This is a genomic window from Bacillus sp. ISL-39 (assembly GCF_018613295.1).
Lineage (GTDB): Bacteria > Bacillota > Bacilli > Bacillales > Cytobacillaceae > Mesobacillus.
The window spans coordinates 115,200-172,870 of the sequence record NZ_JAGGQM010000011.1 but is presented as its reverse complement, the minus strand read 5'-3'; the positions used below and the strand labels follow the sequence as shown (position 1 = coordinate 172,870).

The window sequence follows — 57,671 nt, the reverse complement described above, 5'->3', positions numbered from 1 at the left end:
CTCCCCGAATAACGTATAAAAGATAACGAATGGAATATTCGCGAGAAATGAAGCAAACAGAAAGTCTTTAAAACTACTTTTCCGCTCGTATAGGCAAAAGCTTAGCAGCTGATAATGAATCACCGGCACAAGCCTCAACAGCGCGACCTGGGCGACGGTCAGATCCCTAAAGCGCCCTACAAGCCTTTTTTTCAGCCTGCTTAGCTTGTTCATCATCTCTGGAATCTGTCTCATTAAAAAGTAGAATAATATACTCGCCCCCGACAAACCGAGCAGCGAATATACAATTCCGGGTACGACCCCAAACATTAATCCGCCAGCGATACAGACAACCGCAGGAGGTATGAAAACAAATTGGCGGAAAACATGAAACAAGATGAATACAACCGGTGCATACCAGCCTCCAGATTCCACAATTATCAGCAGCAATGACCACGCATCTTCCATTCTTGTCACCTGCCCGCGAGTCTTTGTTGCTACTAGCTTATAAAATCATACAAGCTGTTATGCCAAAAGCTTAAATAAATATGTAAATATACCAATCTCAATGATTGCCAGCAGCGGCAGTCCATATTTAAACTGGGCATGCTTCGTCTTATGTCTGTAATGCTTCATTCCAGCTGTTGCCCCGGTCGCTCCTCCAAGAAATGCAATATTCCATAATGTTTTTTCGCTTATTCGATAATGATTGTTTCTTGCCCGCTTTTTATCCATTCCCATGATTAAGAATCCTGCAAGATTCATGACTAAGATCACGCCAGCCAAGAACAAGTTCTCCACATCTCCACTTCCCCTTCAAGTTCCTATGGACTCATTATATCTTAAAAAAGATTGTCTTTCCCTTGATTACTGCTTTGGACATGTACTTTTGCTCAGCATTATTAAAGGTATCTGGGCTCTTTTCGAGGAGATTCTGGAACAAGGGTTGCGGTAAAAAACGTAAAAAACAGCTGCCGGTTTTCCTTTCCTCGAGAAGTTTCCAAAAAGATCCTTATAAAAGAAAAAACCACTCTCATTATGAGAATGGTTCGTCTTATCGGTTTGATTACTTGTTGAATTGTTGCTTAGCTGTTTCAGCCAATTGAGCGAATGCTGCTGCATCGCTTACTGCAAGTTCAGCAAGCATTTTGCGGTTTACTTCGATACCTGCAAGCTTAAGGCCGTGCATCATACGGCTGTAAGAAAGGCCGTTCATGCGAGCTGCTGCGTTGATACGAGCAATCCAAAGTTTGCGGAAGTCGCGCTTCTTCTGGCGACGGTCGCGGAATGCATACATTAGGGACTTCATAACCTGCTGGTTAGCAACTTTGTATAATGTATGTTTAGAACCGAAATAACCTTTTGCTAATTTAATGACTTTTTTACGACGCTTGCGCGTAACTGTACCGCCTTTTACACGTGGCATGTAATTTCCCTCCTATATAAATCGAGCTCGCTCGAGTTTACTTAATGTTGTCAAGCATGTGACGAATACGTTTGAAATCGCCTTTTGAAACAATTGCAGATTTGCGAAGCTTACGCTTAGCTTTTGTAGACTTGTTAGCAAATAAGTGGCTAGTGTAAGCGTGTGAACGCTTAAGCTTGCCAGTTCCAGTTTTCTTGAAACGCTTGGCAGTGCCGCGGTGAGTTTTCATTTTTGGCATAGGGACTTCCTCCTCGTTACTTTTCAGTTTTAGGTGCTAGTACCAGGAACATGCTTCGGCCATCCATCTTTGGATGCGATTCAATTGTCGCTACATCTTTGCAAGCTTCAGAGAAGCGATCAAGAACACGCTGACCGATTTCCTTATGAGTTATAGCACGGCCTTTAAAACGGATTGATGCTTTAACTTTATCGCCTTTTTCCAGGAACTTGATAGCATTGCGCAACTTCGTGTTGAAGTCATGCTCATCAATTGTCGGGCTAAGACGTACTTCTTTTGTTGTGATGATCTTCTGGTTCTTACGTGCTTCTTTTTCTTTCTTTTGCTGTTCGAACTTGAATTTTCCGTAGTCCATGATTCGGCCTACAGGAGGCTTCGCGTTCGGAGCAACAAGCACAAGATCAAGATTGACGCGCGCTGCGATCTCAAGAGCCTCAGCTTTGGATTTAATTCCTAATTGCTCGCCGTTTTGATCGATCAGACGAATTTCGCGAGCACGAATTCCCTCGTTTAGTAACATCGCATCTTTGCTAATAATTAGCCACCTCCAGGGTTTTATCGAATACATTGTCAAGGAGAAGAAGTACATTGCCAGGCCGAAGCCTCATCTTGCTCACACAATGACATACGATATAGTCCAATTTTTATTTTGCAATAAAAAAAGTGCAGGCGACGACACCCACACTTACGGAAACAAAATAATTAGACGTTTACGTATTACCTGCCAACAGCCTTAACGCGTCAGCCAGGTGAGAAGCGGGTGCTTCTTCTTTCCTAAAACTTGTATTCAGTTTACTCTTGCTAATATAGCATAAAGAAATTGATGTGTCAAACGAATCACTTTCGTTAACTGCAACAAAAAGTATTGTATCAGATAGAAATTCAGGCTGCAATACTTTTTTTCGCGCTTCCTTGAATTCAACTTTAAAAAGGCATCCCTAATATGTTAATTTATCATATTTCCACTTATGATTTCTTGGTATAATCGATGGTAGAAATAGACAGGAAAGCTGGTGTACATATGCTGATCGCAATCATCATTACCGGTGTGGTCACTGGACTGCTCGCTGGCACCGCATTGAAATTTTTCAGGACTGGCTATGGTTTTTCGAATGATATTGACAATAAGCCTGTAAACATCAAATCATGCCGGAATTGCGGCCAGAGGATTCAACGCAGTTATACAAAGAATTTGTGTCCTACCTGTTCCAAACCAATTGAATAATTTATAAAAATAAGAGGAGCCAGCAGGCTCCTCTTATTTTATGTCCAGCCCCAGCGCTTGTCCGGGCTGATCAAGGCACTTGCGCTTTTCTTATTTCTTCGCTTCCTTCCTGAATGACTCCAGGAATTCATCAAATGAAATTGTTTCGGATTTCTGTTCGCCGTATTTACGGACGTTGACTGCTTTGTCAGCGACTTCATTGTCACCGACAACGAGCATGTAAGGAACCTTCTGCATTTGCGCTTCACGGATCTTATAGCCGATTTTTTCGTCGCGGCCATCGATTTCAACGCGGAAGCCTTCTGCTTTAAGCTTCTCTTTGATTTCTTTTGCATAGTCATAGTGAACTGCAGGTGAAACAGGGATAATTTGTGCCTGGACTGGAGCCAGCCAAGTCGGGAACGCTCCTTTGTATTCTTCGATCAGGAAGGCTACAAAGCGTTCCATAGTCGATACGACACCGCGGTGGATGACGACAGGACGATGATGCTTTCCATCTTCACCGATATAAGTCAGGTCAAAGCGTTCGGGAAGCAAGAAGTCCAGCTGGACAGTTGAGAGAGTTTCTTCTTTGCCAAGTGCAGTCTTAACCTGGACATCAAGCTTCGGTCCGTAGAATGCCGCTTCGCCTTCAGCTTCGAAGTAATCAAGACCCATTTCATCCATCGCTTCCTTAAGCATAGCTTGAGCCTTTTCCCACATCTGGTCATCATCGAAGTATTTCTCTTTGTCATCAGGATCGCGATATGACAGACGGAACGAATAATCATTCATATCAAAATCCTTGTAGACTTCAAGGACAAGCTCTACTACACGCTTGAACTCTTCCTTGATCTGATCAGGACGGACAAAGAGGTGAGCATCGTTCAAAGTCATGCCGCGCACACGCTGCAGCCCAGCCAGCGCGCCAGACATTTCATAACGGTGCATAGTCCCAAGCTCGGCAATCCTGATTGGAAGTTCTCTGTAGCTGTGGATGCTGTTTTTGTACACCATCATATGGTGCGGACAGTTCATCGGTCTTAAAACAAGCTGTTCATTTTCCATCTCCATTACCGGGAACATGTTTTCCTGATAGTGTTCCCAGTGTCCGGAAGTTTTATAAAGGTCGACACTTCCCATTACCGGAGTGTAGACATGGTCATAACCAAGGCTCACTTCTTTATCAACGATATAGCGTTCGATAATGCGGCGGATTGTCGCACCTTTTGGAAGCCATAACGGAAGCCCCTGGCCTACCTTCTGTGAATTTGTAAATAAACTTAGTTCTTTACCAAGTTTGCGGTGATCACGCTCTTTCGCTTCTTCAAGCAGCCTCAAGTGCTCTTTCAAATCTTCCTTCTTGAAGAAAGCGGTACCGTAAATACGCTGGAGCATCTTGTTGTCACTGTCGCCGCGCCAGTATGCACCAGCAATGCTCAACAGTTTGAATTCCTTCAGCTTGCCAGTCGATGGAACATGTACGCCGCGGCAAAGGTCGACAAAGTCTCCCTGTTCATAAAGAGTGACCTTTTCATCCGCCGGGATTGCTTCAATCAACTCAAGCTTATATGGGTCACCAAGCTCTTTGAAAAACTTGACTGCTTCCTCACGGCTTACCTCTTTACGGACAATCTCAATGTTCTCATTGATGATTTTCTTCATTTCCTTTTCAATTTCCGGCAAGTCTTCCGGAGACAAGGAATGTTCCATATCGATATCATAGTAGAAGCCGCCTTCAATTACCGGCCCTACTCCGAGATTAACATCTTTATACAGACGCTTGATTGCCTGTGCCATTAAGTGAGCTGAGCTGTGGCGCAGGATTTCAAGCGCTTCTGGATGGTCCGGAGTGACGATTTCAATTGCTGCATCCTCCTCGATCGCTCTCTTGAGATCATACGGCTGTCCATTGACCATACCGGCAATGGCTTTCTTCTTTAGGCCCGGGCTGATTGAGCTGGCAATATCTTCAGTTGTTGTGCCTGCCGGAAACTCCTTCACTGCTCCATCTGGAAACGATATTTTTAACATGTCTGCCATTGGCTTTTCCTCCCTTTAAAAAGTGGCGCAATTTTTTGCGCGAAAAATAAAAAAACCCGTCCCTGAAACAGGGACGAGTTTGATCACACGTGGTTCCACCCAATTCCCACTCTTGCGCAAAATTAACGCAGGAATGGCTCTGGTTGCGGTAACGGCTTCTGCCGCCAGCCAATACTTGCCCTATGGCGTTCATAGCTGGAGTTCAGAGGTGGTAAGCGTTTCTTTTAGTGTTAGGAAGTTTTCAGCCAAGCCTTCCCTCTCTGGAAACCATTCAAGAATGCCCATGTCCTCATCATTACATTTACTATTGATTCAGTATGTACGTAATTATAGTTTGTAATGTTTTGAAAATCAAGTGGGCTATTGTATATTTTCACGTTCCTCTTTAAAAAAGTTTACCTTTTCATCTTGGAAAGCGGAAACCGGACTGACTTTCACACGTTCTTCAAAAAGATTGATAATCGTCCTCACTAACGGCTGGTGGGGATCGTCCGTGTACAAGTAAATGGTCTCAGGCGCAATTGACAGCAGCGGAGCAATCGTTCCAGAGTCAACATAGACAGGATGGTTGACAAGCAGCTTGCGGTCAATCGTTTTAAACAGATCACTCCGTTTCATTTCTGTGAATTGCTGATTATAGAAGGCCATATTTTCGTCAATCACCAGATATAAATAGGACATCTGCGGTTTCCTGTCCTCCAGGAAATCTCTCAGTGTATGCAGGAAAACCTGGTATTCTTGTTCCATCTTATACTCATCGATCGCAACCTCTACCCATTTCGAGAGCTGTTCAATATAGGCCTTCAGCCTGAACATCACAAATGAGTCGAAAGAAAATGAAATTCTCTCATTGAAAATTTCATTGATTGAACTCTGGATGATCCCTTGTTCCTCGACACCTTCCATGAAAGGAACAAGTTCTTTACGGCTGCCTTCTATGACGGAGTAAATGATATCAAGGATTTGATCCTGTTCTTCACTGTCATTATAAAAATATGATTCTGCCAGGATGGCTCTTAGCCAATCATCACGTTTCACCTTTAAAATAAAATCATAAACACTTTTTTTGAGTACCGGCATTTTTTCATTTTTATAAAATTCTTCTGGAATAAGCACTCTATTTCGATCTTCATGAAGAAGAATTGAATTCGTTTCCTGCCATGAAGCAAGCCTGGCGACTAAATGCTGATACAAATTCCAGGCATCCTGCTTTTTTTGGAAGATGATTTCAATCAACCATATCCCCCCTCTTAAATAATCCCTGATTATATATATGGGGGACTTGGACAATTTAGAAGTATCCATATGATGTATAAATGGTTATAAGTGCAAAAAAAAATGCGCCGCAGCTTGATTAGCGGCGGCACATTTTTATATTCTGCGATTCTTGCCTTCGACTTTTACCGGATCGGCAAGATATTTAATCCGTTCCATGATTCTTGCTGCCTTCAATTGTTCTTCTTCTCCCCGCTGGCTGTGCGTTAGATGATGCTCCAGCCCTTTAAGGTCGAAGTTCGATGTAAAGAAGGTTGGAAGGTTCTCCAGCATGCGGAACTGCAGGATTGTCCCTAGGATTTCATCCCTTGCCCAGCTGCTCATGGTTTCTGCTCCGATGTCATCAAGCATGAGAACATTTGCCTTTTTGATGGCTTCCAGCTTGTCATTGACAGTATGGTCACCAATCGCATTTTTCATTTCACGGAAAAATTCAGGCACATACACGATTAATGAGCTGACTTGTTTCTGCGACAGTTCATTCGCGATTGCCCCAAGCAAGTAGGATTTACCTGTTCCGAACGGTCCATGAAGGAACAGGCCCTTTTGCTTTTGGCCCGGATCATAATTCTGAACAAAATCTTTTGCCATCTTGATCGCATTAAACCTTCCGGCGTCAACCTCAATATCCCCGAACGATGCCTTCAAAATTTCCTTAGGCACAAAAATGCTGTTGATCAGGCGTGCGTTCTTTTGCTGCTCATCATGCAAGACCTTCTTTTTGCATCGGTCATATTTTATGTCAATGAAATTTCCTTTTATGAAAAGCTCTGGCTCATAGCCCTTGATCATATTCTTGCAGCCTGCGAGGCTCTCGCAATCTTCACAGCCTTTGCTCTGGTTTGAGAACTCATACAGCTTTGACATACTGCCGTCAAGCATTTCCCTGGTGATATACTCCGCATTCTCATCCAGGAATTCCTTGATGTGCTTATCTTGCATGACCTGCCTCTTAATCGCTTCATAGCGCTCCTGGAAATTCTGGTTATTTGCCAGCTTCTTCAATGTTTCATTAATGTTTTGCAAAAGGATCACCTCCCAGATTTGAATTTCTTCAGTTCTTCTTCAAGCTTTTTCTTTTCTATTTCAAAATCAGGGTCTGCGCCTGCAGGATCCGTTTGTTGCTGAGGTTCACCCTCGCCCTTTTTCCCAAACCAATCCGGCAGTACCTCTTTGCGGACCGGCTTTCTTTTGCCTGAAGAGGAAGAAGGTGTCTTCTTGCCATCAGCCCATTCAAGATACTGCCTGTGCTCGCTTTTAGCCAGCTGCATCGCATCCTTGACCGTCGATATCTGCTTCCTGGACCAGTGGCTGGCGATTTTTTCGATATAACCCTTTGCCAGCTTCATATCCGTCTTGAGCATAACATATTGAACTAAAACATTCACGACTCCCGGCAGCAGCTTTTGCTTGAACATAACCTCTTCGATGATCTGCAGGTCCCCTTTGGACGGCTCGGCACCACCTGAGAGATCGATCAGAAGCTGACGAGGGGATGTTTTTTCAAAATAAACCACCAATTCCTCTTCCTGCGTTTTCGGCTTCTCAATCCCAGCTTTATGCTGGACTGGCTGCGTCCGGTCCATAAGTGCAGGAAGCTGGTCCTGGTGTTCAAATTGGTACCAGTCACGGGCGGCTTTCCGTAATTCCTCTATATCAATTTCATTCTCAGCATTCACAGAGCTCAACACGATGTTCTTCATCTTCAGGGCATCAATTCCATATAGGAAAGCAAGATTGCTGATTGCTTCTTTAACCCTCGAGGTAAAAGCCTTTTTTGGTATGAGAGATTCCTGAAGTCCTCCCAAAAGCAAATCAAAGTTGAACTCCACAGGGTCAATCTGTATTTTGGAAGCCTCTGCCCTGCCAATGAATGCGTTGCCTTCCTCCGTGTCCAGATCGGCAGCTGAATCCTCATTATAGATAAGCGCCTGAGTAGGTACAGATAAGAAAACGTCCTGGAATGCCTTCGTAATCTCCTCATATCCAGGCTCGGATTCTGTACTTTTATCGCTGAAAAATCGCTTGAGCCGCAAAAACTGATTTTTTCCGACCTTGCGATACAAATAGACATTTAACATGCCATCAAGGAAGTATTGTTCAGGAGTCAGCGGCGGCTGCAATTCATAAATGAATGAACGCCCTTCCTCGCCATTTTTCACATAAGTCTTCAGCAATCCCATGCCTTCAAGTTTTTGGCGAGCCTGATAAATATCCTTCAGGTTCATATCCATGATTGTCATCAAGTTATGGTGTGTGACAGGCTGTGACCAAAGCCGGTTCTCTTCCAGTTCAGCCCATAGTGTCATATAAAGGCTTAAACAAGCTGGCCCAATCAAAGGCTGGTATAAGAAAGTGAGCACCTTGCGATCGTAGTCATGCAATAAGCCGCCAGATGCCACAATATATTGGTCTACAGGCAAAGTCTCCTGCCAATGCTGAGCCATCCTATTCCCTCCATTCCTCATCGTAAAAATAGAACTTTGTTTTATGGATTTTTAATCCCTTGCCGAAAATTCAGGGCAGCCTTAAAAAGAGCTGAAGTTCCCTTCAGCTCTTCAGGTGGTACCGAGGTGTTATGATTGTTCTCTCTTTAATAACTCTTTCAATTCATCAATAAAGACATTGATATCCTTAAACTGGCGGTAAACTGATGCGAATCGCACATAGGCGACTTCATCAATCTTAGCCAGCCTGTCCATGACCATTTCCCCAACGGCTTCGCTCTTAACTTCAGAGACTCCATGGCTGCGAAGTTCTTTTTCTACTTCGGAAACCAGATCCTCAAGTTCCTTCAAAGCGACTGGACGCTTTTCACAAGCTTTAATCAGACCGCGAAGGAGTTTTTCACGATTGAACTCTTCGCGCGTACCTTCTTTTTTTACGACAATCAAAGGAATTTCTTCAACCTTCTCAAATGTGGTGAAGCGAAATCCGCAAGCTTCGCATTCGCGTCTGCGTCGAATTGATCGGCTATCGTCAACCGGTCTTGAATCAAGAACCCGGGTAGAGTTATTTTGGCAAGTTGGACATTTCATCTCGATCAGCTCCGAATATTTTGAAATATAGAATGAGCGAAGGACCATTCACTTTTTTCGCCAATACGTCCCTAAGCATTCTCCTTATTATTATCTTATAAAAAAGATGGTGTCTGGACAAGTGGAACTATTGATTTCTATATTTGCCTGAGCCAATAAATGTGTGCGTTTTGTCCAGCTTTTCATATATCTTGACCAATTCTTGTTTGAGGGCAGGGTTGATGCCTGCCAATGAAAACTTTTCAGTAGAGATATGTAAGTCGACAGCGGTCTCAAATGGTTTTGTCGTGATCACAGTGGCCGTTAAAAAGGCAGGAATCTTCCCCTTCAGCTCGGCTGATATTTCTCCATGTTCCTTGGAAACATTCGTTATTTTGTATGAGGAGTCAGCCTTCAGCAAGTCTTCGACCGTCTGGAACACCTGGTTAAAGTTCGCTTTATAATAACGTGTCTTTAGCTGATCGTCCCTGTTGTTTTCACTTGTTCCGCTGAATTTCTCGTACCGTCCTGTTATGGATTTTAATAAAGACATCAAAAATCCTCCTGCATATTATTTCTACTAACAGTTTACCGTATTTTCAGGTAAATTAAAAAGAGGTGTATCGCTACACCTCTTGTGAATTTTCATATTTTCAATTATAGAGCCTTAGCTTGTGCTTGCTTTACATGCACAGGGCCCATGCCGCGTGGAATTTCGATATTCTCACGAGTTTGAGCACCTAAAGCTTCTGCAATATAGTCAGCTGCAATGTTAGGATTCAGATCGCCGCACGTATATACATCAATGCTGGCGTACCCGTGTTCTGGGAAGCTGTGAATAGTTAAATGAGATTCGGAAATAATGACAACTCCGCTTACACCTTGTGGCGCAAATTTGTGGAATGCCACCTCGCGGATTTCAGCACCCGATTTCAATGCTGCTCCAACAAAAGTTTGTTCAATAAAATCCATATCATTCAATTTTTCAAAATCGCAACCCCAAAGTTCAGAAATTACATGACGACCCATTGTTTCCATATTCAATTTCCCCCTCTAACAGTATTAGAATGAAATCCTTAGCTTCAATGGTATCTTAACTACCACGGGGGAAAGTTAGTCCAGAGAGGTCCTAACCCTTTAAGTAGCCAATTGGTACCGTTATTAAGAAGTTCACGATGACTAGTATACTTTGTTTATATTTTTTTTGCAACACATGAAAACAAATTTTTTTCATGAATTTCAGGCTTGAATTTTTATAGTCTGATAGATGGCCATCCCAAGGCCTTCCTTAGGGTCTTCCGCTTAAAAACCGGTATGTATTTTACATGGTGATCTCTGAAAATCACGAGTTAAAATGGGGAGTGATATTATACAAAAATAAAAAGCTTGCCGATAAGCAAGCTTTTTACATTATAAGAATTATCCTACCTTTACAGCTGCAGAGTTAGACATTGCATGAGCTACATGCTTTGTCAGGTCCACAACCCTGCTGGAATAGCCCCATTCGTTGTCATACCATGCAAGAACCTTTACTTTGTTGGCACCAATGACCATAGTAGACAAACCATCAATGATCGCAGAATGTTCATTCGTGTTAAAGTCGATTGAAACTAGCGGATCTGTCGTGATATCAAGGACGCCTTTAAGCTTTCCTTTTGATGCTGAATAAAAGGCATCATTGATTTCGTCCACTGTTACCTCACGATTCAAATCGACAACCAGGTCAACTAGTGAAACATTTGGAGTCGGTACCCTCAGCGCCATGCCATGCAGCTTTCCTTTAAGCTGAGGCAGCACAAGTGAAAGTGCCTTTGCTGCTCCGGTTGAGGTTGGAATGATAGATTGGCCGCAAGAACGCGCCCTGCGCAGATCCTTGTGCGGATTATCGATATTATTCTGGTCATTCGTATATGCATGTACAGTCGTCATCAAACCGTTTTCGATACCGAAAGTATCATCCAGCACTTTCGCGACCGGTGCCAGACAGTTTGTCGTGCATGATGCATTCGAAATGATATCATGTTTTTCAATGTTTAATGCGCTTTCATTTACTCCCATGACAATAGTGATATCTTCATTCGTACCAGGTGCTGTCAAAATGACCTTCTTAGCGCCAGCATCAAGGTGAAGAGCAGCCTTGTCACGTGAGTTAAATTTACCTGTAGCTTCTATGACAATATCAATCTTCATTTCCTTCCATGGAAGCTCAGCAGGATTTCGATTGCTTAATAGCTTAACTGTCTTACCGTTGACAACCAGGTGATCATCAGACGGGATGACTTCTCCAGCAAATTGCCCATGAGTGGAATCATATTTTATTAAATGCGCCAGAGTTTCAGCTGGATAGCTCGCATTAATCGCAACAACCTCAAGATTTTCTTCAAGAATGGCTCTTCTGAACACCATTCTTCCAATTCTCCCAAAACCGTTAATCGCAATTCTCGCCTTCATTGTACGGCCCCTTCCGAATTAGTGTTATACTCAATTACACCTTTGTATGGTATTAGTATAACATATTAAAAATTATTTGTGATAAATAAATGCACACATTTAAAATATAAAATAATTCTGATAATAATAATCATTTAGGGTGATTAAAAAGTTAATGAAAAACCATCAAGGATATAAAATGACTCTTGATGACTGTGGAACCTTGACTACTTCGGTTGAAAAGCAGCTTGAATACTCTTCATAACTTTTCTTACGACCATCTATTGAGAATTAATTAGCTTTCATGGTCTTTATAACCTCTTTATTGACCATCCTCCTAGATGAAATCAGCTTTCATGGTCTTTATAGCCTCTTTATTGACCATCCTCCTAGATGAAATCAGTTTGGATTGTCTTTATAACTATAGATACAACTATCCAGCCAGAAAAAAATCTTCTTGAATTAAGCCAACAAAAAAAGAGCCTATTCGGCTCTTAAGATTTCCCATTCACTTAAAATATCCATCAGCTGCTGCTTCGATTGCTCGATGCTGCCGCTGTTATCGATGACTGCGTCTGCCAGACCGACTTTGTCCTTCAGCGGCATTTGTGATTTGATCCTCGCAGCGGCCTCTTCTTCCGAGAATCCGTTCCGCTTCATCAGTCTTTCCAGCTGGGTTTGCTCATCCACATATACGACGATGATTTTTTCGACGAGTCCTGTCAGCTTGCTTTCAAACAGAAGCGGAATGTCCAGGACGACTGCCTTTTCATCTGCGGCTTCAGCATGAGTTCTTTTATGTGCCATCCGCTCCCTTACGGCTGGATGGACAATAGAATTAAGCAGCAACCGCTTTTCTTCATGGTTAAAAACAATCTCACCCAATTTAGGTCGGTTTATCGTGGTATCATCATTTAAAATTTCAGTGCCAAAATGGCTGACTATATCATTGTACGCTTTCTCTCCTGGTTCAACAGCAAGCCTGGCTTCGATATCTGCGTCGATCACAGTGATGCCCATGTCAGTGAACATAGCTGATACTGTGCTTTTTCCGCTTGCTATACCTCCCGTCAATCCTATAACTAATGACATTCTCCCTTATCCTTTCAAGGGCCTGTTAAAGCTTCATCAGCCCGATTATGATCAATAAAATTCCTGGTACAAAAGAAAACCTTTGCATCCATCCGCTCTCCGAAAAATAACTGCCCATTCTCATCCCTGCATAAACAAATAAAGAACTCATGCAGGCAACTGTCAATGCCAGATATCCTGGTGAGAACCCTAGAAATGCTGCCCCTACCCCTGCACCGAATGCATCAAGCGACAGGGCAAGCCCGAGCATGACAGCCTCGATTCCATTGATCGTACCCGACCGGTCAAAATCAGCTGTCATTGGCTTTTTCAAAATATTGATGACGATGCCTAGAGATTTGATTTCAAGATTCAGGATGATTTTTTCGTGGCAGAGCAATTCTGTTTTGTCTTCGCGGAAAAATTGGAATAAAACCCATCCGCCTAAAACGATCAAGACAGTGCCACCCAGCGTCTCTGCCATTCCTGGTGAAAAAAAACTCTCGAGAAAATGCCCGATCATCATCGCTGCCATCAGGACGACAGCCGAACAAACCGCAATTACAGAAATCGATTTAATCGGGATCTTCATTTTTCGTAATCCATACGTTAATCCTACACTGAAACTGTCAAGGCTGACAGCGAATGCAAGTAAAAGCAGGGAGATTGTTTGTGCCATAAACTGAGCTCCTTCCTGTCAATCGCTACGTTAGTATATGGAAGGAGCCCATTTATGGTGAGAAAATCAATAAGCCAATATATTTAATTAAGCTTCTGGCACGACGGGCAGTAATGCGTTCCCCGTCCGCCAACGACGGTTTTCTCCAATGGTGTTCCGCAAACCTTGCATGGTTCACCCCTGCGCCCGTATGCATAAAGCTGAAGCTGGAACATGCCGATCTGCCCCTGTGAATTGACGTAGGAACGGATCGTGCTGCCGCCTTTCTCAACAGCTTCGGAAAGAGTGCTGACAATTTCCCTGTAAAGCACGGCCTCCTCTTCCGGAGACAAGGAGTTCGCGATTCTTTCCGGATGGATTTTTGCCCGGAACAATGCCTCATCTACATAGATATTCCCGAGACCAACAAGGATTTTTTGGTCCAGCAGAGCAGGCTTTATTTTTCGATTCGTTTTTTTCAGTTTTTCCGAAAGCCATTCCACTGTAAAATCTTCTGAAAAGGGTTCAGGCCCTAAATCGGCGAGAGGCTGGGTTTCAAACTCTTTCCCTTTTTCATACAGGTGCATTGTGCCGAATTTCCTGACATCCTTGTAGCGCAATTGAGTTCCATCGGTAAAATGGAAAATGACGTGCGTGTGCTTCTCCACAGGTTCCTCCGCATTGAAGACTCCATATTTCCCTTCCATTCTTAAGTGGGAAACGAGCGCGAAATATTCCGTATAAAGAATCAGGAATTTCCCTCTCCGGCCAACCTCTTTAATCGTCTGGCCTTTCAGTGCATCGTTGAACTGCTCGACCTCATCCGGAGTTTTAATCATCTTTGGCCAAAAAACAGAGACTTCTTTTATTTCTTTTCCTATCGTCAGAACCTCTAATGTCCGTCTGACGGTTTCAACCTCTGGTAGTTCAGGCATTTTATCCCGCCTTTCTCTGTAAAAATCCTGTTGCGGCTCCTATTTTGCGTCATACCAGGTCGGGCCGTATGAGAAGTCCACCTTTAACGGAACCTTCAGCTCAATGGCATTTTCCATGACATCTGGCACTATTTTTTTCAACAGTTCGATCTCATCCTCAGGTGTTTCAAAAATCAATTCATCATGTACCTGAAGCAGCAGTCTTGTCTTTACACCCTCTTCGCGGAGTCTCTCTGCCATATCAATCATTGCCTTTTTGATAATATCTGCGGCACTGCCCTGGATCGGGGTGTTCATAGCCGTCCGTTCCGCAAAACTTCTTAGGTTGAAATTGCGGGCAGTGATTTCCGGAATATATCTGCGGCGATGCAATAATGTCTGGACATAGCCCTTGGCCTTTGCATCCTTGATGATTTCGTCCATATACTCCTTCACTCCAGGGTAGCTCTCCAGATAGCGGTCAATGAATTCGCCCGCTTCCTTCCTTGTGATATTCAGGCTCTGGGATAATCCATAATCGCTGATTCCGTACACAATCCCAAAGTTGACCGCCTTCGCATGCCGGCGCATATTTGAAGTGACTTCATCTTTCCCTACATTGAACACTTCCATCGCAGTCTTCGTATGGATGTCCATATCATTCCGGAAGGCATCGATCAGTTTCTCATCTCCCGCAATATGGGCAAGGACTCGCAGTTCAATTTGCGAATAGTCAGCTGCAAATATGACCCATCCTTTTTCTGAAGGAACGAATGCCTGCCTGATTTTCCGGCCTTCTTCAAGCCTGATCGGGATGTTCTGCAGGTTAGGATCCGTTGAGCTTAGCCTTCCAGTTGCTGTTAAAGCCTGGTTGAATCTTGTATGGACTTTTTCCGTCTCTTTATTGACGACCTTTTGCAATCCTTCAATATAGGTCGATTGCAGCTTTCCAAGCTGGCGATAGTTAAGAATTTCTTCAATGATTCTATGCTTTGGCGCCAATTTTTCAAGGACGTCCGCCGAAGTAGAATAACCTGTCTTCGTCTTTTTCGCAGCAGGCAGCCCCAGCTTTTCAAACAGGATGACACCTAATTGTTTAGGCGAGTTGATGTTGAACTGTTCTCCTGCCATTTCAAAAATCTTTGTTTCTATTTCGGCTAAACGGCCTTTGATTTCTTCGCCCATTTTATCCAGGCGGTCCATATCCAGCTTGACGCCCTGGTATTCCATATCCGCAAGGACAAGCGACAATGGCATTTCAAGGCTGCTGAAAAGATCATGCTGGTCATTGTCCCATAGCTCCTGCTCAAGCTTTTCTTTTAATGACACAAGTACAGCCGCCTTGCGTACAAGATGCTCTCCAAGGATGCTTTCCTCAGGAATTTTTCGTTTAGCACCTTTTCCATAAACTGTATGGTCTGACTGCACGCTCGTGAATCCATGCTGTTTCGCGATCGCCGCAAGGTCGTCCGGCGACTCGGAAGGATTGATTATATAGGATGCCAGTGACACATCGAAATCAGCACCCTTCAGGTGGATGCCATGATGGCGCAATGATACCTCGGATCGTTTCGCATCATAGACTGTTTTTTTGCTGGACTCATCCTCGGCCCATTTCTTGAACTCCTCAGACTCCAGGGCAATTTTTACAGGCAGGTAGAAGCTTCCGTTTTCATTTACAACAGCAAAGCCAATAATATCGGCGTAATGGTAGTTATCTTCAAGGACTTCAACATAAAAGCCATTATCTTTAGCAAAAATACCTTGTTCAATTTTATCCAGTTGCTTGAACTCGATGTCTTCAAGCTCTGCATCTTCTGCTTCCGCAACTGCGCCCAGCTTGTCCAGCAGGGAATTGAACCCTAGCTCTTTGAACATTTTCACGAGCTTCTCGTTCTCTGCACCTTCATACTCAAGCTCGCTCAACTCTAGTCCTACAGGGGCTTCACGAGTGATGGTTGCGAGTTCCTTGCTCATGACAGCCTGGTCTCTGAACTCCTCCAGCTTTTCCTTAAGCTTTTTCCCGCTGACTTGTTCAACCGAAGTTAATAGATTTTCAAGTGTGCCGTATTCCTTCAACAGCTTGATTGCCGTCTTTTCCCCTACACCAGGAACCCCTGGTATATTATCCGATGCATCACCCATGAGACCTTTCATATCAATGATCTGGTCGGCAGTCAGACCATACTTTTCCTTGATATGCTCAGGTGTATATTCTTCAATATCGGTAATCCCTTTTCTTGTGATACTGACTGTGGTCTTGTCAGAACTCAGCTGTGTCAGGTCCTTGTCACCTGAAATGACCTTCGTTTCGAAGCCTTCTTTTTCAGCCAGCAAACTCAATGTACCGATAATATCATCCGCTTCATAATTCTCCAGCTCATATTGCGAAATGCCATAGGCCGTCAGCAATTCACGGATAAATGGAAACTGCTCCGAAAGCTCCGGCGGAGTTTTTTGCCTTCCTCCCTTATACTCGCTGAAGGTTTTATGCCTGAAGGTCGTTTTTCCGGCGTCAAACGCAACAAGAATATGCGTAGGCTTCTCATCCTCGAGAATTTTCATCAGCATCATCGTAAAGCCATAAACTGCATTGGTATGTATCCCTTTTTCATTATTCAACAGCGGCAAAGCGAAAAAAGCACGGTATGCAATACTGTTGCCATCTATCAACACAAGCTTTTTAGACATGTTATTCCTCCTCTTTATTAGTAAAGCGCAAGCGCCTTGGTCAGCCGATTCCAAGTACATTTGTGCATGACTTTATATAAAAAAAAGACCGTTAGATTCCTTCCTATTTTATCACGAGAGATGATAGAAAGAAAAATAACGGCCTTTTGGTTGCTCTATTAATTTGTGTAACCCATCAACATTCTTGCGTAAGGTGAATCAGATGGAAGGACAATGACGGTTTCGCCATTGATTGTCTTTTTATAGGATTCCAGTGTTCGGAACATCGTGTAGAATTCTGGATCCTTGGAGAAGGTTTGGTTATATACTTTTGCAGCTTCCCCTTCCCCTTCACCTCGGATGGTTTCAGCGTCTGCCGATGCCTTTGCCAGAAGCTCTTTCACTTCCCTGTCCGTCTGGGCGATGACTCTGTTTTTCTGGGCATCTCCCATGGAAAGGTATTCCTGTGCTTTAGACTCACGCTCAGAGATCATCCTCGTAAAAACAGACATTTCATTTTCTTTCGGCAGGTCGGTCCTCTTCATTCGGACATCTGTCACAACGACTCCATAATTACCGCCAGCGAGCAGCTCATTGACTTTTTCAGTCACCCTGTCATTCAATGATCCGCGGGATGACTTTTCATCATTGATGATTTCGTCATAGTCCAGCTTACCAAGCTCAGAACGGACAACCGAATAGATGAATTCCTCCATTCTCGATTCCGCACCCTCTAGAGTTCTCGCATTGGAAATCATCTTTTTAGGATCTTCAATTCGCCAGATGGCATAATTGTCGATCAACATTCTCTTTTTATCCATTGTGTTGATTTCCGCCTGGGAAACATCATATGTCATCTGGTATTTAGGCAGAGTTGTGACACTCTGAATAAACGGGACTTTGTAATTTAAACCAGGTTCATCGATAATCCTGACAACCTCTCCAAATTGCCTTACCACTTTATACTCGCCTTGTTTCACAATGAAAACATTAGTGAAAATGAAGACAAGCAGTGCAATAAGGATGACCAGAAAAATTCCGAATTTAGTATATTTCCGCCAGGAACCACCACTCCGTTCATTTATATCAATCACGTTTTGATCAGCCATTATTCTTTTCACTGCCTTCCTTCTCTGTCTTCGGTTTATCTGCTTCAAGCGGGCGAATCGGGAAATACTTCATTGTATTGCCATCATCGTTCATGATGTAAATTTCCGAACCAGGCAAGACCTGCTCAAGCGTCTCCAAAATTAAACGCTGTCTTGTGATGTCCGGATTGGTTTTGTATTCAACAAGCAGCTTGTTGAATACCGCCACGTCACCTCTGGCCCGTTCGATCCTCGCGGCTTTTTCCCCTTCCGCCCTTGAGATAAGCGCATCCTTTTCCCCTTGTGCTTCGTTCAACTTCTGGTTGCGGTATTTCTTCGCTTCATTTATTTTTGTGTTCATTGTTTCACGCGCATCTGTAACATTGGTAAAAGCCTTGCGCACTTCTTGATTTGGCAATTCAACATCCTGGAGCTTTACACCAAGGACGGATACACCCATATCGTACTTTTCAATCAGTGATGATAATAAATCACGGACTTCCGCTTCGATTTCTGCTTTTCCCGAAGTCAATGCTTCATCAATTTCAGAACTTCCGATAATGCTCCTGACAGACGCTGATGTAGCATCATATAAGATTTCTCTTGGATTATCTGCGTTAAATAAATATTTTTCAGGGTCCGTTATTTTCCATTGAACCACCAGGTCGGCAAGGACGATGTTTTCGTCACCAGTAATCATTTTTGTCTCATCAGGAAATTCTTTGATTTCCCCATTCTTTTCCTCATAACCAAACTGCAGGCTGAATGTTTCCTTCGATAATTTCTCGACACTCTGTATTGGCCAAGGCAGCTTAAAGTGCAAGCCCGGTTCACTAATACCTTCCTCCACTTTTCCAAACGTCAATATGACAGCCTGTTCAGATTCATCTACCGTATACCATGTCGTGAACGCCGAAATACCTAAAATAATGGCCAGGACGACAATCCCGCTCGTCACGTAAATTTGCTTCAAGCTCACCATCTCATTCCCCTCTTCCTATGTTTCTGTCTATGTTTGTTTTTACGTTTAAAAGCCGTAAAAGTTTCAAAAGAATGATAATAGAAAAACAGTTTTGACACAATGGTGTTTTTTGCTTATTGCGAAAATTATAATTGAGGCAAAAAAGCATATGAAAAAAGCACAAGCGGGGTCGGCTTGTGCTTCTTTCTCACTCCTTGGATGAAGGGGTTTTTCACTAATGATTGTAACAAGGAACTGTTAAGGAAAAATAAACCTGTTGTTAAGGGAATGTAAATTCTATTTAAAAAAGAATTAGCCCAATTCAGATTCGAATTGGGCTAAGATGGTATACTTATTAAATTTACACTCGGATATGAGAAATCCAACTTATCTTTATTGAGGAAGCTTCTTAAAAAGCTTGATTGTAAAAGTTGTTCCTTTGCCTATCTGGCTGTCGACTTCGATATGCCCTTTATGAGCTTCAACTATGTGTTTCACAATCGCCAGGCCAAGACCCGTTCCTCCGGAGTTTCGACTTCTTGCCCTGTCCACCCGGTAAAATCGTTCAAATATCCTCGTTATTTCGCTTTTTTCGATCCCTATACCGGAATCCTTGACCACGATGGAAACGGAATCTTCCTGGACAGATAAAGAAATTACAACTGTGCCGCCATTCGGAGTGTAAGTGATGGCATTGCTGACAAGATTGATCAGTACTTGCTTCAGCCTGTCCGCATCTCCTTCAATAACCGCATTATCGCTTGTTTGACCGAGTTTCAGGAGGATATCCTTTTGAGCTGCTTTTCCTTTTAAAATTTCGATGACTTCATTGGATTCTTTTACAAGGTCAACCTTTCCTAATGTCAATCGGAAGCCTTGCTGCTCGATCTTAGACAGGTCTAGCAATTCCTGGATCAGTACCTGGAGACGGTCGCTTTCTTTTAAAATGATTGCCAGGAAAGCTTCCAGCGTCGCTTTATCATTCATGGCTCCATCCAGCAGCGTTTCCGAAAATCCTTTGATCGAGGTGATCGGCGTCTTAAGCTCATGCGAGACATTCGCCACGAAATCCTTCCTTATCTGTTCCAATTTTTTCAGTTCGGTAATGTCATGGAAAACTAGAAGGATTCCTTTCCAGACATTATTTGTCCCGATGATTGGAACCCCGTATACTTCGAAGTGCCGCCTTTCGATTTCCATAGGCAACACAACTTGTTTCCGTACCTTTTGCTCAGTCATGAAAATCTCTTCAACCATATGGGAGACTTCTTCATGCTCAATGACTTCATAATAAAGCTTGTATAGGTATTCAGCAGGCTCTACATTAAAGATTTCCTTGTATGGCTTATTGATCAGGTTGATGAAGCCCCTGCTGTCTATCAGAATCAAACCGCTGCCCATATTCTCAATCAGTGTCGTCAGTCTGTCCTGCTGGGATTCCTTTAGCTTCATTAGTTCCTGAAGATGTCTTGCCAGGATATTAATCGATGAACTCAGCATGCCCGTTTCGTCAATGTGATCCTCATAAGTCCTGGCCCGATAATTCCCTTTTGCCAGCTCGATCGCCACATTTGTCGCAGACTCGATTGGTTTCGTATAGCGGTTAGTGATTCTTGTACCAAGAAGGATGATCACAAACAACGCCATGCCAAGACTGATGGTCAGAATCCACCAGATTTGCCGATAAGCTTTCTGCAGTTCATCAATCTTTGTTGTTAAAAATACATACCCCTCTTTTTTACCATCATGGAGAAGTGGATTCCAATAATAATGAAGATCAAAACCTCCACCCACCTCAAGGTCACTCTGTTCCGACGGTGTGTCTTCCACGATGTCGCCAATTATATCCCTGTGCCGGTTTATTTTAGTGCTTGATAGTTCTCCCGTATCATATTGGATATCACCCTCAAGATCAACAATCGTAATCCTTGCGTTAAGCAAATCGCTCATCCTTGAAATTTCTTCGTTATCCAGTGATGCGAGCCCTCCATTTTGCTCGATATTGGAGGTCAAAAGATTAATCTCAATCTTCAGTCGTTCATTAAATGAATTTATATAATAATTTTTGAATAATTGCCCTAAAAGCAGCCCCAGGCCGATCAACACGATGATGATCAGGGTAATGAGGGCAAACAGGAGACGAGTCCGATACTTTGTCATTCTCCCTTTGGTTCCTCCAGCTTATAACCAAGGCCTCGAATGGTTTTGATATAGGATGGCTTCTTTGTGTTATGTTCAATTTTTTCACGCAAATGGCTTATATGTACATCGACAATCCTTGTATCCCCGGCAAAGTCATAATTCCAGACAGCACTTAGTAACTGGTCTCGTGTAAGAACCCGACCTTTATTCTTCGACAGATAGAGAAGCAATTCGAATTCTTTCGGAGTCAGCTCAAGTAATTCTCCCATAAAATAAGCTTCGTAGAATTCCGGCATGATTTTAAGCTCGCCAATTCTGATCTGCCCCTCGTCCTCCTGCTTTTCTTCCACTGGTTCATGCTGTGCCTGTGTCCTCCGGAGAATCGCTTTTACCCTCGCTACGACCTCACGCGGACTGAATGGTTTGGTCATGTAATCATCAGCGCCTAATTCCAGACCAAGCACCTTATCAAACTCATCATCCTTTGCCGTAAGCATCAAAATCGGCACATTGATTCTCATCTGCCTGAGCTGTTTGCATACTTCCATACCATCCAGCTTTGGGAGCATCAGATCCAAAATCATTAAATCTGGCTTCTCGTCTGCTGCCAGGCGGATCCCTTCCTCACCGTCCATTCCAGTTACCACTGAATAGCCAGCCTGTTCGAGATTATACTTCAACAGTGTCACAATAGATTGTTCATCATCCACAACCAAGACCTTCTTGTTCATATGAGCCTCCAAAAAAGTTATTACCCCTGTTTCATCCAGGCTCTTTTCTCAAACCTTGTTGCTAGAGGCTACAAAATTGGATTGAATGCCAATGTTTCTCTACAAGATTAAAGCTTATTATGAGAAAAGAGCTTGCAAACTTAATACCGACCTACAAAATGGCTTTTAATCACGTTAAAATCGGCTTTAGGATTTTAACAAAAATCTTTATGAAAACAGCCTTCATCCAATAGCTCTATTTACATTATAATATCAATCCAGCAGGTAAAATCAAATTTAAAACAACAAGGGATGCACAAATATTGTGCATCCCAAAAGTTTAAAAGTTTTCTAGTGCTTTTCCGTCCATACGCTGGACTGGGTATGGAGGACAGACGAGCAGTTTCCCCTTTACAACTGTCTCATCCTCTTCATTTTTTCCCATAATCGTGATTTCAACATTATGCTTGCTTTTGATCACTTCTGTTACTTCAAAAAAGAATTGGATTGTTCCATAATGGTAAACTGGCTTAACATACTCAATATCCTGCTTCAGAATATGGCTTCCAGGTCCCGGCAGATACTTTGAAACAGCCGAAGTGATGATTCCATTCAGCATGATTGCTGGAACAATAGGCTTTTCATATGGTGTCTGTGACGCATAATCATGCTGGATATATAAAGGATTCGCATCATTCGTCAATCCCAGATACAACAGGAGATCTTTGTCCTCGATTTTTTCTGTTAATGTCAATTTTTCTCCGACAGTGATTTCTTCTATTTTCCTGCCAAGCTTACGTTTTCTTCCAAGCAGCATAGCATTTACCCCTTTGCAATAGAAGTTCTGGTCCCTAAATCATATACTTTATAAATTGTGTAAAAAAATCGGGGAATATTCCCCGATTTTTAAATTTACTAGTAATCTGTTAACGACTAAGCAAGAACTGCCATGACGTTGCGGACAGCTTCTGCAGACTTATCAAGTGCTGCTTTTTCTTCTGCAGTCAATTCAAGCTCGATTACTTTCTCGATACCGCCTGCTCCAAGGATAGTTGGTACTCCAAGGTATATTCCTTCGTATCCATACTCTCCTTCTAGATATGCAATAGAAGGCAATACACGTCGCTGATCCTTCAGGATAGCTTCGCACATTTCAACCAAGGAAGCTGCCGGCGCATAGTAAGCGCTGCCATTCCCAAGAAGGTTGACGATTTCGCCGCCGCCTTTGCGGGTGCGTTCAACGATAGCATCCAGACGATCTTTTGGAATAAGTGTTTCAAGAGGAATGCCTCCTGCATATGAATAACGCACAAGTGGAACCATGTCATCGCCGTGGCCTCCAAGAACGAAGCCTGTGACATCTTTAACTGACAGGTTTAATTCCTGGGCAACGAAAGTACGGAAACGGGCAGTATCCAAAACTCCCGATTGACCGATTACGCGATTTTTAGGAAAGCCTGACTCTTTGAAAATAGTATATGTCATCGCATCGACAGGATTAGTCAACACAACGATGAAACTGTCAGGAGAGTGCTTGGCGATTTCCTGGGCTACACTTTTCATGATTTTTTGGTTCGTCTGGACAAGGTCATCACGGCTCATGCCGGGTTTTCGTGCAATACCAGCTGTTACAACAACGATGTCTGAGCCTTTCGTATCCTCATAGCTGGAAGTACCGGTAATGTTAGCGTCAAAACCCTGGACGGGGCTCGCTTCAAGCATATCAAGCGCTTTACCCTTTGTAGGGTTTTCCATTTGCGGGATATCGACTAGTACTACATCCCCCAGTTCCTTCTGTGCTAGCAAGAATGCTGTTGTTGCTCCTGTGAATCCTCCACCAATGACTGAAATCTTTTTGCGTTTCAATGACATAAGGCTTCCTCCTCAGAACGAATATATTTTTTAAAATATATGTTATTTATGTAAAGGCTATCCTTATAAAGGATAGCCTCCGCACATTTTTAGCCCATGTTCTTGATCAGTTCATCACCGAACTCAGAAGTCTTGACTTCTGTAGCGCCATCCATCAAACGAGCAAAGTCATATGTTACAACCTTTGAAGCGATTGACTTTTCCATAGACTTGACGATCAGGTTCGCTGCTTCAGTCCAGCCAAGGTGCTCAAGCAGAAGTACACCTGAAAGGATAACTGAAGATGGGTTAACTTTATCTAAACCAGCATATTTAGGAGCAGTACCATGAGTAGCTTCGAAAATAGCGTGGCCTGTTTCATAGTTGATGTTTGCTCCAGGAGCGATACCGATACCGCCTACCTGTGCTGCAAGTGCATCAGAAATGTAGTCTCCGTTAAGGTTCATTGTTGCAACAACATCGAACTCTTTCGGGCGTGTAAGAATCTGCTGAAGGAAGATATCTGCAATCGCATCTTTAACGATGATTTTGCCGGCAGCTTCTGCGTCAGACTGAGCGTTATTCGCTGCATCAGTACCTTGCTCATCTTTAATCTTGTCATACTGAGCCCACGTGAATACCTTATCACCGAATTCTTTTTCAGCAAGTTCATAACCCCAGTTTTTGAACGCGCCCTCTGTGAATTTCATGATATTGCCTTTATGTACAAGCGTTACTGACTTACGGCCTTCAGTGATGGCGTAATTGATCGCTGAACGTACAAGGCGCTCTGTTCCTTCCTTGGAAACAGGCTTGATACCAAGACCTGAAGTTTCAGGGAAACGGATTTTGTTTACACCCATTTCATTTTGCAGGAATCCAAGAAGTTTCTTGACTTCATCAGATCCGCTTGCATACTCGATACCAGCATAGATATCTTCAGTGTTCTCGCGGAAAATAACCATGTCAGTGTCTTGCGGGCGTTTTACCGGAGAAGGAACACCTTCGAACCAGCGGACAGGACGCAGGCATACGAACAGGTCCAATTCCTGGCGCAATGCAACATTAAGGGAACGGATTCCGCCACCGATAGGTGTTGTTAGAGGACCCTTAATCGCGATTAAGTACTCATTGATCAACTCTAAAGTTTCGCTTGGCAGCCACTCACCAGTCTGGTTGAAGGCCTTTTCTCCAGCAAGAACTTCTTTCCAGACAATTTTGCGCTCACCCTTGTATGCTTTTTCAACAGCAGCATCAAGAACGCGGACAGAAGCTGCCCAGATGTCAGGACCTGTACCGTCACCTTCGATAAAAGGAACGATTGGATTGTTTGGTACGTTTAATACTCCATCTTTAACTGTGATTTTTTCACCTTGCATTTTATTCTCTCCCTCCAAAATCCTCATTCATTTCAGAATCAAAGGTTAGCAGGCTTGTTTGCCACTAACCTTGTACGCGGAAATATCAGGCACCCTTTTCACCTATTAAGGAGTTGAAAAGGGTGCTTGACTTCCTTACTCTCCTATTACAGCAATTTTTCACTGAAAAGTAAAATATTGCTCCTCTATCTCTATAAATTATCTCATTTCAATGGCAACATATTCCTGTTTTCCAGGACCTGTATAGTCGGCGCGTGGGCGGATCAGACGGTTATTGTCATACTGCTCAAGGATATGCGCAAGCCATCCGGATACACGGCTTACAGCAAAGATTGGCGTGAACAGGTCATGATCGATGCCAAGGCTGTGGTATACAGATGCCGAGTAGAAGTCAACGTTTGGCGGCAGGTTCTTTTCGCCCGTCACGATTTCTTCAATCTTTGTGGACATTTCGTACCAGTGAGGTTCACCAGTCAGTCCAGTAAGCCTCTTGGACATTTCTCTCAAATGCTTCGCACGCGGATCTCCCAGACGGTATACGCGGTGTCCAAAGCCCATGATTTTTTCCTTGTTTGCAAGCTTTCCACGGATTGCCGGCTCTACATTATCAAGAGTGCCGATTTCTGTCAGCATCTTCATAACTGCCTCATTTGCTCCTCCGTGCAGAGGTCCTTTCAATGCACCGATGGCAGCTGTGACTCCAGAATACACATCAGAAAGAGTCGCAACACATACACGGGCAGTGAAAGTTGAAGCATTAAGTTCATGGTCAGCATGAAGGACTAATGCCTTGTTCATTGCTTCTACTGCTATTTCATCAGGCTCTTCGCCAGTCAGCATGTATAGGAAGTTAGCCGCGAAATTAAGGTCTTCTCTTGGCGCGATAGGCTCAAGACCCTTTCTTACTCTTGCGAAAGCCGTAACGATTGCCGGCATCTTAGCCTGCAGGCGGATCGCTTTGCGATAATTAGATTCTTTTTCCATCACATCAGCTTCATCATCGTACAATCCTAAAAGAGATACAGCCGAGCGAACTGCAGCCATCGGATGGACTTTGTCAATCGGGTACATCTTGAAATGTTCCAGTACTTCTTTTGGCAAAGCTGCATTCTCTGCAAGCTGCTTCTTCAATTCGTCCAATTCTGCCGCTGTAGGAAGCTGGCGATGCCATAATAAGTAAATCACTTCTTCGAAACTAGCATTTTCAGCTAGATCGTCAATGTCATAGCCTACATAAGTCAGCGTGTCATCGATAATAGAGCTGATAGAAGATGTTGTTGCCACTACCCCTTCAAGACCACGTGTTACTGTCATACTCAATCTCTCCTTTGTAGTTAATTTCCCCATATCCCATTTTGTCTGTATGTTGGATTGCTGTTAAAAACAGCGATATCAGAAAAAAGAAATTTCTGACACTTTATACGAAAAGCCGGACCATTCGCCGGCGACAGACCGATTTCAGCCGAAATGCCACTATTATGATGCTATGGGTATCGAGCGCTTGCTCAGGCAACCGGCAAAAAGAAAATGCTTACATTTTGTTAAATATAAAAACCGCGGATTCTCACTCCAGCCCCAGGCCTATGTAGAGGGATGGAAGCAGTTACAAGTCCTATTATAAACAATTATCTGACATTTGTGAATGAAAACAACTTAAATCAATATAAAATATTATTTTACAAAAAGGCTATTTAAAGAATTCAAAGATTTTCATAGCCGCAAATGCGATACCTGCACCAATCAAAGGGCCTACTGCTACTCCTTTGAATAATGAAACCGCCAAAATCGTTCCCAGTACAAGTGCAGTTGTTATATGGGGATCTTCAGCCAGCAAGGTAACCCCGCCTTTTGCAAGCAAAGCAACTGCCATTCCTGAAATCAGGGCGATCCATGCATAAGGTGACTTGAAAGCACCGCCTAAATCTTTGAAGCCGATATCACCGCTGGCGATTGGTGCCAGGACAGCAATAGTGATTACCGTTACACCCCAATTAATACCCTTTCCCTGCAGCAGCGAAAAAGTCTTGGCTTCAAATCCAGCAATCTTCATCACAATCAGGACCAGCACCGCAAAGATTAGTGATTGGTTTTTCGCCAGAAAAGCAATCGCTAATAAAGTTAGTAAAAAAAGCATAGGCTCTAGCATAAATTTGTCATCCTTCCACGGTAAAAACTATTGTAACATAATTTAAAATATTACACCAAGCAAGTGGGATTATCCTTGCTGCACCTTTTGGTTATACAGAGGTTTGCATAAATCCTAGAGCTCTCTATGCATAGAATAGTGTCCGCAAAAACCTATATTTTATATTTTACTTTTTATAGTGAGAATCCCTTTATAAAGTTGTTCGTAAACAATTTCACTCCTGAGTTAGAACTGTATCCCAGGATATTTTGGATTATAAAGGAATTTTAATAATTTAATAGAATCTTTTAAAAAGATAAGCAGTATATTTTAGAAACTGCTAGAACTGGCTTCTAGCTTATACGATGGATAAACAGTATCGACAACCGTATCCAAAAAGGAGGAACCTGTTTGAATCCCGTATACCTATATAGAACATTGCGTTTCATTTTTGTCATCGGCCTAGTAGTGGCCGGCGCGTTTGCACTTTTTTTCGTTTCCAAGGTAACTTATCCATTCATCATCGGCTTCCTGATTGCCTTTATGATGAATCCGCTCGTCAACTTCTTCCAGACACAGGCAAAAATGCCTAGATCCCTGGCAGTATTCATTTCCCTTTTGCTGATTATGCTGGTGTTCGCAGGATTGGTCACATTGCTGGTGGTCGAAATCGCTTCGGGGGCAGAATACCTTGCGAAAGTAGTCCCTGAACATCTGATTACCTTGATTGATTATATTGAACATTTATTTGCCGCTCAACTCATACCCATTTACAACCAGCTAACCGGTATGTTCCAAAGTCTTGAATCAGGCCAGCAGGATACCATATTGGATAATATCCAGAATGTCGGCGCCACCATCGGAACAACAGCAGGGAATTTTATCAAGGACTTTTTTGAAAAAATCCCCAACATTCTGTCCTGGTTCCCAAACGCAGCAACTGTCCTTATTTTTTCGCTGCTGGGTACTTTCTTTATAAGTAAGGACTGGTATAGATTGTCATCAATGGGAACTAAGCTTTTGCCTAATCGCGCAAGGACAAGCAGCAAGACAGTTTTCGACGATTTAAAAAAAGCCTTATTCGGGTTTGTCAGAGCTCAGGCAACATTGGTTTCGATCACTACCGTCATCATTCTGATTGGTTTGTTGATCCTTCGTATCGATTATGCCATCACGATTGCCCTGGTTACCGGTATAGTGGATATTATCCCCTATCTCGGTACAGGTGCAGTTTTCGTCCCGTGGATTATCTATGAGGCGATTGCCGGCGAGATGAGCACGGCAATCGGGTTAGGTATTTTGTATGTTGTTGTATTGGTCCAGAGACAGATCATGGAGCCGAAAATTCTTTCATCAAGCATAGGCCTTGACCCGCTGGCGACCTTGATCGCCCTGTTCGTCGGTTTCAAGACCATCGGCTTCCTTGGACTTATCGTCGGTCCAGTCATCCTGGTAATTTTCAATACCCTGCAGCGCGCGAATGTATTCCGGGATATTTGGTCTTTCATTAAAGGAAAAGACGAAGTCATCATAAAATAAGGTTGTCGTCATGCTGAATGATATGATCTGAGATCAAATGAAGACAGCTTATACTAAAAAAAGCCAACCGATGAGGGTTGGCTTTTTCTATTTGTCCAGCTCCAGTGCCTAGCCAGTTTTCATCCCTGAGAAGGCTTCCTGGAGTATCTTGCGAGAAGCGTTAGCTTTGAGCAGCTCGAGTCACTTCGGTCCGCCCACTGAGGCACACGAGGTGCTAGATGCGCCAGCCACACGATGTGGCGTTTTAGGCGGGCAGTGCTTGTCGAGGCTGATCAAGGTGCTTGAGCTTTTCTTAGTTAACGAATGACTTTGATTGTACCTTTATCAATCCAGTTACGGAATAATTTCATCATCAGTGCTTTGAAAAACTTCCTGGTCGGTGGTGCCAGCAGTAAAAATCCGAGAGTGTCAGTAATGAAACCGGGTGTCAGCAGAAGGGTACCGCCGACGAGAATGCTCACCCCATCCAGGATCACATCTCCAGGCATCATGCCTCTACTTAGCTGGTCCTGAGTTCTTCTTATCGTTTCCAAACCCTGCTGCTTCGCTAAAAAAGCCCCGAGAAAACCTGTAAGGACGATGAGCAGAATCGTCGGCCATATGCCGATTGTTTGACCCGAAAGAAGCAGGATACCAATCTCAGCAGCCGGAACAATGACTAAAAACAAAAAAATATATTTCATTTTCCACCTCAATGTTTTGGAATAGCGTGTCCTTCTATTATACGTGCCGAGCTGTCAGGAAGACAATAATATGATTGCTCGGTATTCCTTTATAGATCAAATACTTGTCATGAATTTAGTTTTAAGTTTGTCTGACCCTGTATCAACTTCAGACATAATAGGTAAGACCAGAGGAGATCTTGCCAGATATTGGACAACTCCGGACAGCTTTTCCTCATTTCCTATGAAAGCTGTCTGAACTTGGGCTAACTTCAGCAACATAAATAAAAGCGTGAAATCAAAAGTTGATTTCACGCTGAATTTGGGACCTATCTAAGATTATAAAACGCTGGCATGTCCTTTGTAGATGACGCCTCTTGCAGAGTCAACCGTGATTTCCTGGCCATCTTCAAATAGTTGCATGGCGTTTTCTACGCCAACGATGACCGGGATTCCAAGATTTAATCCCACTACTGCTGCGTGGCTTGTCAAACCGCCTTCTTGCGTGATCAAGGCGCTGCACTTCTCGAGCGCTGGTACCATTTCACGGTCTGAACCGATTGTTACCAGGATGCTGCCTTGTTTTACCTTACTGATCGCTTCTTGTGCATCCTTTGCGACGACTACTCTTCCGTATGCAGATTTACGTCCGATACCTTGAGCTTTTGCCAGGATATCACCAACTACATGAATCTTCATCAGGTTCGTTGTGCCTGCTTCTCCAACCGGTACTCCTGCTGTGATAACGACAAGGTCACCGTGGGAAACAAGACCGCTGTTCACACTTTCTTCTACTGCGATTGCGAGCATTTCGTCTGTTGTTTCTGCTTTCTGGCCGAGCTGTGGGTATACTCCCCATACAAGAGCCAGGCGGCGAAGAACATGGTCATTCGAAGTTGCTGCAATGATTGGAGCTTTCGGACGGTATTTTGAGATCATACGTGCTGTATGGCCGCTTTCAGTCGGCGTGATGATTGCATTGACTTCAAGGTTCAACGCTGTATGTGCAACCGATTGTCCGATAGCATCCGTAATATTGTGCTCTGTGTCCTTGCTGCGGGCTGATAAAAGCTCTTTATGATCAAGCGCTTGTTCTGCACGTGATGCGATGTTATGCATTGTCTGTACAGCTTCAACTGGATATTGTCCTGCAGCTGTTTCGCCGGAAAGCATGATGGCATCTGTACCGTCAAAGATTGCGTTTGCTACGTCACTTGCTTCCGCGCGTGTAGGACGAGGGTTGCGCTGCATAGAATCAAGCATCTGGGTTGCTGTGATAACAGGCTTGCCTAGTACATTGCACTTTTTGATCAGGTCTTTTTGAACAAGTGGTACTTCTTCAGCCGGAATTTCAACCCCAAGGTCTCCACGGGCAACCATCAGGCCATCAGAAACTTCAAGAATTTCATTGATGTTGTCGACGCCTTCCTGGTTTTCGATTTTCGGGATGATGTGGATATGGGTTCCGTTGTTTTCCTCAAGAAGCTGGCGGATTTCCAACACGTCTGTTGCTCGGCGAACAAAAGATGCTGCGATAAAATCTACGCCTTGCTCAATACCGAAAAGTATATCCTTGGCGTCTTTTTCGGTGATTCCTGGCAAGTTAACAGATACACCTGGGACATTGACGCCTTTTTTATTTTTAAGCGTTCCGCTGTTGAGAACTCGGGTTTTAATTTCATTGCTGGCCTTGTCGATGCTGATAACTTCCAGCCCGATCAATCCGTCATCAAGGAGAATTTTCGCCCCTGGATGTACATCATCAATCAACTGATCATAAGTAACAGAAAACTTTTCTGCAGTACCTAGAACTTCTGTCATCGAAACGATGCACTCCTGGCCAGTCGTTAGCTCGATCGCACCGTTTTCCATATCGTTCGTACGGATTTCCGGGCCTTTTGTATCAAGAAGAATACCAACATTCTTCCCTGTTTTACTTGCAGCTTCTCTGATATTCTTGATACGTGCAGCGTGTTCCTCGTGGTTTCCGTGTGAAAAATTAAGACGGGAAACATTCATACCTGCTTCAATCAATTGAACCAATTTGTCTACACTTTCACTAGCGGGACCAATTGTACAAACAATTTTTGTTTTGCGCATAGCTTGCAACCTCCTGGTTTACTGTAAAGAGATTAGATAGAAAGCTCTTTCGATAGTTTATATAAGTTCAAGTCAACAGTATGTTCTTTTGCCAAAGCTTCAATGATATCGTAATCAACTAGTTGATTGTTTTCCATTCCGACAGCACGTCCGCCTTTACCTTCCAATAAAAGCTCTACTGCCCGTGCTCCAAGCCTGCTTGCAAGTACACGGTCGAATGCTGTAGGCGTTCCGCCGCGCTGAACATGCCCAAGGACTGTTACGCGAGTGTCAAAGTCAGTCTCTTCCTGCAGTTGCTTCGCGAAATCATATCCGTTCATGACACCCTCAGCTACAACAATGATACTGTGTTTTTTCCCGCGTTCATGCCCTTTTTTCAGACGGTGAGCTATATCCTTCATATCATGCGGATCCTCAGGAATCAGGATTGTTTCTGCACCGCCTGCCAGCCCAGCCCATAATGCCAAGTCTCCAGCGTTGCGTCCCATTACTTCCACAACAAACGTTCTTTCATGCGAAGAAGCAGTATCACGGATTTTATCGATTGCATCGATAACAGTATTAAGCGCTGTATCAAATCCGATTGTAAATTCAGTTCCTGGAATATCATTGTCGATGGTGCCAGGCACACCTACACAAGGGAAGCCCTGCTCCGTCAACGCCTTTGCCCCTCTGTAAGAACCGTCTCCGCCAATAACGACTAGCCCGTCAATACCAAGCTTGTTTAACTGCTCGATTCCTTTTTGCTGGCCTTCTTTTGTCTTGAATTCTTCGCTTCTTGCGGAATAAAGGAAAGTTCCGCCACGATGAATGATATCACCAACAGATCCAAGTTCCAGCTTTTTAATATTTCCGCTCATCAAGCCAGCGTATCCGCCATATACACCATAAACCTCTACATCATGGTAGATGGCTTTTCTAACAACCGCACGTACCGCAGCATTCATGCCGGGCGAATCCCCGCCGCTCGTCAAAACACCAATTCTTTTCATCTTTTCACCTCATTCAATATGTACTGTACCAAAAACTAATCAAAATAGTATCCTGTTATTAGCTTATCTTATTATGAACAGAATACCCGGGAATATTTCTAAAATACCACGTAGAATACCGTATCTCAACTGAATCCTCAATATTGACAATAAGACGGAATTATCACGTAATTGCAAGCGCTTCAAAAGGATGTTTACCACAGTTGCGATTGCAATGATGGTTGCTTTTTGATCCATGCTCGAGTTGTCAAGCTTAAGTTTTATAAAATTTGAGCCTTTATAAAAAATAAAACGTGCTGATTGGCACGTTTTATTTTACCCCTATAAATTCAGTTGGAAACGAAAACTCTCCAATTCGTTTGTATTTTTCATATCGCTGGCTCAGCAATGTTTCTTCATCCAGCACAAGCAGTTCGGACATCGAATCTTTTAAAACTTTATCCATATACTTTGCCTGCTGCTTCAGATCTTTATGCGCCCCGCCTTTTACTTCGGGAATGATTTCATCTATAACCCCAAGCCCCTTAAGATCTGGTGCTGTAATCTTCATCGTTTCGGCTGCTTTTTTCGCCAATGAAGAATCCTTCCAGAGAATGGCCGCTGCGCCTTCAGGCGAAATAACGGAGTAGGTGGAGTTTTCCAGCATGTGAATATAATTGCCGACTCCAAGAGCCAGTGCTCCCCCGCTTCCGCCTTCGCCGATGACAACACAGATTACCGGGACCGTAAGTCCAGCCATCTCGAATAGATTGCGGGCAATCGCTTCACTTTGCCCACGCTCTTCTGCCGCTTTTCCGGGATAAGCTCCCTTCGTATCAATGAAGCAAATGATCGGGCGCCTGAATTTTTCAGCTTGCTTCATCAAACGCAGGGCTTTCCTGTAACCTTCGGGATGTGGCATGCCAAAATTCCTGCGGATGTTTTCCTTTGTATCCTTTCCGCGCTGGTGGCCAATGACTGTCACCGGATAGCCATGAAACTTAGCAATACCGCCTACAATTGCTTCATCATCTCCAAATGTCCTGTCACCATGACATTCGAAGAAGTCGGTAAATAGCAAAGAAATATATTCAAGCGTAGTCGGACGATTCGGATGACGGGCAATCTGCACCCTGTCCCATGGTTTCATGTTCTCGTAAATTTCAGATTCGAGCTTTTGGAGCCTTGCTTCAAGTTTATCTATTTCAGAAGTGAGATCGACATCCGCTGTCTTTGTAAATTCCTTTAGCTCGCTGATTTTTTTTCTTAGTTCCAATACCGGTTTCTCAAATTCTAGTTCTCCTGCCATTCGAATGTCCCTCCTGGCTGATGGATTTCAAGTATTCCCGCAATTTTCTCCTTCAGTTCTGTCCTCGGAATCACAGCGTCTAGCTGGCCGTGCTTAAGCAAGAATTCCGATGTCTGGAAGTCTTCCGGCAGTTCTTCGCGGATTGTCTGTTCAATGATTCTTCGTCCTGCGAATCCGATCAAAGCTCCCGGTTCTGCAAGATTGTAATCCCCCAATGAAGCAAAGCTCGCTGAAACTCCTCCTGTTGTCGGGTGAGTCATGATTGAGATGATCAACCCGCCATTATCACTGAACCTTTTCAATGCGACGCTTGTTTTGGCCATTTGCATTAAGCTTAGGACACCTTCTTGCATCCTCGCTCCGCCCGATGCGGTAAAAATGATGAATGGAATGGATAATTCATCGGCTTTTTCAATCGCCCGCGTAATCTTTTCGCCTACCACAGAACCCATGCTTCCCATCCTGAATGTCGCATCCATGACCGCAATCGCGACATCGCAGCCGTTCACACTGCCTATCCCGGTTACTACTGCTTCATTTAAACCTGTTTTTTCCCTGTCCTTGTCGAGCTTACCCTCATATTCAGGAAAACCCAATGGATTGCCTGAGATCATGTCGCGGTCCAGCTCGCGGAAGCTTCCCGCATCGAGAAAGCTATCGATCCGTTCTGCTGAATTCATCTGATGGTGGTAACCGCATTGGAAACACACCTTACAATTTTTATTCAGTTCTTTTGTATACATGATTTTCTTGCAGTTCGGGCATTTCGTCATGATTCCTTCAGGAACATCCTGCTTCGCTGCTTCAGAAGGAATTGTCGCGTACTTTTTCTTTTTCGTTTTCGTAAAAAGCTCCTTAAGCAAGTTAAAACCCCCTCCGAATAATACTGGTTGTTTTGTAATACCTTAAATTTAGGAACAAAGCACTAAGTGGCCAGACCACTTTTTCAAAAAAGAAAGAGAGGCTGCCCTCCAGGCATCATAGGCATGTCCACAAGTATATAACATCCTTTCTACAAAAGATGTTACTTCATGTCGTCATTCCGTCGACATTTTCCGTAGCATGCGATATCTTTCCAGGATCAGATCTCCTCTTTTTGTTTCAAGTGAGTCTACCAGTTTGTGATAATCTTCTTTTTCAGCATCTGATACTTTCAGCTGAAGTGCACTATAATAATCATTCAGTATATACCAAATTCGATAAAAAAGATGATTGTCGGCAAGGTCGGCAATTTTCCTGAAAAATTCCCCGTCCTCAAAATTATGGTCATCTATCCAGACCTTTAATCTTCTGATTTCGTCTTCCTTTATCTTTTCAGCTGCCAGGTACAGACAATCGACCTCAATCATATTTTTCGTTTCGACAACATCATTTTTTGCTTTTTCATCCTGCAGGATAAAGGTGCTTAATAATTGGACAAGCTGGTTGCCGCGGAAGTCCCTGATGAATGTTCCTTCTCCCCTTCTCGTCTCAATCAAGCCGAGAAGCTCTAGGGCGCGCAATGCCTCGCGAACGGAGGAGCGCCCGGCATTCAGGCGCTCTGAAAGTTCACGTTCGGATGGAATTTTATCCCCGGGCTTTAAGCCGTCTTTATTAATCATTTCCCTTAGCTGCCTGACGATTTCCACATAAACCTTTGTGCTTTTTTCAGGCTGTGTCACTAAGAGATCACTCACCTTTTCCAATCAATGCTAGGCGCATGGTGCGCTCTTTGACTTCTTCCGGATCTACTTTAATTCGCGCGACGCCGGTTTCCATCGCCGCATTCGCAACAGCCGCCGCAACAGCAGGTGCCACACGCGGGTCAAACGGGCCTGGAATGACGTAATCACTTGAAAGCTCGGATTCCTCAATCAAGCTGGCGATTGCATTAACAGCAGCTACCTTCATTTTTTCATTGATATGGGTAGCCCTGGCATCCAATGCTCCGCGGAAGATTCCCGGGAATGCAAGAACATTATTTACCTGGTTAGGGAAGTCGGATCGGCCTGTACCTATGACTGCCGCTCCAGCTGCCTTGGCTTCATCAGGCATGATTTCCGGCACCGGATTGGCCATTGCAAAAATAACCGGATTATTATTCATTGTCTGGACCATTTCAGAAGTCAGTGCTCCAGCGACAGAAACTCCGATGAATACATCTGCTCCCTTGATGGCATCCGCAAGTGATCCTTCAACATTGTCACGGTTCGTGAATTTAGCCACTTCGTCCTTGATCGCATTCATGCCGTTAGGGCGGCCTTCATAAATCGCACCCTTTGTATCGCACATGATGATGTCCCGGACTCCGTAAGAATAGAGAAGCTTAATGATCGCAATTCCAGCAGCTCCTGCTCCGTTCGCGACCACTTTAATTTCATTCATTTTTTTGCCGACAATTTTCAAGGCATTTACGAGACCAGCCACTGTGACAATCGCTGTTCCGTGCTGATCATCATGGAATACCGGAATATTCGTTTCTTTTTTCAAGCGTTCTTCTATAGCGAAACAGTTTGGAGCTGCGATGTCCTCCAGGTTGACTCCGCCAAAAGTCGGCTCCAGCAGCTTTACAGTCTCGACAATCTTATCAACATCTGTTGTATTCAAACAAATAGGAAAGGCATCGACTCCGGCAAAGCTCTTAAAAAGAACAGCTTTTCCTTCCATTACTGGAAGGGCTGCTTCAGGACCGATATTCCCCAGGCCCAATACAGCTGTGCCATCAGAAACAACGGCTACCATATTGCCCTTCATTGTATAATCAAAAACAGTTTCGGGCTTATCATATATTTCCTTGCAAGGCTCCGCCACCCCTGGCGAATAAGCAAGGCTTAAGTCCCTTGCATTCCTTACAGGTACTTTTGATTTTGACTCTAATTTCCCTTTATTTACACGGTGCATGTGCAAAGCTTCTTCACGTAAAGTCAACTCAGGTCCACTCCTTAGTTATAGGCTTTCTTCGTCAAAATTTGGCTTTTGCCATACTCCATTCAGCTATGAACCAGAGAAGAGCAATATTTTCGCCAATACGACAATAATAAAATACCTGGTTATAGAAAAAGTCTTCAGTGGTCTGACCACACATATCCTTTTCCAATATAACACATCTATTATACTTGTAAAGAACTAATTTTTCAGGACAACATTATTGTCACCCAATACCTTCTTTAGTTCTCCAATACTTCCTTGTTCTGTGCTTACACTGAACTCGTTTGGCAGCAGGAGCGATTTTTCGGTTTCTTCGTTATACACTATAACCGGTACAGCACCATGATGTTTTTTCAATAAAGCTTTAAGTTCATTCATCTTTCCGGCACTGTCCGTCCCTTTAGCGATCCGCAAATATAAAACAGGTTCTTTTCTTGCTTCCCTGTCAAGGTCAATAACCTGGTTCACGATAAATTGGCTCTTCCCTTCCCGTTCATCGAACTTGCCTTCCAGCAGCGCCATTTTCCCCTGGCCCAAAACATTTCCGTACTGCTTATATACAGCCGGGAATACGACAGCATCTGTTTCCCCGCTTGCATCGCTAATGGTAAGGAACGCCATTGCTTCGCCTTTTTTCGTCCGGATTTTCTTATCCTCAGTGATATAGACGCCAAGCCTGACTTTGCTTCCCGGAGATTTCGAGGCAATCTTTTTGACACCGGCTGCCTTGAATTCCTTTTCATAAATGGAAGCGGGATGCTTCGACAAATAGACTCCGAGTACGTCCTTTTCGAGGCTGAGCTTGTCTTCGATCCGCATCGGGTCGACCTCGGTATACTTTGGCTTCAGAGAAAACTCTGCTTCTGCGAACATATCAATCTGGCCGGAATCATCAGGGGCCACAAGCTGTGCATGTTCAATCGCAACATCAACCGTCGCTAAAAGGACGGCGCGGTCCTGGCCGAATTCATCGAACGCGCCTGAATAAATCAGTGCTTCGAGCACTTTTCTTGTGGCAGCCTTTTGGGGCACACGAATGCAAAAATCGAATATATCCTTAAAAGGCTTGTTTCGTCTTGCCTGGAATATTTCCTTCAGTGAGGCGATTCCTACTCCTTTTATTCCGGCGAGGCTGTAGCGGACTGCATCCCCTTCTGGCTGGAAGCTGAAGGCACTTTTGTTGATGGAAGGAGGAAGAAGTTTGATCCCCATTTGCTGCAGTTCTCTTGCATACTGTGCGATCTTAACATCATTCCCGATTGCTGACGTCAGCAGCGCCGCCATAAAATACAGCGGATAATGAGCTTTGAGGTACGCCAGCTGGTAGGCAATCATGCTATATGCAACCGCATGGCTCCGGTTAAAGCCATAGTTAGCAAATCGGACGATCAAATCATAGATAAGATTCGCTGTTTGCGTGTCATATCCTTTCTTTACAGAACCATTTACAAAATGTTCACGTTCCTGGGCAAGAACTTCCTTCTTCTTCTTTGAAACTGCTCTCCTCAGCAAATCCGCTTCTCCCAGGGAAAATCCGGCAAGCTGTGAAGCAATCTGCATGATTTGCTCCTGGTAAACGATGACCCCGTATGTGTCCCGGAGAATGGGTTCGAGATCCTTATGATAATAGTCTATAGGCTGCCTTCCGTGCTTGCGGTCAATGAACAATGGAATATTCTCCATCGGACCTGGACGATAAAGGGCATTGACTGCGACAATATCTTCAAACCTCGTTGGTTCCAGCCTTGTCAGTACCTTTCTCATCCCGTCAGATTCCAGCTGGAAAATACCTGTCGTTTCTCCCCTTCCAAGCATCTCGAAGGTTAGCTTATCTTCAGCCGGGATATCATGAATGTCCAGCTCGCGCCTTGTTTTTTGCTTGATGGACTGAAGGATCGAATCTATTAAGGTCAGATTCCTCAAGCCCAGGAAGTCCATCTTCAACAAGCCTAATTCTTCAAGGTGATCCATTGAATATTGAGTAAGGAACACCTTCGACTGGCCGGACTGGATCGGCACGACATTTGTAAGCGGCTGTTCGCTGATTACAACTCCCGCAGCATGTGTGGACGTATGCCGGGGCAAGCCTTCGAGTTTCATTGCCGTTTCAAGGATTCTCTTATTCTTGGACGATTCTTCGATAAAACTCCTTAACCCGGCAGATTCCTCGATTGCATCTTTCAGGGTAATGCCAAGCCTTGATGGCACAAGCCTTGACAGACGATCAAGCTCCTTCGCGTTCAAGCCGAATACGCGGCCAACATCCCTTACCGCTGCTTTCGCGGCAAGTGTTCCAAAAGTTGCAATCTGTGCTACATGAAGCTCCCCGTATTTTGCCGCGACATATTCAATAACCTCATCCCTGCGGTTATCAGGGAAGTCGATATCGATATCTGGCATTGAAATACGTTCAGGATTCAAGAACCTTTCAAAGAGAAGATTATGTTCAATCGGGTCTGCATCCGTTATGTACAATACATATGAAACGATTGAACCAGCCGCAGAACCACGCCCCGGTCCGATGAGGATTCCTCTTTCCCGCGAGTATTTTATGAAATCCCAGACAATCAGGAAGTAATCACTGAAGTTCATTTTTTTAATGACTGATAACTCATATTTCAGCCTGTCTTTGTGTTGTTGGGACGGATTTCCGTATCGCTCTTCTAATCCCTTAAAGCAAAGTTCCTCTAGCATTCCATCCGCATTTTTCCCAGGAGGGACCGGGAACTTTGGCAGATGCCTTGTTTCGAAATCAAGCATGACATTGCAGTCCTCTGCTATTTTCAGGGTATTTTCCAATGCTTCTGGATAATCCGAGAACAGCTCGCCCACTTCTTTTGCCGGCTTTAGGTAGAACTCACTGCTGCCCAGCTTTTCACGGGCATCATCCTGGAGCTTCTCCCCATTTTTGATCGCCAGCAGGCACTCCTGGGCAAAAGAATCTTCTTTTTCCAGATAATGCACCTGGTTGGAAGCAGCCAGTGGAGTGCTGGTTTCCGTACCCACCCTTGCCAGCTGTTCAACCAGCTCCTCTTGTCCCGGAAGGCCCTGGTCCTGTATGGCCAGGTAAAAATGATCCCTGCCAAAAATCTGCTTATATAAATCCAGCGTCTTTAGCGCTTTCTCTTTTTCACCATTTGCTAAATAATACTCGATTTCTCCCTGGGTCCCAGAAGTAAGCGCAATTAGTCCTGAAGCATAATGCTTCAGCCATTTCACCGGTATTCCCTCGGGAGATTTTGTCTGTACAGCACTTGAAATCTTGATCAGGTTCTGGAACCCCTCATTGTTTTTCGCGAGCAGCACAAGCGGAAAGGACTCATCTTCCAAAGTCTCGCTGACAACGTCAACCGTCAGGCCCAACAAAGGTTTGATTGAGTTCTTCAGGCATTCTTTGTAAAATGCGACTGTTCCGTACATTACATTGCGATCCGTCAGTGCGAGTGCGGAAAATCCTTTTGCCCTGGCATCGCGGACTAGCTGCTCTACTGTCGCCGTACTGGTGAGCAGGCTGTATGCACTATAGACATGAAGGTGAATAAATGGCATTTCTCTCACACCCTTAAAGGTTCATCTTCTTTCATTATAGGCTTTTCAGGTAAAAAAAGAAAATATGTTCTCATTTCTTCAAGGAAGTTTAAACATATTGATTGCAGATTGTCCATATGATGAATTACGAGGAAAAAATCTACCATTTACTGAGGGTGTTTTATTTGAATCAGCCATTTGCTTCCCATCTGTTCGAAGCCTATTTTATCGCGCTCGGTGTTTTGCTTGGCGGCTCGCTGATTGGCGGATTAGCCGCTTTTTTGACAGGACAGCCTTTGATGACGGAAATTGCGCGCTTCTCAAGTTCCATCCGTATATGGGCGATCATTGCTGCGATCGGCGGTACCTTTGATACTGTCTACAGCTTTGAACGCGGTCTTTTAAACGGTGAAACGAAAGATATTTTCAAGCAGTTCCTTTTGATCCTCACAGCCATGGGCGGTGCGCAGACAGGAGCACTGCTGATCAACTGGCTGACGCAGGAGCATGTATAAAATGAGAATCCCTCCTTATTACCGCAGACCTGAGTGGCAGAGATTTTTTTCTGGTATGGCCATAGGCGCTCTCCTGAGTTGGGTATTATTTTTATACATTCATGGTGTTTGGATGGAAAAACAGGCAAAAAAAATTGAGCAGCAGAAGGATGAAATAGCCGACCTGAAAAGCGATATCCAGATCTGGATGGAGGATTACGAAGAGCTAAACAAGAAGAATCAAGAGAATTTGACTGTCCAGGAGATCAAAGTGAAAATCGTCAATGATAAAAAATATAAGCAGCTTGATACGCTAAGTATCTACGAGATCGAGGAGGAAACCAAGGGGCAGTTGAACATGCTTCTTGCCAAGGATTTAGATTCGGTTTTTAAAAGCAGGGATTTGATCACCAAGGTCATAGAAAACAAATCCATTAAGGTGAATGACAAACGCTATAAGCTGAAAATCAAGTCGATGGTCATCTATACATCCGTCAGCATTCAGGTGGAGATTAGCCTGGATTGATCGGGGAGCCAGTATTCATGCCTGGTTTGGGTGAGAGCATGGAAAATCCTTGCGATTACAGCTGCTCTTTGACAGCTTTGTAGCGTTCTGCATTAATCCCGGCTTTTACTTGACAGCTTTGGGCTCTCAACCCTGAAACCTGTCACAATAACCACGTTTTCTTGACAGCTTTGGCCCTTGAACCCTGCAACCTGTCACAATAACCGCGTTTTCTTGACAGCTTTGGGCTCTCACCCCTGAAACCTGTCACAATAACCACGTTTTCTTGACAGCTTTCGGCTCTCACCCCTGAAACCTGTCACAATAACCACGTTTTCTTGACAGCTTTGTGCTCTCAACCCTGAAACCTGTCATAATTACCATGTTTTCTTGACAGCTTTGACCCTTGAACCCTTCAAGCTGTCACAATAACCACGTTTTCTTGACAGCTTTGGCCCTTGAACCCTGCAACCTGTCACAATAACCGCGTTTTCTTGATAGCTTTGAAGCTTGCCACACAAAAGCTGTCACGATTCTGGCTTTCTCATGACAGCTTAATGGGTTCCTCTTGAAAGCTGTCACGATTCCGGCTTTGCATTGAGAAGTTCTATGTAGTAGCTGTCTAATACCTGCCAGTAAATAAAGGGAATTCCCTCCAGTTTGTGTGACTCCTGATAAAAACGGGAATTATAAAGCATATGCCTAATTATAGACAGGAGGGATTCATATGAGTTTTAACAATGGAGCAGGAAACAGCGGCAGTGGTGTTGGCGGAGGAGTTTTCCCGGCGTACGCCATGAACAACGCAAATGGTGAAAACCAGGTGAAATTGAATGAGGATCAGTATGATATATATGTGAATGATGATTTTGTCGGTCAAAAAAGCCTTAAGAATCAGGGGGAACATCTTTCTGACATCGATGACTTCTTAAAACAGCAGGGAATCACTGATTTTACAGCTTCCCTTGACGGTGACCACTACAAGATCCAGACCGATGGATTGAATGCGGAAATCACGGATGCTTTAAAGGTTTATTTTAATAATAGATAATGTTCAATAAGCAAGGTGCGCTTCAGTATTGAAACGCACCTTTTTTGTGGATCTCTATTCCTCACATGCTTTGATTAAGTCTCCAAGAACCCGGTGGACATCATCCCATGAATAAATGGATGCACCTGCAGCCAGCGGATGGCCTCCGCCATTGTAATTTCTGGCGATTGTATTGATTACAGGCCCTTTGGAACGAAGGCGAACCCTGATTTGATCTTCTTCCTCAATGAAAAATACCCAGGCCTTAATTCCCCTGACATTCCCCAGCTCACTTACAAGCAATGATGCTTCAGATGGCTTGACGGAATACTGATCAAGCAGCTCCCGTTTCATCACTACCTTGGCCGCACCATTTTCCAGCAGTTCAAAGTTCTGGAGGATGTATCCGTTCAACTTCACCACATTCGGCGCCAGCTCATACATTCTGTCATAAAGCTCTGTACGCGAGAAGTTATAGTGGATCAATTCTCCTGCATATGCAAAAGTTTTGTTAGTGGTGCTCGGATACAGGAATCGGCCAGTGTCGCCAACAATTCCGGCATACAGCAATCTGGCTGCCTCATCTGACATCTTCAGGCCCTTATCCTTGAAAGTAAGGTAAAACTCATAAATCATTTCACTTGTAGAGCTTGCTGAAGTCTCCACCCATAGAAGATCGCCGTACGGATCTTCATTCGGATGATGGTCAATTTTCACAAGCTGCTCCCCTAAACGGTAACGTTCATCACAAATTCGCTCGGCATTCGCTGTATCACAGACAATCACTAGCGCGCCTTTAAAAGTATCGTCCGAGATAGAATCAAGCCTTCTCAAATAGTTAAGCGATGGCTCCTCTGTGCCTACAGTGTAAATATTCTTTTCAGGGTACGAAGCCTTCAGGATTTCAGCAAGCCCTCCCTGCGAACCGTATGCATCAGGATCCGGCCTTACATGACGATGGATAATGATCGTTTCATAGTTTTCAATAGTCTCAAGTATTTGCTCTTTCATCAAAATGCTCCTCCATCTTTTTCATATCTTAATTATGAACATATTTTTTGGAAAAGAAAAGCAGGAACCTTAACTGGCAGGGTACCGGCATTCTCTCCCAGTCTTCAACCTTTGCTTGGCAATCTCCATGAATAAGCTGTAAAATAGAGTAGATTATGAATTTGGAGGAATTGCAATGCCTATTCTCGTTTTATTGATCATTCTTTCACTTGTCTTCTATATCTTTTACAAGATTAAATATGTCCGCAGCAAAAGGCCTGCAGAGCGAAGCTGGCTTTCTGCAAAATCAAGCATCGCCCTGGGTTTGTTCGTCGCCCTTTTCGGGATCAACCAATTGTTCCTTTTCCAGACTGCTGTCACATACATCGTAGGTGCTATTTTCATTGTCATTGGTTCATTGAGCGTCTGGGGCGGGATCAAAGCATATAAGTTCTACCTTCCACACGCTGCCAAGGAAGCCCAGGAAAATTAGAGTACAACAAAGCCGACCCTGTTATTAAGGATCGGCTTCTTTCAACTGTTAATGTCTGTCGATCAGCTGACACATCATCATAGCCTTACCGACGAGAACGCCGTCATTGAAGGCTTCGATATCGACCTTACCGAACTTCCTTCCCACCTCTAGAACCTTCGGGTAGATCTCTATGACACTGTCAATCTGCACTGGCTTGATAAAATAAATCGTCATATTCTCGACAACCAGGTCACCTTTTTTATACCCTCGCAGCACACGGTTCGCGGCTTCTGTGACGATTGTTGTAAACACGCCATATGAAATCGTCCCAAGGTGGTTTGTCATCTGCGGAGTCACCTGGCAGCGGAAAATGTCTTCATCCTTTGTTTTTCCTTTTGCCAGAACAAGCTGGTTCGTAACCGTATCATCAAGTGTTTCCCCTACTTGCGGCTGTCGCTGGATCATTTGCAGAGCCTTCAACACATCCTGTCTGCTGACAATGCCCTGAATCCTGTTGGCATCGTCCACAACTGGCAAGACTTCAATGCCCTCCCACACCATCATGTGAGCGGAGGATGCTACACTCGTCGAACCGCTTACGGTCATCGGTTGTTTTGTCATGATCTTCTCAATCACTGTATCCTGTTCATGCCCCATGACATCCTTCGATGTGATCATCCCGATTACTTTCATATTCTGGTCCACAACCGGAAAACGGCTGTGAAGCGTTTCATCCTTGTGCCGATACCAATCTGATACCCGGTCATTAGCCTTAAGGAAGATCGTTTCCGTAACCGGGGTCAGGATATCCTCGACAAGGATAATTTCCTTTTTGATCAACTGATCGTAAATCGCACGGTTGATCATCGTCGCTACTGTAAAAGTATCATAGCTGCTGGAGATGATCGGCAGCTGCAATTCATCGGCAAGTTTCTTTACATGGTCTTCAGTATCAAAACCACCGGTCACTAAAACAGCTGCTCCTGCCCGCAGCGCCTGCTCATGTGCTTTGTCGCGGTTCCCGACGATCAGCAGGTTGCCTGCACCCGTATAGCGCATCATCGCCTCAAGCTTCATCGCCCCGATGACGAACTTGTTCAATGTTTTATGAAGCCCGGCACGGCCGCCCAGCACTTGCCCATCAACGATATTGACAACTTCGGCAAAAGTAAGTTTTTCAATGTTCTCTTTCTTTTTCCGCTCAATCCTGATGGTGCCGACACGTTCAATCGTGCTGACATACCCTTTATTTTCAGCATCCTTAATTGCTCTATATGCAGTTCCTTCGCTTACGTTCAGCGCCTTGGCGATTTGGCGTACCGAGATTTTTTCTCCTATTGGCAATTCATCTATATATTGAAGTATTTGTTCATGCTTAGTTGCCAAGACTTTCACCCTTTTTAATAATTTTCCGTACAAAGTAGTTCTATCCATTATTATTATAAGGTTTAAAAGGGTTGGATTCAATTTAATTAGGATGGAAGTCCTTTATATAGAAAAAACTGGCTGATTCTCAGCCAGTGTAAACACGTGATTTCCTTTTCAAACTGCTTTCCATCTTCCTGCTGCCTGCCCTGGAACGTTTTTTCGGCGTGTATAAAAAGGCTGCCAGATTTCCCGCGAAGACCAGCAAGGCCAGGAACAGCCACGAACCGGCAAATAAAGCCTCTTTTCCTCCCATCTGGAAGTTGAGCTCCGGCATTCCTATGTAAAGCATCATGCCGCACAACAGCAAGTATAACAAGTAACGGTTCTTCTTCATCTTCCCCCTCCTACAGGTTGTCTTGGTTTATATCTATGCTTCCAGGACAAAAATTAGCATGGCCAAATAGAAAAAGCTGCACAACTTTTTGTGCAGCTCTTGACTTCTATAATTCAATTGCCTCTCCTGCTTCAAGAACAGTGCCTTTATTTTTCTTAAGCATTTTAACAAAAGCATGCGGATCCTGCTTGATTGGCGGGAATGTGTTGAAATGAATCGGAACAACTTCCTTCGCATCCAGGAATTCCGCTGCCAATGCCGCATCTTCCGGGCCCATTGTAAAATTGTCGCCAATCGGCAGAAATGCCAGGTCAATCGGATGTCTCTCCCCAATAAGCTTCATGTCTGAAAACAGACCCGTGTCACCTGCATGGAACACGGTCTTCCCTTCTGCCATGAACAGAATCCCAGCAGGCATGCCGCCATAAATGATTTCATTGTTCTCAGTTACCATTCCTGTTCCATGGAAGGCAGGAGTCATTTTGACCTTGCCAAAATCAAATTCATACGCACCGCCAATCGACATGCCATGCGTGTTCAAGCCCTTCCAGCTTAAATATGTAGCCACTTCGAAATTGGCGATTACAAGCGCATCATGCTTCTTCGCCAGTTCGACCGTATCCCCAAGATGGTCGCCATGGGCATGAGTAAGGATGATGACGTCAGGCTTTACATCTTCCACCTTCAGATCGGTCAGGTCATTGCCTGTAATGAATGGATCAATCAGGATTGTCTTCCCATTTGTTTCGATTTTTACAACCGAATGTCCGTGATAAGATACTTTCATATTATCGCTCCTTTCATTCAAGGCTTTTTTTGGGCAATAAACCGCTGCAGTTTTAGGCATCATGCCGCCGCTGACCTGCAGCCTCTGCAAAAAGCCATCCTAATAATTTATTTCAACACTCTTTGCCTATCTCCTTCTTCCATTTTCTTTTTACCCAACAACCTCTCTCGTTAAAAGTTTTACTTTTCACCTGCGAATTGCTACTCTCATAGTGTGATGTACATATCAGAGGAGGAATTTCTATGACGGAAAGATTGGCTGCGTTATCAGGCTGGATGAAGGACAATGGTGTCGACGTCACTTTTGTTACATCTCCTGATAATGTATTTTACCTAAGCGGATTTTTAAGCGATCCTCACGAAAGACTGCTGGCAGTTGCTGTATTCCAGGATGCCGAGCCGTTCATGATTTGCCCGGCAATGGATAAAGAAAATGCTAAAAATGCCGGATGGGAACTTGAAATCATCGGCTACAGTGATACGGATGATTCCATGGAGCTTGCTTACAATGCGATTAAGAACCGCGTTCCTTCAATCAAGAAAACCGCGATTGAGAAGGAACAATTGAATGTAGAGCGTTATGAAAAAATGGCTGGCCTGTTTGGCGGCTCTGAATTTGTTTCAGCAGAGGAAAAACTGCGCCAGATGCGAATGATCAAAACAGAAGCTGAATTGCAGAAACTGAGAAAAGCGTGTGAGCTGGCCGACTTTGCCATAGAGACAGGGGTAAATGAAATCCAGGAAGGCAAAACCGAGCTAGATGTCCTTGCAGCAATTGAATTTGAATTGAAGAAAAAGGGCGTAACGGAAATGTCGTTTTCAACGATGGTCCTTACTGGTAAAAATGCAGCAGCACCGCACGGGACACCTGGGCTGACGAAGATCAAGAAAGGTGACCTCGTCCTGTTCGACCTTGGCGTTGTGATGGATGGCTACTGCTCTGATATCACACGGACCGTTGCGTACGGTGAGATCAATAAACAGCAGGAAGAAATTTATAACACCGTTTTAAAAGCACAGCTTAAAGCCCTGGATACTGCACGGGCTGGTGTTGCCTGCTCAGAGGTCGACCTTGCTGCACGCAATGTGATAGAAGAAGCTGGATACGGCGACTACTTCCCTCACCGCCTTGGGCACGGACTCGGAGTCAGCGTCCACGAATATCCATCATTGACCAGCACGAATCCTTTATTAATGGAAAAAGGAATGGTGTTCACCGCTGAGCCTGGAATATATGTACCTGGCGTTGCGGGAGTGAGAATTGAAGATGATGTCGTTATCACCGAGGATGGAATCGAAATCCTAACGAAATTCCCTAAAGAATTGGTCTTTGTATCGTAAAAAGAATCAAAACCGCCTGCGATCCCGGATCCAGGCGGTTTGTTTTAGTGAAAAAGCTAGTTTCCAAAGGTGTAAACAATCCGCTTCAGCTTTCTTATAGCAGTAATTTCTTTTTTATAGCGAGTTTTAATTTTTTATAGCGAGTTTCAGTTTTTTATAGCGAAAAAATCATTTTTATAGCGAATTGGAAAAAATCCATCTTTTTTTCCAGTTAAAAAAGAGCAGCACAAGCAGCTGCTCTTCCTCTAATTAGCGATTATCCACTTTTTCCGGATACATATCATGGTTCATCATCCGGTAGTTTGCCATTTCTTCATACTTCGTTCCGGGCTTGCCGTAGTTAGTATACGGATCAATTGAGATGCCGCCTCTTGGAGTGAATTTGCCCCAAACCTCAATATACCTTGGATCCATCAGTTTGATCAGGTCATTCATGATGATGTTCATACAGTCTTCGTGAAAATCACCGTGGTTCCTGAAGCTGAACAAATATAATTTCAGCGCTTTGCTTTCAACCATCAATTTGTCAGGAATGTAGCTGATGTAAATCGATGCAAAATCAGGCTGGCCTGTGATCGGGCAAAGACTCGTGAATTCGGGGGTATTGAATTTAACAAAATAATCTCGATATGGGTGCTTATTTTCAAACGTTTCAAGGATTTCAGGAGAGTACTCAAACAAGTATTTTGTTCCCTGATTGCCTAGCAGTGTCAAATCTTTCATTTCTTCATCTTTTCTTCCAGCCATTTTAAAGCCTCCTATTTGATCTGCAAACGCTTTTGAGGCCCATGAACTCTGCTTATCAAATAAAAAACCATATCCTCTGGGATATGGTTGAAATTCTTCAAAGCCATAGTTTTTTATAGAGGGTGTCCGCTATGAACCTCTCCCGCGATTGCAGGATGATTTATTCATTTTTATATAGCAACTATAAAGAAATGCCCTTCCAAAGTCAAAAGAAAATTTTTGTTATAAGATATGACAAATTCATGTATTTCCATTTTTTATTTTTACATATGTTCATGAGGTTATTTACATATGTTCACCTACCTGATATATTATTCATGTAAGTGACACATAATAAATTTGGGTTATATATTTTTTATTCTGAATGAAAGCGTTTCAACTATTTTTATACGGAAAGGGTTTGAACTAAATGACAAACGATTTAGCAAGAATGATCGACCACACATTACTTAAAGCAAATGCAACCGAAGCAGAGATTGTAAAGCTGGCTGAGGAAGCAAAAGAATATAAATTTGCTTCTGTTTGCGTTAACCCGACGTGGGTACAGAAGGCTGCTGAAATTCTTAAGGATGCTGAAGAAGTAAAAGTTTGCACAGTAATCGGCTTCCCTCTGGGCGCTACAACTTCAGAAACAAAAGCATTCGAAACAAAGAATGCAATCGAAAACGGCGCGACTGAAGTCGATATGGTCATCAATATCGGTGCATTGAAAGACAAGCAATATGATCTAGTTGAAAAGGATATTAAAGCGGTAGTTGACGCTGCAAAAGGCAAAGCACTGACAAAGGTCATCATCGAATCTTGCCTTCTTAACGACGAGGAAAAAGAAATCGCATGCAAGCTTTCTGTTAAAGCTGGAGCAGATTTCGTAAAGACTTCAACTGGTTTCTCAACAGGCGGAGCGACTGTAGAAGATATCGCTCTAATGAGAAAAACCGTCGGCCCTGATGTTGGGGTTAAAGCTTCCGGCGGAGTCAGAAGCCTTGAGGATGCACAGAACATGATCGAAGCTGGCGCAACAAGAATTGGCGCAAGTTCTGGAGTGGCAATTATCAATGGCCTGACTTCGGAATCTTCATACTAAATTATTCATACGGGCTCAAATAATATCATTGGGAATGGGGAATGGACGATGGATAAACACACGCTTGTGGAAAAAGCAATAGAAGCAAGAAGCACAGCATACGTTCCATATTCTAAATTTCAGGTTGGCGCTGCAATCATAACTAGTAACGATAATCTATTCCTGGGCTGCAATATCGAAAACGCATCTTACGGATTGACAAACTGTGCTGAAAGAACAGCCATTTTCAAGGCAGTCTCTGAAGGGGATACCGAAATCAAGGCGATTGCAGTAGTCGCTGACACTGAAGGTCCTGTTTCTCCTTGCGGTGCCTGCCGCCAGGTGATTGCGGAGTTCGCAACTGACGATACAAAAATTTACCTTGCCAATCTGAATGGCGATGTAAAGGAAACGACAATCAGCGAAATCCTTCCTGGATACTTCACATCCAAAGACATGGAGAAAGTAGACATGTCCAAGAAAATGGTCTAAATTGATTATTTAAGTTAACAAGGGGCAACTCCTAAAGAGTTGCTCTTTCTTATTTGAACGTTTAAGGAGGACAGAGCTGCCCCAATTATTGGGCGGCATACATCATGGGAGACGCAGGTTTATTACTATCAGGTGCAGCACTCTTCCTGAACAGCTTAATGCTTTTAGGAAAGGCAAACGCTAAAAGTGTGGCAGTATTCAATTTATTCATCGGGGCATTACAAGTGATCGTGCCCTTTTACTTGATTGCCGTATCAGACCAGAGCAATTGGACGGTCTACAGTCTGGCAAGCATCTTTCTCTTTGGTTTTACCTATTTATATGTCGGGTTGACCTTGTGGAACAACCTTGATGGCACCGGGCTTGGATGGTATTCCCTCTGGGTTGCTGTTCTCGCCATCATTTATGCAGCGGTTGCCTTTGTCCATTTTGATGATATTGTCAACGCGCTTACATGGCTGATGTGGGCCTACCTTTGGTTCCTGTTCTTCTTATCAATGGGATTGAACAAGAAAATAGATGCATATGTCGGGAAAGTTGCCATGGTCCAGTCATGGCTGACATTGACCTTCCCGGCACTCCTGTCAATGACTGGCTTATGGAAAACAGACCAGGTTGTCAATGCCTGGATTTACTTCTCAATTGCTGCTTTTGTCTACTTTGCTTATATTACATTAAAGCTGAAAAGATCTTCTGCCCGAACAGAGAAATTCGCGTAAAATCAAAAAACCTTCCTGCCCAAATGGCCAGGAAGGTTCTTTATTAGGATTTATTTCGCAAGTACATTCGTCAGTACTGGAACGACCTGTTTTTTACGGGAAACAACGCCCTTAAGTGTCGCAGTATTATCTTCGAGAGTTACATTGAACGCTTCCTCAACAGCTGCAGCCTTTTTACCAATCGCAAGCGCTGCAGAATCATTCGTCAATATATCAGTGATGACCAGCAAGAACAGATCCAGGTTCTTTTCAGTTATCTTATTGATCAATGCTTCTTCAAGCTCTACCTTACGCAAAAGAACATCGTTGATATCAACTGTGTTTACCTGTGCGATTTCAACCTTGGATTCTCCCATCTGGAATTCCTTCGCGTCAAGGGAAATAAGCTCTTCGATTGTTTTGCTGCTGAGATCCGCACCAGCCTTCAGCATTTCAAGACCGTATTCCTCAGCATCCACTCCTGCGATTTCAGCCAATTCACGTGCAGCTGCAACATCCTGGTCTGTGCAAGTCGGGGACTTGAACAATAAAGAATCAGAGATGATCGCCGACAGCATTAGTCCAGCGATATTCTTTTCGATTTCCACATTGTTTTCTTTGTACATCTTATTTAGGATTGTGGCTGTGCAGCCTACTGGCTCAACACGGAAATAAAGCGGATCACTCGTCTCGAAATTCGCCACACGGTGGTGGTCAATGACTTCCACGATTTGAACATCTGTAATGTCATCAGCGCTCTGCTGGCGTTCGTTGTGGTCAACAAGGATAACCTTGTCCACTTCTTCTGAAACTCTACCTGCAAGGCGTGGCGCTTCAGCTTTGAAGTAATCAAGAGCATACTGAGTTTCTCCATTAACCTGACCCAAACGTACCGCTTCCGCATCGACACCAAGCTTTTGCTTCAAATTAGCATAGGCAATAGCAGAGCAGATTGTATCCGTATCAGGATTTTTATGTCCAAAAACAAGTACTTTTTCCATCATGACACTCCTCAATAACAAATTAACACGGACATTCTAGCAACTAGAACCCGTATATCCCATAAATAATATACGCTAAAATTGAAAGATTTTAAACTGCTTTGTGTTAATTAGAGTTGCTTTACCTATCTCAACAATAAAAGATCCGGAATATTTCATCCGGATCTAGAAAAATTAAATTTGCTCTAATAATGTTTTTGTTTCAGAGTATACAAGGTTATGCGCTTCTGCTACTGCCTGGTAAGTCACATAGCCATTAAGCGTGTTGATTCCCTTGAGCAATGCTTCATTGTCCAGGCAAGCCTGCTTGTAGCCTTTGTTCGCAATCTGGACAGCGTACGGCACTGTCACGTTCGTCAAGGCGATTGTTGATGTTCTAGGAACTGCACCTGGCATGTTGGCAACTGCGTAGTGAACAACGCTGTGCTTTTCATAAGTAGGGTTGTCATGTGTTGTGATTCTGTCTGTTGTTTCGAAGATGCCACCCTGGTCGATTGCGATATCGACAACGACTGAACCTGGGTTCATCGACTGGATCATTTCTTCTGTCACAAGCTTTGGCGCCTTCGCGCCTGGAATCAATACAGCGCCGATAACCAGGTCAGATGCTTTGACTGCTTCAGCAATGTTCAAAGGATTGGACATTAGCGTTGTAATGTCAGAACCGAAGATATCATCCAGCTGACGAAGACGGTCTGGGTTCAAGTCGATCATTGTGACCTGAGCACCAAGGCCGACAGCCATTTTAGCTGCGTTCGTGCCAGCTACACCGCCGCCGATGATTGTTACTTTTCCTCTTTGTACACCTGGAACGCCTCCAAGCAGGATTCCTTTTCCTCCGTGAACTTTTTCAAGGAATTGCGCACCGATTTGTGTAGACATACGGCCAGCAACCTCACTCATAGGAGTAAGCAATGGAAGCGAACCGTTAGCCAGCTGTACTGTTTCATAGGCAATTCCAACAACCTTATTCTCGATCAATGCCTTAGTCAGTTCCGGTTCTGGTGCAAGATGCAAATATGTAAATAAAATTAAGCCTTCACGGAAATACCCGTATTCTTCTGCGAGAGGTTCTTTAACCTTCATGACCATATCCTGTGCCCATGCTTCTTCTGCACTTCCAACGATCAGAGCACCGGCAGCCTTGTAGTCTTCATCTGTAAAACTTGAGCCAATTCCAGCTCCAGTCTCAATGAAAACTTCATGCCCGAAATTTACTAGATTAACTACTCCTGCAGGCGTCATAGCCACACGATTTTCGTTATTTTTTATCTCTTTAGGTACACCGATACGCATTATTGCATACCTCCTATATAATAATTGCCCTACCATTTCAGCCCTGCCATCACTATATCATTTTTTCAATGAGTAAAGAAATATTGCGGCAAGATGAAAACACTTTCATTTTAGTAGAAAAAAATGCTTTTGGCAAAACAATTCGTACAAATTTCCCTAAAATATACTATTCTGTATATTTTTAATTTTACAGGAAGTAGGAATGGAAAATAAAAAGGCTTGCCGAGCAACGGTTCTCAGCAAGCCACCCTATCCATTAAGCCAGATTATTTTTCATTTTTAATAGAGAAGTTAGCAGGCATTATTATAGCCTGTAACGATGCGAATACAGCTTTATCTATGTTCCTCATTGTTTTCTGCTGCTGCTTTCATCTGATCCTGCGGGACTACTCCGCTGTTGTATGAATCCATGATTTGCTGGCTTACCTGCATGACACCCTGATCATCGTAATCATAAAATGACTGGCCGCGCTGTTCCTTTTTATCCATGTGAAATCCTCCTTCAATATGATGCTTGCATCTATAGTTTTCGTTGGATTGTCACAGCTATACCAATGAAACTGTTGTATAATATAGGTAAAGGAGGCGAGAACTATGGCACTTTATTATAAGAACATTTTAGTTGCCGTTGATGGTTCTAAACAAGCAGCATGGGCTTTTAAAAAAGCCATTGAAATCGCAAAAAGAAACGACGCGAGTCTGGTCATGACCCACATAATCGATTTACGCACCTTTGCTACTGTAGAGGCATATGACCGCACCATCTCAGAGCGGGCGACACAGTTTGCTACAGAGCTGATGGAAAGCTACAAACAGCAGGCAATCGAAGCTGGTATCAAAGACGTGGAATATGACATCGATTATGGTTCACCAAAGGTCAAGATTGCGAAAGATGTTGCGAAAAAATATAACGCCGACCTGATTATTTGCGGAGCAACAGGAATGAACGCAGTGGAACGCTTCTTCATCGGAAGTGTCTCCGAGCATATCACCCGCTATGCATCTTGTGATGTCCTGGTTGTCCGGACTGACAAAGAGAATTAATCTAATGACACACCATACAAAAAGCACGAAGTATCTTTTTATTGATACTTCGTGCTTTTTTCCATTTATAAGGCTCTTTTCTTAAATTTTGTTGCTTTCTCAACCATACTAAAGCAATCTTTATTCGATTTTAGAACAATAGCAACAATCCATGCCAAAACAGCCTTTTATAATGTTATTTTTGCTTTCTCGATCTGAAATTTCACTTGTGAGAAGCCGGTGCCTCCAGCACTGTTTCGTCTTTTCACGGCATTATAAGGATTCAACGCCTCGAAAATATCATCTTCGAACAACGGGTTCATGGACTTGTAGGCTTCTAATGACAGGTCTGCAAGGTAGCAGCCTTTTTGGATGCAATCAAGGACAAGCTTGCCGACGATTTCATGTGCTTCACGGAAAGGTACGCCTTTTGCCGCCAGATAATCAGCCAGCTCAGTTGCATTCGAAAAATCCTTCTTGACTGATTCTGCCATTTCCTCCGTTCTCACCTTCATCGAACTGACCATGCCAGCGAAAATTTTCAGGGAGCCCTTCACTGTTTTGACCGTATCAAACATGCCTTCTTTATCTTCCTGCATATCCTTGTTATACGCCAGAGGCAAGCCTTTCAATACCGTCAAGAGTCCCATCAGGCTTCCATAGACACGGCCTGTTTTACCGCGGATCAGTTCAGCCATATCCGGATTCTTCTTTTGCGGCATGATGCTGCTGCCTGTCGTGAATGCATCTGAAAGCTCAATGAACTGGAATTCCTCGCTCGACCAGAGGATAAGTTCTTCGCACAATCGTGACAGATGCATCATTAAAATCGAGCTGTCTGAGAGGAACTCGAGAATAAAATCACGGTCACTCACAGCATCCAGACTGTTTTCATAGATGCCCTCAAACCCCAGAATTTCTGCTGTCATATGGCGGTCAATCGGAAAAGTAGTTCCCGCAAGCGCTCCCGCCCCAAGGGGAGATAGATTGATTCTTTTCATGCTATCCATAAAACGCTGTTTATCGCGGTCAAGCATCCAATAATATGCCATGAGATGATGGGCAAAAGAAATTGGCTGTGCCCTCTGCAAGTGAGTATACCCGGGCATCAATGTCTCAATATTTTGTTCTGCCTGTTCAACCAGAGCTTTTTGGAACTCAGAAATCAGCTCGATGATTTCAGATACCTGATCTTTCAGGTATAAATGCATATCGGTCGCCACCTGGTCGTTCCTGCTCCGTGCCGTGTGAAGTTTGCCGCCTGCTGGACCAATCAATTCTGTCAGGTGATGTTCAAGGTTCAGATGGATATCCTCGAGTTTGGCTGAGTATTTGAGTTCGCCATTACTTGCTTGCTGCTCCAGTTTCCTTAGTCCTTGAATAATATTATCTGCTTCAGCTTCTGTTACGATTCCGCACTTCGCAAGCATAGTTGCATGGGCGATACTGCCCTCGATATCCTGCTTCGCCAGTTCCTGGTCAAAACCGATCGATGCCCCAAATTCATCGACCCAATCCTCAGCAGAGCCGGTGAATCTGCCTCCCCATAATTTCTTCACACTGTCACCTTCTTGCCCTGGACCATGCTGTGGACAACTGTTGGCAGTCCCCATAGATTGATGAATCCAACAGCAGCATTATGGTCGAACTCATCGTCAGCAGTGTAAGTCGCCAGTTTTTCATTGTATAAAGAATATGGAGATTTTCTGCCTTCAATGATTGCATGCCCTTTGAAAAGCTTGACACGGACAGTACCCGTCACATGCTTCTGTGTTGATTTCAGGAACGCTGCCAGCGCATCCTGAAGCGGTGAAAACCAGAGCCCTTCGTAAATTAATTCGGTCAGCTTTTTCTCAATAACCGGCTTGAAATGGGCTACCTCTTTAACAAGCGTGATATCCTCCAGTTCCTTATGAGCCTTGATTAAAGTCATCGCAGCAGGAGCTTCGTATACCTCGCGTGACTTGATGCCGACCAGACGGTTTTCCACATGGTCAATCCTTCCGACACCATGCTTGCCTGCAATACTGTTAAGCTCAAGAATCAATTCTGAAAGAGGATAAGTTTTGCCATCAATCGCTGTTGGAACACCCTCAACAAATTCAATCTCGATGATATCCGGTGAATTCGGTGTGTCTTCAAGCTCTGCTGTCAGTTCATAAGCCTCTACTGGAGGTGCCTGCCAGGGATCCTCAAGAATTCCGCATTCATTGCTTCTTCCCCAAAGGTTCTGGTCAATGGAGAACGGGCTGTCTAGATTGATTGGAATCGGAATGCCATTGTTGGCTGCATAAGCAATTTCTTCCTCACGCGACCATTTCCACTCACGGACAGGAGCAATGACCTTCAGATCGGGATTCAATGCTTTGATTGATACCTCAAATCGCACCTGGTCATTTCCTTTTCCTGTGCAGCCATGCGCAACAGCTGTTGCACCCTCCATTTCTGCTACTTCCACTAGTTTCTTAGAAATCAAGGGACGCGATAATGCTGATACCAGCGGATATTTTCCCTCGTATAATGCATGGGCCTGCAGGGCGAACAGTGCATAATCATTGGCGAATTCTTCTTTGACATCCAAAACATATGATTTGATTGCGCCGACCTTCAACGCTTTTTCTTTTATGAATTGAAGATCCTTTCCTTCACCAACATCAAGACAACAAGCAATTACCGCGTAACCCTGGTCCTTCAGCCATTTGATCGCAACAGATGTATCAAGCCCGCCAGAATAGGCAAGCACCACTTTATTTTCAGCCATTTTTTCATGCTCCTTTTAGTCGAATATTTATTCATACTTATAAATTTTTATTCATGTTTATAAAGGTAACAGGTTTTTGAGCACATTTCAAGATAAAATATGTTTTTTTTAATTGATCCCGTGAATCTGCTCATGTATCAGACTGGTATGGAAGCAGGATTAAAAGTATAGTAGAATGTAAGCAAGATTACCGGAATGGGGGCACCATCAGAAATGGAACAATTTTTTCTTTTTAACAGCCGACTGGGCATTCCCCTGCCAGACCTGCAAGGAAACTGGGAAGATTACGACCTTGATACACGGCACGCGATTCTCCTCCATTGGGAAAAAATTCGCGGCAGCATACCTGACCGGATCGCAGAGCTTGAAAAAACAATCAACCTGAAGCAAGCCCAGCTTTCCGATGAAAGCGACTTCATCCGCTCCTGTAAACTGAACAGCGAAATTTCCGAGCTTGCGTCCATCATCAACGATCTCTGGCTCTGGTATCGCACCCAGCAGGACATTTCATCAGAGAAGATCCATCGATAATACTTTCATTTGCATAAAAAATAGCCTGGAGCTGCTCCGGGCTATTTTTTGTTTGTCTGCTTTATGATTAAATTTATTCCGGCCATTCCTGGTTAAGCTCCACTGGTATTTTGACAGCTTTTCCTGTGTTTACCAAATCTGTCACGATTCCGTTGTTTTCTTGACAACTTTTCCTTGTTTCCCACTCAAACCTGTCTGAACTTGATGCTGCTACTAAAAAACCAATACATCTTATTCGAGCAATCACCCCAGATTCTTTTAAAAAACAAAAAAAGATGAAATCTGTTAAGATTCCATCCACAATTCGTTATAAATCCTTCGTCAATTCTCTTACCACATGCCCAATCTCTGGAATGATCAGCTTTTCCATTGCCAGGCGTACAGCACCTGTTGATCCTGGTGTTGAGAAGACAGCGCGATCATTCACGACTCCGGCTGCGGCACGCGATAGCAGGGCAGCCGAACCAATATCCTCGGTA

At 43.8% G+C, this 57,671-nt stretch carries 58 protein-coding genes and 1 other annotated feature (2 of these 59 cut by a window edge); of the genes, 12 read left to right on the top strand and 46 right to left on the bottom strand.

Features of this window, described 5'->3' with window-relative positions; translation table 11 throughout:
- The 5 genes from J7E37_RS11260 to infC all read right to left on the bottom strand — a co-directional run.
- Positions 1-447, bottom strand: partial view of a TVP38/TMEM64 family protein gene (locus J7E37_RS11260; RefSeq protein ID WP_215023938.1) — the 5' portion only. The gene continues 126 nt to the left of window position 1, outside the view; 447 of the gene's 573 nt are visible here — the first part of the coding sequence; the start codon lies at positions 445-447; the stop codon falls past the left edge of the window.
- A gap of 57 nt (positions 448-504) precedes the next feature.
- Positions 505-780: a DUF1294 domain-containing protein gene (locus tag J7E37_RS11255; protein ID WP_353050011.1), complete on the bottom strand. Its 276-nt coding sequence runs from the start codon at positions 778-780 to the stop codon at positions 505-507.
- A gap of 265 nt (positions 781-1,045) precedes the next feature.
- A complete protein-coding gene (rplT, locus tag J7E37_RS11250; protein ID WP_102263819.1) occupies positions 1,046-1,405 on the bottom strand; it encodes a 50S ribosomal protein L20 in 360 nt (119 codons plus the stop codon).
- 37 nt (positions 1,406-1,442) lie between these two features.
- Complete coding sequence (gene rpmI / locus J7E37_RS11245) at positions 1,443-1,643, bottom strand: 50S ribosomal protein L35 (protein WP_023627047.1); 201 nt, start codon at positions 1,641-1,643, stop codon at positions 1,443-1,445.
- Positions 1,644-1,659: 16 nt separating this feature from the next.
- Positions 1,660-2,181 carry a translation initiation factor IF-3 gene (gene infC / locus J7E37_RS11240; protein WP_167832854.1) on the bottom strand — a complete coding sequence of 174 codons (522 nt, stop codon included), beginning with the start codon at positions 2,179-2,181 and terminating at the stop codon, positions 1,660-1,662.
- A gap of 113 nt (positions 2,182-2,294) precedes the next feature.
- Positions 2,295-2,421: a sequence feature (ribosomal protein L20 leader region), on the bottom strand.
- Between the two features lie 210 nt (positions 2,422-2,631).
- Here infC and J7E37_RS11235 point away from each other — a divergent pair.
- Positions 2,632-2,868 carry a hypothetical protein gene (locus tag J7E37_RS11235; RefSeq protein ID WP_214777819.1) on the top strand — a complete coding sequence of 79 codons (237 nt, stop codon included), beginning with the start codon at positions 2,632-2,634 and terminating at the stop codon, positions 2,866-2,868.
- Between the two features lie 90 nt (positions 2,869-2,958).
- Here the strand turns inward: J7E37_RS11235 and thrS are convergent, their stop codons facing one another.
- The 21 genes from thrS to J7E37_RS11130 all read right to left on the bottom strand — a co-directional run bounded on the left by thrS (position 2,959) and on the right by J7E37_RS11130 (position 27,202).
- Entirely contained in the window at positions 2,959-4,890 is a 1,932-nt protein-coding gene (gene thrS / locus J7E37_RS11230; protein WP_214777817.1) for a threonine--tRNA ligase, read from the bottom strand.
- A gap of 360 nt (positions 4,891-5,250) precedes the next feature.
- A complete protein-coding gene (ytxC, locus tag J7E37_RS11225; protein WP_215023936.1) occupies positions 5,251-6,126 on the bottom strand; it encodes a putative sporulation protein YtxC in 876 nt (291 codons plus the stop codon).
- 135 nt (positions 6,127-6,261) lie between these two features.
- Positions 6,262-7,191: a primosomal protein DnaI gene (gene dnaI, locus J7E37_RS11220; protein ID WP_214777813.1), complete on the bottom strand. Its 930-nt coding sequence runs from the start codon at positions 7,189-7,191 to the stop codon at positions 6,262-6,264.
- 5 nt (positions 7,192-7,196) lie between these two features.
- Positions 7,197-8,612, bottom strand: coding sequence for a replication initiation and membrane attachment family protein (locus J7E37_RS11215; RefSeq protein ID WP_214777812.1), 1,416 nt, complete (start codon positions 8,610-8,612; stop codon positions 7,197-7,199).
- 129 nt (positions 8,613-8,741) lie between these two features.
- A complete protein-coding gene (gene nrdR, locus J7E37_RS11210; protein ID WP_041967634.1) occupies positions 8,742-9,203 on the bottom strand; it encodes a transcriptional regulator NrdR in 462 nt (153 codons plus the stop codon).
- A 127-nt stretch (positions 9,204-9,330) separates the two neighbouring features.
- Entirely contained in the window at positions 9,331-9,735 is a 405-nt protein-coding gene (locus J7E37_RS11205; protein WP_214777811.1) for a hypothetical protein, read from the bottom strand.
- Positions 9,736-9,839: 104 nt separating this feature from the next.
- Positions 9,840-10,220, bottom strand: a complete 381-nt coding sequence (gene speD / locus J7E37_RS11200; RefSeq protein ID WP_192471432.1) for an adenosylmethionine decarboxylase — start codon at positions 10,218-10,220, stop codon at positions 9,840-9,842.
- A 381-nt stretch (positions 10,221-10,601) separates the two neighbouring features.
- Positions 10,602-11,633, bottom strand: a complete 1,032-nt coding sequence (locus J7E37_RS11195) for a glyceraldehyde-3-phosphate dehydrogenase (protein WP_215023934.1) — start codon at positions 11,631-11,633, stop codon at positions 10,602-10,604.
- A 462-nt stretch (positions 11,634-12,095) separates the two neighbouring features.
- The gene (gene coaE, locus J7E37_RS11190; protein WP_214777809.1) at positions 12,096-12,704 is read right to left on the bottom strand and encodes a dephospho-CoA kinase; all 609 of its coding nucleotides are present in this window, start codon (positions 12,702-12,704) and stop codon (positions 12,096-12,098) included.
- 25 nt (positions 12,705-12,729) lie between these two features.
- Positions 12,730-13,362 (bottom strand): sporulation membrane protein YtaF, encoded by a 633-nt coding sequence (gene ytaF, locus J7E37_RS11185; protein WP_214741753.1) that lies wholly within the window; start codon positions 13,360-13,362, stop codon positions 12,730-12,732.
- A gap of 83 nt (positions 13,363-13,445) precedes the next feature.
- Positions 13,446-14,276, bottom strand: a complete 831-nt coding sequence (mutM, locus tag J7E37_RS11180; protein WP_215023932.1) for a DNA-formamidopyrimidine glycosylase — start codon at positions 14,274-14,276, stop codon at positions 13,446-13,448.
- A gap of 39 nt (positions 14,277-14,315) precedes the next feature.
- Complete coding sequence (gene polA / locus J7E37_RS11175; protein ID WP_214777806.1) at positions 14,316-16,946, bottom strand: DNA polymerase I; 2,631 nt, start codon at positions 16,944-16,946, stop codon at positions 14,316-14,318.
- 158 nt (positions 16,947-17,104) lie between these two features.
- Positions 17,105-18,034: a protease modulator HflC gene (gene hflC, locus J7E37_RS11170; protein ID WP_214778680.1), complete on the bottom strand. Its 930-nt coding sequence runs from the start codon at positions 18,032-18,034 to the stop codon at positions 17,105-17,107.
- A complete protein-coding gene (gene hflK / locus J7E37_RS11165) occupies positions 18,027-18,995 on the bottom strand; it encodes an FtsH protease activity modulator HflK (protein WP_214777803.1) in 969 nt (322 codons plus the stop codon). The genes hflC and hflK overlap by 8 nt, the downstream gene beginning before the upstream one ends.
- Positions 18,996-19,367: 372 nt before the next feature.
- Positions 19,368-21,134: a two-component system histidine kinase PnpS gene (gene pnpS / locus J7E37_RS11160; RefSeq protein ID WP_215023929.1), complete on the bottom strand. Its 1,767-nt coding sequence runs from the start codon at positions 21,132-21,134 to the stop codon at positions 19,368-19,370.
- Positions 21,131-21,847 (bottom strand): response regulator transcription factor, encoded by a 717-nt coding sequence (locus J7E37_RS11155; protein WP_214777799.1) that lies wholly within the window; start codon positions 21,845-21,847, stop codon positions 21,131-21,133. Before J7E37_RS11155 ends, pnpS begins: the two co-directional genes overlap by 4 nt.
- Before the next feature lie 319 nt (positions 21,848-22,166).
- Positions 22,167-22,643 carry a MaoC/PaaZ C-terminal domain-containing protein gene (locus J7E37_RS11150; protein ID WP_214777797.1) on the bottom strand — a complete coding sequence of 159 codons (477 nt, stop codon included), beginning with the start codon at positions 22,641-22,643 and terminating at the stop codon, positions 22,167-22,169.
- Positions 22,644-22,759: 116 nt separating this feature from the next.
- Positions 22,760-23,698, bottom strand: coding sequence for a malate dehydrogenase (gene mdh / locus J7E37_RS11145; RefSeq protein WP_192471423.1), 939 nt, complete (start codon positions 23,696-23,698; stop codon positions 22,760-22,762).
- A gap of 89 nt (positions 23,699-23,787) precedes the next feature.
- A complete protein-coding gene (icd, locus tag J7E37_RS11140; protein ID WP_214777793.1) occupies positions 23,788-25,056 on the bottom strand; it encodes an NADP-dependent isocitrate dehydrogenase in 1,269 nt (422 codons plus the stop codon).
- Between the two features lie 198 nt (positions 25,057-25,254).
- Positions 25,255-26,370, bottom strand: a complete 1,116-nt coding sequence (gene citZ / locus J7E37_RS11135; RefSeq protein WP_214777791.1) for a citrate synthase — start codon at positions 26,368-26,370, stop codon at positions 25,255-25,257.
- A gap of 373 nt (positions 26,371-26,743) precedes the next feature.
- Complete coding sequence (locus tag J7E37_RS11130; protein ID WP_192471420.1) at positions 26,744-27,202, bottom strand: DUF441 domain-containing protein; 459 nt, start codon at positions 27,200-27,202, stop codon at positions 26,744-26,746.
- 390 nt (positions 27,203-27,592) lie between these two features.
- On the opposite strand from J7E37_RS11130, the gene ytvI reads away from it, so the two are divergent.
- Entirely contained in the window at positions 27,593-28,720 is a 1,128-nt protein-coding gene (gene ytvI / locus J7E37_RS11125; RefSeq protein ID WP_214777789.1) for a sporulation integral membrane protein YtvI, read from the top strand.
- A 296-nt stretch (positions 28,721-29,016) separates the two neighbouring features.
- On the opposite strand, the gene J7E37_RS11120 is transcribed toward ytvI, so the two are convergent.
- The 8 genes from J7E37_RS11120 to dnaE form a co-directional block, all read right to left on the bottom strand.
- On the bottom strand, positions 29,017-29,403 hold the full coding sequence (locus tag J7E37_RS11120) for an FxsA family protein (RefSeq protein ID WP_214777787.1): 387 nt from the start codon (positions 29,401-29,403) through the stop codon (positions 29,017-29,019).
- A gap of 318 nt (positions 29,404-29,721) precedes the next feature.
- On the bottom strand, positions 29,722-31,482 hold the full coding sequence (gene pyk / locus J7E37_RS11115) for a pyruvate kinase (RefSeq protein WP_214777785.1): 1,761 nt from the start codon (positions 31,480-31,482) through the stop codon (positions 29,722-29,724).
- Positions 31,483-31,514: 32 nt separating this feature from the next.
- On the bottom strand, positions 31,515-32,474 hold the full coding sequence (pfkA, locus tag J7E37_RS11110; RefSeq protein WP_214777783.1) for a 6-phosphofructokinase: 960 nt from the start codon (positions 32,472-32,474) through the stop codon (positions 31,515-31,517).
- A gap of 310 nt (positions 32,475-32,784) precedes the next feature.
- On the bottom strand, positions 32,785-33,762 hold the full coding sequence (gene accA, locus J7E37_RS11105) for an acetyl-CoA carboxylase carboxyl transferase subunit alpha (protein ID WP_214777781.1): 978 nt from the start codon (positions 33,760-33,762) through the stop codon (positions 32,785-32,787).
- On the bottom strand, positions 33,747-34,625 hold the full coding sequence (gene accD / locus J7E37_RS11100; RefSeq protein WP_214777778.1) for an acetyl-CoA carboxylase, carboxyltransferase subunit beta: 879 nt from the start codon (positions 34,623-34,625) through the stop codon (positions 33,747-33,749). Before accD ends, accA begins: the two co-directional genes overlap by 16 nt.
- 174 nt (positions 34,626-34,799) lie before the next feature.
- Positions 34,800-35,363 (bottom strand): GntR family transcriptional regulator, encoded by a 564-nt coding sequence (locus J7E37_RS11095; protein WP_251009620.1) that lies wholly within the window; start codon positions 35,361-35,363, stop codon positions 34,800-34,802.
- A 67-nt stretch (positions 35,364-35,430) separates the two neighbouring features.
- The gene (gene ystJ / locus J7E37_RS11090; protein WP_215023927.1) at positions 35,431-36,669 is read right to left on the bottom strand and encodes an NADP-dependent malic enzyme; all 1,239 of its coding nucleotides are present in this window, start codon (positions 36,667-36,669) and stop codon (positions 35,431-35,433) included.
- A gap of 198 nt (positions 36,670-36,867) precedes the next feature.
- On the bottom strand, positions 36,868-40,218 hold the full coding sequence (gene dnaE / locus J7E37_RS11085) for a DNA polymerase III subunit alpha (RefSeq protein WP_215023925.1): 3,351 nt from the start codon (positions 40,216-40,218) through the stop codon (positions 36,868-36,870).
- 116 nt (positions 40,219-40,334) lie between these two features.
- Between dnaE and ytrH the strand changes: the two genes are divergently transcribed.
- The 3 genes from ytrH to J7E37_RS11070 all read left to right on the top strand — a co-directional run bounded on the left by ytrH (position 40,335) and on the right by J7E37_RS11070 (position 42,247).
- The gene (ytrH, locus tag J7E37_RS11080) at positions 40,335-40,712 is read left to right on the top strand and encodes a sporulation membrane protein YtrH (RefSeq protein ID WP_214777772.1); all 378 of its coding nucleotides are present in this window, start codon (positions 40,335-40,337) and stop codon (positions 40,710-40,712) included.
- Position 40,713: 1 nt separating this feature from the next.
- Entirely contained in the window at positions 40,714-41,217 is a 504-nt protein-coding gene (ytrI, locus tag J7E37_RS11075) for a sporulation membrane protein YtrI (RefSeq protein WP_214777770.1), read from the top strand.
- Positions 41,218-41,923: 706 nt separating this feature from the next.
- Positions 41,924-42,247, top strand: coding sequence for a hypothetical protein (locus J7E37_RS11070; protein WP_214780675.1), 324 nt, complete (start codon positions 41,924-41,926; stop codon positions 42,245-42,247).
- Positions 42,248-42,301: 54 nt separating this feature from the next.
- Here J7E37_RS11070 and J7E37_RS11065 read toward each other — a convergent pair whose 3' ends face one another.
- Entirely contained in the window at positions 42,302-43,237 is a 936-nt protein-coding gene (locus J7E37_RS11065) for a DHH family phosphoesterase (RefSeq protein WP_215023924.1), read from the bottom strand.
- 175 nt (positions 43,238-43,412) lie between these two features.
- Between J7E37_RS11065 and J7E37_RS11060 the strand changes: the two genes are divergently transcribed.
- Positions 43,413-43,709 (top strand): YtpI family protein, encoded by a 297-nt coding sequence (locus J7E37_RS11060; RefSeq protein ID WP_214780679.1) that lies wholly within the window; start codon positions 43,413-43,415, stop codon positions 43,707-43,709.
- A gap of 48 nt (positions 43,710-43,757) precedes the next feature.
- Here J7E37_RS11060 and J7E37_RS11055 read toward each other — a convergent pair whose 3' ends face one another.
- The 3 genes from J7E37_RS11055 to J7E37_RS11045 form a co-directional block, all read right to left on the bottom strand.
- Positions 43,758-45,077, bottom strand: coding sequence for a CBS domain-containing protein (locus J7E37_RS11055; RefSeq protein ID WP_214780681.1), 1,320 nt, complete (start codon positions 45,075-45,077; stop codon positions 43,758-43,760).
- A 127-nt stretch (positions 45,078-45,204) separates the two neighbouring features.
- A complete protein-coding gene (locus J7E37_RS11050; RefSeq protein WP_214780683.1) occupies positions 45,205-45,453 on the bottom strand; it encodes a hypothetical protein in 249 nt (82 codons plus the stop codon).
- A gap of 106 nt (positions 45,454-45,559) precedes the next feature.
- On the bottom strand, positions 45,560-46,240 hold the full coding sequence (locus tag J7E37_RS11045) for a metal-dependent hydrolase (RefSeq protein ID WP_214780912.1): 681 nt from the start codon (positions 46,238-46,240) through the stop codon (positions 45,560-45,562).
- Positions 46,241-46,482: 242 nt separating this feature from the next.
- Between J7E37_RS11045 and J7E37_RS11040 the strand changes: the two genes are divergently transcribed.
- Positions 46,483-47,580 (top strand): M24 family metallopeptidase, encoded by a 1,098-nt coding sequence (locus J7E37_RS11040; RefSeq protein WP_215023922.1) that lies wholly within the window; start codon positions 46,483-46,485, stop codon positions 47,578-47,580.
- Positions 47,581-47,829: 249 nt separating this feature from the next.
- Here the strand turns inward: J7E37_RS11040 and queF are convergent, their stop codons facing one another.
- Positions 47,830-48,327, bottom strand: coding sequence for a preQ(1) synthase (gene queF, locus J7E37_RS11035; protein WP_167832694.1), 498 nt, complete (start codon positions 48,325-48,327; stop codon positions 47,830-47,832).
- Between the two features lie 409 nt (positions 48,328-48,736).
- Here queF and deoC point away from each other — a divergent pair, with 409 nt between their 5' ends.
- The 3 genes from deoC to J7E37_RS11020 all read left to right on the top strand — a co-directional run bounded on the left by deoC (position 48,737) and on the right by J7E37_RS11020 (position 50,601).
- Entirely contained in the window at positions 48,737-49,411 is a 675-nt protein-coding gene (gene deoC / locus J7E37_RS11030) for a deoxyribose-phosphate aldolase (RefSeq protein ID WP_214780914.1), read from the top strand.
- Positions 49,412-49,459: 48 nt separating this feature from the next.
- A complete protein-coding gene (locus J7E37_RS11025; RefSeq protein ID WP_214780687.1) occupies positions 49,460-49,882 on the top strand; it encodes a cytidine deaminase in 423 nt (140 codons plus the stop codon).
- A gap of 104 nt (positions 49,883-49,986) precedes the next feature.
- Positions 49,987-50,601, top strand: coding sequence for an AmiS/UreI family transporter (locus J7E37_RS11020; RefSeq protein WP_214780689.1), 615 nt, complete (start codon positions 49,987-49,989; stop codon positions 50,599-50,601).
- Positions 50,602-50,651: 50 nt separating this feature from the next.
- On the opposite strand, the gene J7E37_RS11015 is transcribed toward J7E37_RS11020, so the two are convergent.
- The 3 genes from J7E37_RS11015 to J7E37_RS11005 all read right to left on the bottom strand — a co-directional run bounded on the left by J7E37_RS11015 (position 50,652) and on the right by J7E37_RS11005 (position 53,366).
- Positions 50,652-51,581, bottom strand: coding sequence for a manganese-dependent inorganic pyrophosphatase (locus J7E37_RS11015; protein ID WP_214780691.1), 930 nt, complete (start codon positions 51,579-51,581; stop codon positions 50,652-50,654).
- 174 nt (positions 51,582-51,755) lie between these two features.
- Positions 51,756-52,877 (bottom strand): alanine dehydrogenase, encoded by a 1,122-nt coding sequence (ald, locus tag J7E37_RS11010; protein ID WP_215023919.1) that lies wholly within the window; start codon positions 52,875-52,877, stop codon positions 51,756-51,758.
- A 333-nt stretch (positions 52,878-53,210) separates the two neighbouring features.
- Positions 53,211-53,366 carry a hypothetical protein gene (locus tag J7E37_RS11005; protein WP_214780693.1) on the bottom strand — a complete coding sequence of 52 codons (156 nt, stop codon included), beginning with the start codon at positions 53,364-53,366 and terminating at the stop codon, positions 53,211-53,213.
- Positions 53,367-53,471: 105 nt separating this feature from the next.
- Between J7E37_RS11005 and J7E37_RS11000 the strand changes: the two genes are divergently transcribed.
- The gene (locus tag J7E37_RS11000; protein WP_214780695.1) at positions 53,472-53,921 is read left to right on the top strand and encodes a universal stress protein; all 450 of its coding nucleotides are present in this window, start codon (positions 53,472-53,474) and stop codon (positions 53,919-53,921) included.
- A 167-nt stretch (positions 53,922-54,088) separates the two neighbouring features.
- Here the strand turns inward: J7E37_RS11000 and argH are convergent, their stop codons facing one another.
- Together argH and J7E37_RS10990 are read right to left on the bottom strand one after the other, a co-directional pair.
- Positions 54,089-55,459, bottom strand: a complete 1,371-nt coding sequence (gene argH / locus J7E37_RS10995) for an argininosuccinate lyase (protein WP_214780698.1) — start codon at positions 55,457-55,459, stop codon at positions 54,089-54,091.
- A complete protein-coding gene (locus J7E37_RS10990) occupies positions 55,456-56,661 on the bottom strand; it encodes an argininosuccinate synthase (RefSeq protein WP_215023917.1) in 1,206 nt (401 codons plus the stop codon). Before J7E37_RS10990 ends, argH begins: the two co-directional genes overlap by 4 nt.
- 213 nt (positions 56,662-56,874) lie before the next feature.
- Here J7E37_RS10990 and J7E37_RS10985 point away from each other — a divergent pair, with 213 nt between their 5' ends.
- On the top strand, positions 56,875-57,192 hold the full coding sequence (locus tag J7E37_RS10985) for a hypothetical protein (protein ID WP_214780702.1): 318 nt from the start codon (positions 56,875-56,877) through the stop codon (positions 57,190-57,192).
- Positions 57,193-57,265: 73 nt separating this feature from the next.
- Here J7E37_RS10985 and J7E37_RS10980 read toward each other — a convergent pair whose 3' ends face one another.
- Both J7E37_RS10980 and J7E37_RS10975 read right to left on the bottom strand, forming a co-directional pair.
- Positions 57,266-57,493, bottom strand: a complete 228-nt coding sequence (locus tag J7E37_RS10980) for a hypothetical protein (RefSeq protein WP_214780703.1) — start codon at positions 57,491-57,493, stop codon at positions 57,266-57,268.
- Positions 57,494-57,499: 6 nt separating this feature from the next.
- Positions 57,500-57,671, bottom strand: the final stretch of a protein-coding gene (locus tag J7E37_RS10975) for a MogA/MoaB family molybdenum cofactor biosynthesis protein (protein ID WP_215023915.1). It continues 341 nt past the right edge of the window; the window shows 172 of its 513 coding nt (coding positions 342-513); its start codon lies beyond the right edge, outside the window — the gene reads right to left on this strand; its stop codon occupies positions 57,500-57,502.

Excerpts from the sequence above, each read along its gene's own strand:
- ytrH (WP_214777772.1), top strand. The coding sequence starts at position 40,335 with ATGATGAATTACGAGGAAAAAATCTACCATTTACTGAGGGTGTTTTAT.
- J7E37_RS11120 (WP_214777787.1), bottom strand. The coding sequence starts at position 29,403 with ATGAAATATATTTTTTTGTTTTTAGTCATTGTTCCGGCTGCTGAGATT.
- dnaE (WP_215023925.1), bottom strand. The coding sequence starts at position 40,218 with ATGCCATTTATTCACCTTCATGTCTATAGTGCATACAGCCTGCTCACC.
- J7E37_RS11050 (WP_214780683.1), bottom strand. The coding sequence starts at position 45,453 with ATGAAGAAGAACCGTTACTTGTTATACTTGCTGTTGTGCGGCATGATG.
- J7E37_RS11130 (WP_192471420.1), bottom strand. The coding sequence starts at position 27,202 with ATGCTAGAGCCTATGCTTTTTTTACTAACTTTATTAGCGATTGCTTTT.
- pnpS (WP_215023929.1), bottom strand. The coding sequence starts at position 21,134 with ATGACAAAGTATCGGACTCGTCTCCTGTTTGCCCTCATTACCCTGATC.
- pyk (WP_214777785.1), bottom strand. The coding sequence starts at position 31,482 with ATGCGCAAAACAAAAATTGTTTGTACAATTGGTCCCGCTAGTGAAAGT.
- J7E37_RS11015 (WP_214780691.1), bottom strand. The coding sequence starts at position 51,581 with ATGGAAAAAGTACTTGTTTTTGGACATAAAAATCCTGATACGGATACA.
- J7E37_RS11235 (WP_214777819.1), top strand. The coding sequence starts at position 2,632 with ATGGTAGAAATAGACAGGAAAGCTGGTGTACATATGCTGATCGCAATC.
- rpmI (WP_023627047.1), bottom strand. The coding sequence starts at position 1,643 with ATGCCAAAAATGAAAACTCACCGCGGCACTGCCAAGCGTTTCAAGAAA.
- pfkA (WP_214777783.1), bottom strand. The coding sequence starts at position 32,474 with ATGAAAAGAATTGGTGTTTTGACGAGCGGCGGGGATTCGCCCGGCATG.
- polA (WP_214777806.1), bottom strand. The coding sequence starts at position 16,946 with ATGTCTAAAAAGCTTGTGTTGATAGATGGCAACAGTATTGCATACCGT.
- J7E37_RS10985 (WP_214780702.1), top strand. The coding sequence starts at position 56,875 with ATGGAACAATTTTTTCTTTTTAACAGCCGACTGGGCATTCCCCTGCCA.
- thrS (WP_214777817.1), bottom strand. The coding sequence starts at position 4,890 with ATGGCAGACATGTTAAAAATATCGTTTCCAGATGGAGCAGTGAAGGAG.
- ytrI (WP_214777770.1), top strand. The coding sequence starts at position 40,714 with ATGAGAATCCCTCCTTATTACCGCAGACCTGAGTGGCAGAGATTTTTT.
- J7E37_RS11040 (WP_215023922.1), top strand. The coding sequence starts at position 46,483 with ATGACGGAAAGATTGGCTGCGTTATCAGGCTGGATGAAGGACAATGGT.
- hflC (WP_214778680.1), bottom strand. The coding sequence starts at position 18,034 with ATGGCTGATCAAAACGTGATTGATATAAATGAACGGAGTGGTGGTTCC.
- icd (WP_214777793.1), bottom strand. The coding sequence starts at position 25,056 with ATGCAAGGTGAAAAAATCACAGTTAAAGATGGAGTATTAAACGTACCA.
- ytaF (WP_214741753.1), bottom strand. The coding sequence starts at position 13,362 with ATGGCACAAACAATCTCCCTGCTTTTACTTGCATTCGCTGTCAGCCTT.
- mutM (WP_215023932.1), bottom strand. The coding sequence starts at position 14,276 with ATGCCTGAACTACCAGAGGTTGAAACCGTCAGACGGACATTAGAGGTT.
- J7E37_RS11045 (WP_214780912.1), bottom strand. The coding sequence starts at position 46,240 with ATGAAAGTATCTTATCACGGACATTCGGTTGTAAAAATCGAAACAAAT.
- J7E37_RS11025 (WP_214780687.1), top strand. The coding sequence starts at position 49,460 with ATGGATAAACACACGCTTGTGGAAAAAGCAATAGAAGCAAGAAGCACA.
- J7E37_RS11095 (WP_251009620.1), bottom strand. The coding sequence starts at position 35,363 with ATGATTAATAAAGACGGCTTAAAGCCCGGGGATAAAATTCCATCCGAA.
- speD (WP_192471432.1), bottom strand. The coding sequence starts at position 10,220 with ATGGAAACAATGGGTCGTCATGTAATTTCTGAACTTTGGGGTTGCGAT.
- accA (WP_214777781.1), bottom strand. The coding sequence starts at position 33,762 with ATGGCAGGAGAACTAGAATTTGAGAAACCGGTATTGGAACTAAGAAAA.
- nrdR (WP_041967634.1), bottom strand. The coding sequence starts at position 9,203 with ATGAAATGTCCAACTTGCCAAAATAACTCTACCCGGGTTCTTGATTCA.
- citZ (WP_214777791.1), bottom strand. The coding sequence starts at position 26,370 with ATGACAGTAACACGTGGTCTTGAAGGGGTAGTGGCAACAACATCTTCT.
- rplT (WP_102263819.1), bottom strand. The coding sequence starts at position 1,405 with ATGCCACGTGTAAAAGGCGGTACAGTTACGCGCAAGCGTCGTAAAAAA.
- J7E37_RS11000 (WP_214780695.1), top strand. The coding sequence starts at position 53,472 with ATGGCACTTTATTATAAGAACATTTTAGTTGCCGTTGATGGTTCTAAA.
- queF (WP_167832694.1), bottom strand. The coding sequence starts at position 48,327 with ATGGCTGGAAGAAAAGATGAAGAAATGAAAGATTTGACACTGCTAGGC.
- J7E37_RS10990 (WP_215023917.1), bottom strand. The coding sequence starts at position 56,661 with ATGGCTGAAAATAAAGTGGTGCTTGCCTATTCTGGCGGGCTTGATACA.
- J7E37_RS11215 (WP_214777812.1), bottom strand. The coding sequence starts at position 8,612 with ATGGCTCAGCATTGGCAGGAGACTTTGCCTGTAGACCAATATATTGTG.
- J7E37_RS11020 (WP_214780689.1), top strand. The coding sequence starts at position 49,987 with ATGGGAGACGCAGGTTTATTACTATCAGGTGCAGCACTCTTCCTGAAC.
- hflK (WP_214777803.1), bottom strand. The coding sequence starts at position 18,995 with ATGGTGAGCTTGAAGCAAATTTACGTGACGAGCGGGATTGTCGTCCTG.
- ald (WP_215023919.1), bottom strand. The coding sequence starts at position 52,877 with ATGCGTATCGGTGTACCTAAAGAGATAAAAAATAACGAAAATCGTGTG.
- J7E37_RS11005 (WP_214780693.1), bottom strand. The coding sequence starts at position 53,366 with ATGGATAAAAAGGAACAGCGCGGCCAGTCATTTTATGATTACGATGAT.
- J7E37_RS11065 (WP_215023924.1), bottom strand. The coding sequence starts at position 43,237 with ATGAAAGAGCAAATACTTGAGACTATTGAAAACTATGAAACGATCATT.
- J7E37_RS11205 (WP_214777811.1), bottom strand. The coding sequence starts at position 9,735 with ATGTCTTTATTAAAATCCATAACAGGACGGTACGAGAAATTCAGCGGA.
- mdh (WP_192471423.1), bottom strand. The coding sequence starts at position 23,698 with ATGTCATTGAAACGCAAAAAGATTTCAGTCATTGGTGGAGGATTCACA.
- J7E37_RS11070 (WP_214780675.1), top strand. The coding sequence starts at position 41,924 with ATGAGTTTTAACAATGGAGCAGGAAACAGCGGCAGTGGTGTTGGCGGA.
- coaE (WP_214777809.1), bottom strand. The coding sequence starts at position 12,704 with ATGTCATTAGTTATAGGATTGACGGGAGGTATAGCAAGCGGAAAAAGC.
- J7E37_RS11060 (WP_214780679.1), top strand. The coding sequence starts at position 43,413 with ATGCCTATTCTCGTTTTATTGATCATTCTTTCACTTGTCTTCTATATC.
- J7E37_RS11155 (WP_214777799.1), bottom strand. The coding sequence starts at position 21,847 with ATGAACAAGAAGGTCTTGGTTGTGGATGATGAACAATCTATTGTGACA.
- deoC (WP_214780914.1), top strand. The coding sequence starts at position 48,737 with ATGACAAACGATTTAGCAAGAATGATCGACCACACATTACTTAAAGCA.
- J7E37_RS11195 (WP_215023934.1), bottom strand. The coding sequence starts at position 11,633 with ATGAAGGCGAGAATTGCGATTAACGGTTTTGGGAGAATTGGAAGAATG.
- J7E37_RS11150 (WP_214777797.1), bottom strand. The coding sequence starts at position 22,643 with ATGCTGCTTGGAAGAAAACGTAAGCTTGGCAGGAAAATAGAAGAAATC.